The following is a 55,777-nucleotide window of genomic DNA, read 5'->3' as shown; positions in this document are numbered from 1 at the left end:
CGGCCTATGTCGGCTCCTCCCCCCTGCTGGCGCCGGCGACCCTGATGCTGGTGGCGCATATCGAGATGGCCGGCCTGTTCGCCATCGAAGGCGGCATGGACCGGCTGGCGCAGGCGCTGGCCGGGCTGGCGCAGGCGCGCGGGGTGGAAATGCGTTACGGCGCCGAGGTGGCGGAGATCCTTGTGCAGGGTGGCCGGGTTGCGGGCCTGCGCCTGGCGGATGGGGCGCGGATACCGGCCGGGCAGGTGGTGCTGGCGGCGGATGCGGCCAGCCTCGCCGCCGGGCATTTCGGCGCCGCGGCGGCGCGCGCGGTGCCGCCGCTGCCGGCCTCCAAACGGTCCTTCTCCGCCTTCGGCTGGGCGATGGAAGGGCGGGCGGAGGGGTTGGACCTGCCGCGCCAGGCGGTGTTTCACCCGGCCGACCCCACGGCTGAATACGCCGCCCTCGCCCGTGGTCGCATGCCGGAGGCGCCGACCGTGACGCTGTGGGCGCAGCAGCGGCTGGCCCCCGCCCCGGCGCCGGAGGGCACGGAGCCACTGATGATGCTGGTCCCGGCCCCGCCGCGTGCCGATACGCGGGATATGCCCGCCGGCCCGGTGGAGGCCGCCAGCCTGGCGGCGATGGAACGGGCCGGGGTGCGGCTGCGGCGGGATGCGGTGCTGGCGGTGACGCCGAAGAACCATGAACGCGATGCTCCCGGCAGCGGCGGGGCGATCTACGGCCAGGCGGTGCATGGCTGGCAATCCATTTTCAGCCGCCCGGCGGCGCGCACCGCGCTGCCCGGGCTGATTCTTGCCGGCGGCACCACCCATCCGGGGGCCGGGCTGGCCATGGCGGCGCTTTCCGGCCAATTGGCCGCGGCGGCGGTGATCGGGGAGAGAACATGACCAAGACTGGCTGGGAATTCGACCGGCCCGCGCCGCCGCGCGGCTATGGGTGGTGGTACCTGGATGCGCTGAGCGCGGATGGCCGGCACGGGCTGAGCATCATCGCCTTCATCGGCACCGTCTTTTCCCCCTGGTACAGCCTGGCCAAGCGCGGCGGCGCGGCGGCGGACCCCGAAAATCATTGCTGCCTGCATGTGGCGCTGTATGGCGCGCCGAAGCGCTGGGCGATGACCGACCGCCGCAAAGCCGCCCTGCGGCGCGGCACGGATTTCCTGCAGATCGGCCCGAGCGCCCTGCATTGGGACGGCAACGCCCTGACGGTGCGGATCGAGGAAGTGACGGCCCCCTTCCCCAGCCGGCTGCGCGGCACCGTGGTGCTGCGGCCGGAGGCGGTGTCCACCCGCGCCTTCCAGCTGGATTCCCACGGTCGCCACCACTGGCACCCGATCGCGGCGCGGTCCTCGGTGGAGGTGGCGCTGGAAAGCCCGGATCTGCGCTGGTCCGGCCCGGCCTATTTCGACACCAATTGGGGCAGCGCGCCGCTGGAGCAGGATTTCGTCGGCTGGGATTGGTGCCGGGCGCCGATGCCCGACGCCACCGCCATCCTGTACAATACGCAGCGGCGGGACGGCACGGACCAGGCCCTGGCGCTGCAAGTGGCGCGCGATGGCAGCGTGACGAATTTCGAGCCGCCGCCGCAGGTCAGCCTGCCCAAGACGCTGTGGCGCATTGCCCGGCCGACCCGGGCGGAAGGCGGCGCGGCGCGGGTGACGCAGACCCTGGTGGATGCGCCCTTCTACTCCCGCTCCGAAATCCAGACGCGGCTGCTGGGGCAGGATGCGACGGCGATCCATGAAAGCCTGTCGCTCGACCGCTTCGCCTCCCCCAGCATGTACGCCATGCTGCCCTTCCGGGTGCCGCGCCCCTTCGGCTGACCTAACGCCGCAGCCGCACCGCCAGGTCGAACAGATGGGCCGCCAGCGCGGCGACCAGGGCGGCCGCCACCAGCCCCCAGCCGGCGCCCACCAGCGCCGCCCGCAGCGCCAGCACCAGCGCCACCCCGGGCAGCACCAGCCCGGCGAGCGCCAGCGGCGCCAGGCCGCGCCCGGTGCGGCGGTGCCAGGCGAACAGCAGCACCGCCTCCACAACCAGGACCGCCAGCACCAGGTCGGCGACATGGCCGGAGGCGAAGAAATCGGCCATCATCGTTGCATCCCCGAAGCCTTGCGTGACCGAGGTTTCATATCGCAAAAGCCTTGCGCTGCCTGAGGCTGCCGCCAAGTCGAGGGCGGCGGGTTGCCGGCAGTCTTGCCGGGACACGCGTTTTCGCCAAGAACCCAGGGCGCGGCTGCCGCGTTTGGGCCGCGAGAAATTACCAAAGGAGGATGCTACGGATGCGACGTCTGACAATGATCCCCGCGATGGCCCTCACGGCGGCCTTTGCCCTCGCCCCGTTCGCGGCGATGGCGCAGGAGGGCGACGCCGCGGCCGGCCAGCGCGTCTTCAACCAGTGCCGCGCCTGCCACACGATCAATGAAGGCGGGCGCAACGGCGTCGGTCCGAACCTGCATGGGGTGGTGGGGCGTGCCGCCGGCTCGATCGAGGGCTTCCGCTATTCCGCCGCGATGCGGGAGTGGAGCCCGGGCAAGAGCTGGACGGAGGAGAACCTACGCGCCTATCTCGCCGATCCGAAGGCGTTGGTGCCGCGTGGCAGCATGTCCTTTGCCGGCCTGCGCAACCCGCAGCAGATCACGGACGTCATCGCCTATCTGAAGGCGAACTGATGCAGCGCCCGGCCGAGGTCGCGTGACCTCGGCCGGCGCCGCTTACGGCACCGCGTCGGGGAGGCCGGCCCAGGCTTCCTCCGGCGTGAAGCGGTGCGGCAGCAGGCCCTGCTCGGCGCAATAGTCGATCGCCAGGGCGATGGCCGGGCGTAATTCATCTTGGCTGCGGACCGCGGCGCCGGACTCGCGGAGCATACGCAGCAGCTCAACCACCAAATCCGGCCGTTCCGCTGCCACGTCGCCGCGCACCACCACCAGGTGGTTCAGCGGCAGGAAGCCGTGACGCGCGCGAAAAGCGGCGCCGGCGGCCTGCGCGTCCGGGAAGACCGGGCGAAGGTCTGGCGCGTCCGGCATGTCATTGCCGAAGATCGCCGCGTCCACCTCCCCGGTTTGCAGCATGGCCAGCAATTCCTGGCCCTTCTGCGCGCGGGTCACCCAGGGCGGGTCGTGGAATTCAGTGACATGGGCATCCTCGAAGGTGGTCCAGCGCTGCCGGTCCGCCTTGACGCCGTAGCTTTCCGCCAGGCTGCCGCGCAGCCACATGCCCGTGGTCTGGCTGTAGGCGCGCACGGCGATGCGCGCACCGGCGAGGTCGGCCGGACCCTGGATCGGCCCATCCCTGCGGCAGAGCATGGCCGCTTCCTGGGCGCGTTCCACCAGCACGACGGGCAGCAGCACCAGCGGCTTGCCGTAGGCGCGGGCCATCAGGAAGGTGGCGATCGCCATCTCGCTGACCTGGAAGCGACCCTCCCGCACCATCGGCGCGAAGGCCTTGCTGATCGGCGCCACCTTCTCGAAGTCCAGGCGCAGCAGGCTGGAGGGGATTTCACCCTCCAGCAGCCGCGCCGTGCCGGGGTAGCGGCCGAGCGCGGCCTTCAGCACGGCGGGTTCAGTCACGATAGGAGGGGTCCATCCGGTCCAGCTTCCGCAGCAGCGCCGGCCATTCCATCACGCCATAGGGGCGGCGCGTGCCGGGCTGGTAGTTGTTCCAGGTGGCATCCACCACCGCCTGCGGCACCTCCACCAGCTTCTGGCCGGTGGCCTGGGCGGCCAACTGGGCGCGGCAGGACAATTCCAGCCGGTGCATGGCGTTGAAGGCCTCGCCCACCGTCTTGCCCACGGTCAGCAGGCCATGGTTGCGCAGGATCAGCGCGTTGCTGTCGCCCAGGTCGCGCACCAGACGTTCCTGCATCGCCATGTCCAGCACTACGCCGTCATAGTCATGGTAGCTGATGCGGGCGAAGCGCATGGCCGTCTGGTTCATCGGCAGCAGGCCGCATTCCAGCGAGGAGACGGCCATGCCCGGCCAGGTATGGGTGTGGATGACGCAGGCGATCTCGTGGCTCGCCTCATGGATCGCGCCATGGATGACGAAGCCGGCGCGGTTCACGCCATAGCCCAGCCCGCCGGGGAATTCCGGCTTCGCCAGGACGTTGCCCTTCACGTCGATCTTGACCAGGGAGGAGGCGGTGATCTCCTCATACAGCATGCCATAGGCATTGATCAGGAAGGCATTGTCCTCACCCGGCACACGGACGGAGATGTGGTTCGCCGCCATGTCGGACATGCCGTAGAGGTCGATCAGCCGGTAGCAGGCGGCGAGGTCGACGCGGGCCTGCCATTCCTCCGGCGTCACCTGGTCGCGCAGCGAGGGAATGCGGAAGCGGTCGGGGCTGTCGGGCATCGGTGTGGTCTCCGTTGTTCAGGCGCGTCTTACTCGGGCAGCGCACCGGCGATGCGGACGATCTCGCGCCAGCGGGTGATTTCCTGTGCCAGGAAGGCACGAAAGGCTTCGGGACCGTTGCCAACCGGGTCCGCGCCCTGGGAGATCATGTTCTCCGCATTGCGCGGCAGCGCCAGGGCTGCGTGCACATCCGTGACGATCCTGTCGATGATCGGCTTCGGCGTGCCCGCCGGCGCCACCATGCCGAACCAGGAGGAGGCGCTGAATTCCGGATAGCCCAGCTCCACCATGGTGGGCACGGTCGGGTTGGAGCGCGAGCGTTCGGTGGAGGACACCGCCAGCGGCCGCAGCCGCCCATCCCGGATATGCCCCATGACGGAGGGGATGGTGGCGAACATGAAATCGACGCGCCCGGCCATCAGGTCATTCAGCGCCACGGCGCCGCGATAGGGCACGTGCAGCGTTTGCACATCCGCCATGTGGTCCAGCATGACGCCGGACAGATGGGCGGAGGTGCCAACACCGGTGGAGCCGTAGCTGAGTTCGCCGGGCCGGCGCTTCGCCTCCGCCACCAGCCCCGCCACGTCCCGGATGGGCGAGGCCGCCGGCACCACCAGGATATTCGGCACGCCCGCCAGCAGCGTGACGGGTGCGAAATCGCGCAGCGTGTCGTAGGGCATGTTCTTGACCAGCGACTGGTTCACCGCCAGGGGCCCGACCGAGCCGACCAGCAGCGTGTAGCCATCCGGCGCGGCGCGGGCGACATGCTCGCTGCCGATATTGCCGCCGGCGCCGGGCCGGTTCTCGATGACGACGGACTGGCCCCAGACCTCCGTCAGCGTGGCGCCGAGCAGGCGGGCAATGATGTCCGTGGTGCCGCCGGGGGTGAAGGAGACGATGAAGCGCACCGGCCGGCTGGGCCAATTGCCCTGCGCCGCGGCGCCCCGCGCACCAAGGGCCAGGAAGGGCAGCGTCAGCGCCGAGCGGCGTCCGATGGTCATGTGTCGTCTTCTCCCGCCGGGCGATCGTCGCGCCGCCCGCATCAGCCGCGCAGGATGCGCCATCCCGGCCCATGCGACAAATGGGAAGAATGACGCCGGCGTTTCCTTTCGTGCATCTATGGTCGGCGCGGGATCAGATTTCCCAGCCCGGCAGCAGGCCAACGCGGCGCGCGGCGACCACGCGGTACATCGGGTCTCCCCATTGTGCTTCGTCGCAGCGGGCCGAGTAGACCAGCGAGACGTCATGTTCCTCGTCCGAGGCGCAGGCCGCGGCGGCAATCGCCCCCCACCCCGGCGCCGGCAATGCGCGCTGGCGGTCGGCTTCCGCTTCCGTCAGCGGCAGGGGAAAGCGCATCTTGGGATAGGCGGAGGCGATCGCCTGCCAGAAGAAGCGGATCGCCCGGTGCTGATCCGCCAGTTCCAGCACCGGCAGGATCAGGCGCAGCCAATGGGTGCCGGAGACGGCATGCAGCGCGCAGAATTCGCCGGTGGCGGCAAACAGCAACAGCGAATCCTGCGCCATCTTCCGGATCGTCTCCGGCCCGATCGCCAGCCAGTCATGCACCGGGGCGAAGGCGGGCATGGCGGCGGTGCGACGCATCGCGTGCCACAGCAGCCCGTCATCGAATTCCAGGGCGCGCAAAGTCGGCTCCTCCGCCAGGCACAGCAGCACGGCGGCGGGCTGGTCCGTCACCGGCGCGGCGCCGATGCCCTCGCCCAGGGGCAGGTAGGTGGCGGCCCAGTAGCCCAACGCCTCCGCCACCTCGGCCTCGTTTTCGGAATCCCGGGCATAGGCCAGGCGCATCAGCGCATGCAGCGCGCTGGCGGCGATGCCGGGCAACAGGCGCGGCAGGTACTGGCGCTGGAGGGTGGCGGCGCTGCCCAGCCGAACCAGTTCCGCGCGGAAAAAGGCGCGATAGGCGGCTTCCGCCCGCCGGTCGCCCAGCCGCGCGGTCCAATCGGCCCGCTGGATCGGCGCATCCTGCGGCAGCATGGGGGCCAGGTGATTGGCGCGGATATAGGCATCGAGGAAGCGCCGCGCATCGCCCTCGGTCCCGCCGAGCTGGCGCTGCGCCCAGAGCACCATGGCGGCGTGGTTGGCCAAGTTTTCCCCGAACTCCGCGCTCAGCCGGCGCGCCTGGCTCAGCGCATCGGTGGTCTCGGCGGCGGCATGGCTCATGCAAGATCTCCGGCGTGTCGCCTGGCGCGGGGGCCACAGCAATCCTCGGGCCAGATGCGTGGCAGGTCCAGCGGTGCGGCCGGGTTGTTGCGAGGCCGTCTCAGCGCGTCAGCACCCCGTCCCGCGCGATGATGCGCCCGGCCTTCACCACAAGCGCCCGCGGCGGCGCCGCGGCCACCGCCTCCGGCACATGGGCGGCGTCCACCAGCACCAAATCCGCGGCGGCGCCTTCCACCAGCGCGGGATCGGGCAGGCCCAGCACCCGTGCGGGCGCGGTGGTGACGAGACCGAGGCCCAGCCGCAGCTCCGCATCGGTCAGCAGCGCCGCGCGGTAGCCGACCAGGCGGGCGCGTTCCAGCATGTCGCCATTGCCATAGGGGGACCAAGCGTCGCGGATGTTGTCCGATCCGACGAAGACGGTCACGCCTTCCGCCACCAGCCGCTTCACCGGCGGCATCGCCTCCGGCCCCGGCCCGTTGGTCATGATGGCGACGCCGGCTTCCGCGAGCGCCGCGGCGGTGCGGGCCAGCGTGGCTTCCTCCACCTGGCCCAGCGCATAGGCATGGCTGACGGCGACGCGGCCCTGCAGGCCGGCCGCCTTGGCGCGGGCGGCGATGCGGCGCAGCTCGAAGGCACCGAGTTCGCCGGGGTCGTGCAGATGGATGTCGATGCGCACGCCGCGGCGTTCGGCGATGCCGAAGACGATGGCGAGCTGGGCCTCGATATCCTCATCGATGCCGGCGGGGTCGAGGCCGCCGACCACATCGGCACCGGCCGCCACCGCATCCTCCAGCACGCGCGCATGGTGCAGCACGCCGGATTGCGGGAAGGCTGCGATCTGCATGGACAGCAGATGCGCGACCTCTGCCCGTAGAAGCAGCAGCGCCTCCAGCCCGGCCAAGCCGGCCTCGGTATCCACATCGACATGGGTGCGGATGGCGGTGGTGCCGCGTGCGGCGATGGCCTCGACCAGGCGCCGGGCGCGGCGGGCCATCGGCTCCGCGATCGCGGCAAGCTGTGCCTTTTCCGCGGCGATGCGGCCGGCCACGCTGCCATCCGGCCGGTGCGACAGCCAGGGCAGGCCGAGGAAGGTCTTGTCCAGGTGGATATGCCCATCCACCAAGCCGGGCAGCGCCAGCAGGCCCCGGCCAGGCTCCACCGGCCCGCCCATGAGCGTTCCAACCGGCGCGATACGGGCAATGCGCCCGTCGCGCAGGCCGAAATCGCAGCGCGGTCCTTCCAGGCGCACATCCGACAGGATCAGGTCGAAGGGGGCATCGGGCATGGCGGCTGTGTGGCATGCGGTGCGGCAGGCGGCCAGATGGAAGCTGGCGCGGATCGGGACTTCCCCAGCCTGCCCGGCCGGGCTATGGAGGCCGAGGCGTGGACCCGTAGCTCAGCTGGATAGAGCGCTGCCCTCCGAAGGCAGAGGTCGAAGGTTCGAATCCTTTCGGGTCCGCCAATCCTCCCAGTATCCGTCATGCGGCCCCGTCCAAGGTCAGGGTACCTTGCGCCCGGCCGGTGGCTGCGCGCCGCGCGCTTGACCCCCCACCCCCCATCGTCATGATGTCGGCAACAAGAAACTGCCGAGGACCCGTCATGATGAACCGCCGCACGCTTCTGGCCGCCGCCGCAGCCCTGCCTGCCCTGCGCGCACTGCCCGCCCACGCCGCATGGCCGGACCGGCCGGTGCGGGTCATCGTGCCCTTCGCTGCCGGCGGCAATGCGGACACCATCGCCCGCCTGCTGCAGCCGCGACTGCAGGAAAAGCTCGGCCAGCCGGTGGTGGTGGAGAACCGGCCAGGCGCCGGCGGCAGTGTCGGCGCGCAGGCGGTGGCCCGCGCCCAGCCTGATGGCTACACGCTGCTGATCGGCTCGAACGGCCCGCTCAGCGTCAACCCGGTGGTGCAGGCGCGCCTGCCCTATGACGCCGCCAAGGATTTCGCGCCGGTCGGCATGGCGATGCAGGTGCCGCATTGCCTGGTGGTGCAGCCTTCCTCGACCTATCGCAGCGTGGCGGATGTGGTCGCCGCCTCCCGCGCGCAGCCGGATGCGCTGGGCGTGGGCACGGCAGGCGTGGCGAGTGCCACGCATCTGTCGCTGGAAGCCTTCATCGCCGCCAGCGGCGCCAAGCTGCTGCATGTGCCCTATCGCGGCGGCGGCGCGGCGGTGCCGGATTTCCTGGCCGGCAACATCCCGCTGCTGTTTACGGAATTCTCCACCGCGCTGCCGCTGCACCGCGCCGGCCAGGCGCGCATCGTGGCCGTCGCCGCCACCGCGCGGCTGGCGGCGCTGCCGGATGTGCCGACCATGTCGGAGCAGGGCGTCGCGAACTTCACCGCCGGGTCCTATGTCGGCCTGCTCGCCACCGGCGGATCGCCGGCGGAGGCGCTTCAGAAGCTCGGCGCCGCCATGGCCGCCATCGTGCAGGAACCGGAATTCCAGGCACGGATGACGGGCATGGGTGGGGAGACGGCGGCCGGTGCGCTCGCCACCCCGGCCGGCTTCGCGCGCTACATCGCGGAGGATCTGGAACGGTCGCGCATCGCCGCACAGACCGCCGGCATCCGCATCGAATGACGCAGCCCCTGCCCCGCGGCGCCACCGACTGCCACTGCCACATCTTCGGCCCCGCAGCGCGCTTCCCCTATGCGGAGCCGCGTTCCTACACGCCGGAGGATGAGACGCTGGAGGATTACCTGGCGCTGCTCGACCGGCTGGGCTTGGATCGCGGCGTCATCGTGCAGCCCTCCGCCTATGACCGCGACAATGCGTGCACGCTGGATGCGCTTAAGCGCGCGCCGGACCGGCTGCGCGGCGTCGCCGTGGTGGGCGCCGAGGCAACGCCCGAGACGCTGCGCGCGATGCATCGCGATGGCATCCGCGCGCTGCGCGCCAATGAATATCGCCGCGACGGCGCCGCCGCCTATCATGGTGGCGTGCGGCTGGCGGAGATCGAGCCGCTGATGCCGGTGATGGCCGAGCTGGGCTGGCACCTGCAATTGTGGATCGATGCGCGGCATTTGCCGGAGCTGGAGCCGCGCCTGGCCAAGCTGCCCGTGCCGATCGTGATCGACCACATGGGCCGCATGCATCACAGCCACGGCGTGGCTGATCCCGGCTTCCAGGAACTGCGGCGTGGCGTGGCGGAGGGGCGCTATCACGCCAAGGTTTCCGGCACCTACCGCCTCGGCGCGCTGGGGCCGGATTATGCCGAGGCGAAGCCCTTCCATGATGCGCTGGTCGCCGCCAATCCGGATGCGCTGGTCTGGGGCACGGATTGGCCGCATCCGCGCCCGGATGGCGGGCGCCCGGATGCGGCGCGGCTGTTGCAGGTGTTCCTGGACTGGACGCCAGACCCGGCCTTGCGGCAGCGCATCCTGACGGACACGCCGGCGCGGCTCTACGACTTTCCCGCCGCCTGATCCGGGGCGCGGCGCGCGGCTTCCCGCTTTAGCGCCGCGCATACACCCCGCAGCGCCGCCACCAAGCTGTCCCGCCGCCGCGCCACCTCGGCCTCCGTCGTGCCGAGGCCGATGGCAAGCCGCGGATGCTCCGACAGGGGCGGCAGCGGCATCGCCAGCACATTCTGGCCGGGCACCACGGCGCCACCACTTTCGACCCAGCCCTGCTCCCGCGCCTGGCGCAGGCTGTCCATCACCGCGGCGATGTCCACGCGGCGGGGGGCCTCCGGCTCCTCGGCATTGGCGCGGCGCAGGATGCGCTGGGCCTCCGCGTCGGACTTCAGCATCAGCAGCGCCTTGCCCACTGCGGCGCGGCCGATGGCGCGCGTCATGCCGGCGCGCATGTGCAGGCCAGCGGTGGGGCGGCGCAGGGTCAGGATGTAGCGAACCCGGGCGCCGGCCTGCATGCCGATCAGCACCGTCACGTCATGCCGGGCGCGCAGCTTCTCCATCCGTCGCAACAGGCTGCTCTCCCCGATCAGCCGGTCCTGCAACCAGCCGCCGAGCAGCATCACCCGCAGCGTCGGGCGGTAGGCGCGGCTGATCCCGTCCTGCTCCAGGTAGCCAAGCCGCGCCAGGTCGGCCAGCAGGATGGAGGTGCTGGATTGCGGATAGCCGAGGTCGCGCGCCACCTCCGCCACCGTGGCTGCGCGGTGGGTGCCGGCGAACAGCTCCAGCACCTCCAGCGTCCGTTGCGCGGATTTCACGAAGCCTTCGCGCGGCACGGCCACCCTCCGCCAACATCACATATGCGATGCACCACGCGGCATTGGCTACGTCTAGACTGTGGCAAAACCGGATGGAGGAAATCGGATGCCGAAGCTGCACCGCCGCGCCCTGCTGGGCGCCACCGCTGGCCTGTTGGCCGCCCCGCGCCTGGCCCGCGCCGCCTGGCCGGACCGGCCGATCCGCCTGATGATCCCCTATGGCGGCGGCGGGCAGACCGATGTGGTGGCGCGCCTCGTCGCGGATGCCATGTCCCGCAACCTTGGCCAGGCGATCACGCCGGACAACCGGCCGGGTGCGGCCGGGGTGGTGGCGGCGGATGCCATGTTGCGCTCGCCCGCCGATGGCTACACGATTCTCGTCGGCACCCGGAACACCCAGGCGATCAACGAGGCCCTGCGCCCGAACCTGCCCTTCACCCATGCGCGGGACCTGGTGACCATCGGCCTCTACGCCACCACGCCGAACATCCTGCTGGTCCATTCCAGCGTGCCGGCGCGCAGCCTGGCGGAATTCATCGCTTATGCCCGCGCCAATCCGGGCCGGCTGAACTACGCCTCATCCGGCATCGGCGCGACCACGCATCTGTCGATGGAACTGCTGAGCGAGAAGGCCGGGTTGGAGATGACCCATGTGCCCTATCGCCAGAGCACCCAGGGCATGACCGATCTGCTCGGCGGCCGCGTCCAGGCCCGGCTGGTGGGGCTGCCGGAGGCGGAGCCGGTGCGGGCGGAAGCCGCCATCCGTGCGCTAGGCGTCACCACCCCGCGGCGATCGCCGAACTGGCCGGATGTCCCGGCGATCGGTGAGGTGGTGGAGGGGTATGAGGCGGTGAACCTGTTCGGCCTGATGGCCCATGCACAGACGCCGCCCGAAATCGTGCTGCGGCTGAACCGTTCGCTGAATGAGGCGCTGGCCTCGCCGGAATTGCGCGCCGCCTTCGCCCGCGTCGGCGCGGACCCGGCCCCGCAGAATACGCCCGAACAGGCGGAGGATCGCGCTTTGGCGCAGGCCAATCTGTGGGTGCCTATGATCCGCCGCCTGAATCTGACCGCCCAATGAGCGACGCCGTCGCCGCCGCCATGCCGGAGCTGCGCGGCTGGATCGGCCGATCCCGCGTGGTGGCGGAGGAGATCACCCTGCCCGCCGTGCGCCGCATCGCCGGCATGCTGGACCTGGACCCGGATAGCTTTGCGCAGGGCAGCCCTCTGCCGCCGCATTGGTTCAGCCTGTTTTTCGCCGATGTCGCGCGGCAGAGCGAGATCGGGCCAGATGGCCACCCGCGCCGCGGCGCCTTCCTGCCGCCGATCCCCCTGCCTCGCCGCATGGGCGCCGGCCGCCGCACCCGCATCCACGGCGCGCTGCAGGTGGGCGACGCCGCGACCAAGACCATCGAGGTGGCGGCGATCGAGCCGAAGCAGGCGCGCACCGGCCAGATCGTCGTGCTGACCATGCGGCAGACCATCGCTGCACGGGGCATCACCTTGGCGGTGGATGAGTTCGACGCGGTGTATCGCGAAGCGGTGCCACCCGGTGCGAAAAGCGCCAGCACGCCGCCAGTGCCGGCACCGGATGGCGCGGCCTGGTCGGAGGCGGTGCTGCTCGATCCCGTCCTGGTTTTTCGGTACTCCGCTGTCACCTGGAACAGCCATCGCATCCATTACGACGCGGATTATGCGCGCGATGCGGAAGGCTATCCCGCCACTGTGCAGAATGGCGGCCTGACCATGCATCTGATCGTCGATGCCGCACTGAAGCGCGCACCAGGGCCGCTGCTCAGCTTCACCGCGCGGCTGCGGCGTCCGCTTTTCGTCGGGCAGACCGTGACGCTGGCCGGCGCCGAACCGAGGGACGGTAAAATAGCCGCCTGGGCGGCGGCGCCGGACGGCACGCTGGCGGCCGAGATGGAACTGGAATTCGGCGCATGAGCGGTGGCCCGTTGGAGGGCGTGCGGGTGGTGGACCTCACCTCCGTCGTGGTCGGCCCGATCTGCTCCCGCACCCTCGCCGACCAGGGGGCGGAGGTCATCAAGGTGGAAGCGCCGGGCGGCGGCGACCTGCTGCGCACCATGGCGCAGGGCAATCGCAACCCGGGCATGTCCGGCAAGTTCATTCAGTTCAACCGCAACAAGCGGTCCTTCTGCGTGGACATCAAGAACCCCGAAGGTCTGGCCGCGCTGCTGGCTCTGATCCGCACGGCGGATGTCTTCGTCAGCAACATCCGCCCCAACGCGCTGGACCGCGCGGGGCTGGGGTGGGAGGCGCTGCGCGCCATCAATCAGCGCCTGGTGCATTGCTCCATCCTCGCCTTCGGTCGCGGCGGCCCCTATTTCAACCGCCCGGCCTATGACCCGATCATCCAGAGCCTGTCCGGCGTCGCCGGCACCTTCCACCGCGCCAATGGCGAGCCGCGCTTCGTGCCGATGGTGATGACGGACCACATCACCGGGCTGATCGCCGCGCAATGCATCGGCTTCGCGCTGTTCCGCCGCGAACGCAGCGGGGTCGGCGAAGCGATCGAGGTGCCGATGTTCGAGAACATGGCCTCCTTCGTCATGAGCGAGCATCTCGGCGCCGGCACCTTCGACCCGCCGGTGGGGCCGCTGGGCGATGGGCGGTTGCTGAGCCCGGATTACCGGCCGGTGCCGACGCAGGACGGCTACATCACCGTCGGGCCGAACACCAACGCCCAGGCCTTCGCCTTCTTCGACGCGATCGGCCGGCCGGAGCTGAAGACCGATCCGCGCTTCCTGAACGCCGCGACCCGCACGGCCAATGCGGCGGAATATCTGAAGGTCCGCGCCGCGGCGATGCGGGAGAAGACCACGGCGGAATGGCTGAAAATTCTCGGCGCGGCGGATGTGCCGGCCGCCGCCTACAACAGCCTGGAGGATCTGCTGGAAGACCCGCACCTCGCCGCCACCGGCTTCTTCGCGCCGGAGGATCACCCGAGCGAAGGCCGCATCCGCCGCACCGCCACGCCCAACCGCTTCAGCGGCGGCATGCGGCAGGATGCGCTGCCGGCGCCGCGCCTCGGCGAAAGCTCCCGCGCCATATTGCGGGAGCTCGGCGTAGCGGAGGAGGCGATCGACCGCATGATCGCCGCCGGCATCGTCACCACGCCAGGGGAGCCCGCATGACCGACCATCCCGCCCGCTGGCGATCCCTGCTGTTCGTGCCCGTGCTGGCCGAACGCTTCGTCGCCAAGGCGCATACGCGGCAGGCGGATGTCATCATCCTCGACCTGGAGGATTCCATCCTGCCCGCGCGCAAGGCGGAAGCCCGCGCGGCGCTGCCGGCGGCGGCGGCGCAGGTGGGCCAGGCGGGCGCCACCATCTGCGTCCGCATCAACCGGCCGCTGGAACTGGCGGTGCCGGATATCGAGGCCGCGATCTCCGCCGGCGCCACCGCGCTGATGCTGCCCAAGGTGATGGGGCCGGAACATGTGCGGCTGCTGGCCGAGGTTGCCGCCACCGCCGAAGCCCGCCACGGCCGCGCGCCCACACGCTTCCTGGCGATTGTTGAGACAGCGGAGGCGCTGCCCCGCCTGCCCGAGATCGCCCGCGCCGATCCGCGCGTGGTGGCGCTGGGCATCGGCGGGGAGGATCTGGCGACGGAGATGGAGGCGGTACCCTCCGCCGACAGCCTGTATCTGCCGGCCATGCTGGCGCTGCTCGCGGCGCGGGCGGCGGGGATCACGGCGCTCGGCTCCCTTGGCGCCTTCGCGTCCTTCGATGACCCGGAAGGCTACCGCACGGCACTGCGCCGGTCCCGCGCGCTCGGCTTCGGCTGCGCCGCCTGCATCCACCCGGCGCAGGTGCCGATCATCAACGAGGTCTATGGGCCGAGCCCCGAAGCCGTGGACCGCGCCCGCCGCCTGATTGCCACCTTCGAGGCGGCGGTTGCGGACGGCCAGGGCGCCGTGGCCTTCGAAGGGGCGATGATCGACCTGCCGGTGGTGGACCGCGCGCGCCGGCTGCTGGCCCGCGCGCGCTGAGCGTCAATCGACCAGGCAGCGGACTCAGACTCAAATTCCGCAGACCGTGACCGGTTGGAGCTATAGCTCCAACGCCCTCAGGCGCCAGCGCTTCGCTTGGCTCGCCGCACTTGCGGCGGCAGCCATTCGGCCGCAGGTTCCGATCAACAGGATTTGGTATCAGCGCGGTGGTGTGGACAGGCCGTCGCCTGGGATCTGCGCCGCGTTGGCGTCGCGAAGCGGCTGGACCAGCATTCGGTCCAGCCGCAGTTCACGTGGATCGCGGAACTCCGCCAGCCCGATGGTCATGCCCGCATGTCCGGCGGCCGGCTGCGCCCGGTAGGTGCCGAACAGCCGATCCCAAACCGCCAGGCTGAAGCCGAAATTGCTGTTCGTCTCCTGCGGCACCACCGAATGGTGGACGCGGTGCATGTCCGGCGTCACCAGCACCCGGCGCAGAACGCGGTCCAGCCGGGCCGGCAGGCGCAGATTGGCGTGGTTGAAAAGGGACGTCGCGTTCAGCAGGATCTCGAACAACAGAACCGCCACCGCCGGCGCGCCCAGCACCACCACGGCGGCCAGCTTGATGAGCATGGAGGTAAGGATCTCCAGCGGGTGGAAGCGCAACCCGGTGGTCACGTCGAAATCCAGATCCGCGTGGTGCATCCTGTGCAACCGCCACAGCAGCGGGACCGCGTGGAACAGCCGGTGCTGCAGGTAGATGACCAGGTCGAGCAGCAGGATGGCCAGCACCACCGCCGCCAGCCCGGACAGGCCGAGCCAGGGCAGCAGCCCGCCGCCCTGCGCCTCCACCGCCAGGGCCACGCCCACCGCCGCCGTGGGGAACACCAGGCGCAGCAGCAGCGTGTCCAGCAGGACGATACCGAGGTTGGACGGCCAGCGGCACCAGCGCGTCTGGCTGCGTGACCGCCGCGGGTGCAGCGCCTCCGCCATTGCCATCAGGGCGAAGACGCCGGCGAAGGGTAGCAGGCGCAGCAGCGGCTCATGCGACAGGATTGCGTTCATCGGTCGCCTCCGGGCGGTAGCATAGCCGGATGTAGGACGCCGCGCGCGCCGCGTCAGGCCGGTCGGCCGAGCCGGCGCAGCACAGCAAAGCCCAGCATCGTGACTACCGCGACATGGCCGAAGGCCAGGCCCCAGGAGGACAGCGCCTCCGGCCCGGCCCAATCCAGCGCAATGCCGACGCCGAGCGGCCCGACAAAGCCGCCGGCATAGCCGCACATGCTGTGCAGACCCATCGTCGCGCCGCGCAGGCCGGGCTCCGCCGCCTGCACCGTGCCCGCCGTCAGCGCCGAGCTGTCCAGGTAGATCGCGGCATTCCACGCCAGCACGCAGGCCACGGCCAGCGGCGCGGAGACCAGGGCGGAGAAGCCCGTAAGCAGCGAAAGCAGCGCCGCCGCACCCATGGCCGCTGCCACCACGCGCCCACGCCCGAAGCGCTGTGAGGTTTCGTTGCCGAGGATCGACACGGCAATGCCAACCAGGCCCGCGATGGTGAACAGCACATTCGGTCCCGGCAGCCAACCGGGCGCGCCCTGCTGCGCGATGACCAGCGCCAGGAAGGTCACCGCCCAGGCGCGCAGCGCGGCCAATTCCCAGGTGTGCACGGTGTAGCCGGCGATCCACGCCATGGCGGCGCGGTTGCGCAACACCGGCCGAAAATCCAGCAATGCACCCCCGCGCGGGGCAGGCCGCGTATCCGGCAGCACCCCCGCACCGATGCCGAAGGCGGCCAGCGCGGCGATGCCACCGAACAGGAAGGCCGCCTCCGGCCCCGCCAGCGCATCCAGCGTGCCGGCGACGAGGAAGGAGGACGCGCCGGCAATGCCAACCCCCGCGGCATGCCAGGACACGGCACGCGATTGCGCCGCCCCCTCCAGCCGGTCCGCCAGCGCCTTCAGCCCCGGCATATAGCAGCCGGCCCAGCCGATGCCGGCCAGCGCCCGCAGCGCCAGGCCGGACCAAAACCCCTCCGCCAGAAAGGCGAAGCCGAAATGCGATACGGCGGTCAGCGCGGTGCCCAGAAGGTAGATGCGCCGCGCCGGCAGCCTGTCCGTCAGCGCCACCAGAACCGGCACGGCGGCAACGTAGGCGGCGAAGAAGGCGCCGATCAGCCAGCCGGCCTCGGTGGCGGAAAGCTGCCAGGCCGCGAGGTAGCCCGGCAGCAGCGCCGGCAGGGTGAAGGCGCCAATCTGCGCCAGCACCTGCGCCACCACGATCGCCGCGACAAAGCGGGACGCCTGCATGCCGCCCAGTGTACCGATCGGCCGCGGCTGGCGCTACACCACCATCGCCATCTGCTGCGGGTCGAACTCCATCCAGACCCGCTCACCCACATCATGGATCTGCAAGGGCGGTGCCGTGGCCCGCAGCCGCAGATCGCTGCCATCGGCGCGCACCACATAGTCCCAGGTCTCGCCGAGGAAGGTGCGCTGTGCCACCACACCCTCCATCACCGGCGCACCGCCCATGGGTTGCGTACGGTGCAGGCCGATGCTCTGCGGACGAACGGAAACCAGGATGTCGCCGCCCGCCGCGGTCTCGGCGCCCGGCACCTGGCCGGCCTGCATGGCAATGCCGCCGAAGCCGATCTGGCCGTTGCGAAGCTGCGCCGGCAGCAGGTTGGTGCGGCCGATGAAGCCGGCGACGAAGCGCGTGCGCGGGCGGGTGTAGAGCATGTGTGGCGCATCCACCTGCTCGATCCGCCCGGCATTCATCACCGCGATGCGGTCGGACGTTGCCATCGCCTCCGACTGATCATGCGTGACATAGACGGTGGTGATGCGGAATTCGTCGTGCAGGCGCCTGATCTCGAAGCGCATTTCCTCGCGGAGATTGGCGTCGAGGTTGGACAGCGGTTCATCCAGCAGCAGCACCGCGGGCTTCACCACGATGGCGCGAGCCAGCGCCACGCGCTGCTGCTGGCCACCCGAAAGCTCCGCCGGGTAGCGCGCCGCCAGATGGCCCATCTGCACCACCTCCAGGATCTCCGCCACGCGCCTGCGGGTTTCCTCCGCCGGCAGCTTCCGCAGCTTCAGGCCGAAGCCGACATTCTCCGCCACCGTCATGTTCGGCCAGATCGCGTAGCTCTGGAAGATCATGGACATGCCGCGCTTTTCCGGCGGCAGCACCGCGCCGGGGGCGGAGATCACCTGCCCATCGAGCGAGATGCTGCCCTCATTCGGATCGATGAAGCCCGCGATCATGCGCAGCGTGGTGGTCTTGCCGCAGCCGGAGGGGCCGAGCAGGGAGACGAACTCCCCCTCCTGCAACGTCAGGTCGATGGAATCTACCACCCGCAGCGCACCGTAGGCCTTGGTCAGCCCCTGGATCTGGAGACGCGACATCCTCAGTTTCTCCGCAGCATGAAGTCACGCCCGACCAGCTTCATGCCGATCCCGACGAAAACCATCGTCACCACCAGCAGAAGTCCGCCGAAGGCCGCAAGCACCTCGAAATTGCCGGCTTCGCTGAGGTCGTACAGCAACACGGACATGGTTCGCGTGCGTGGCCCGACCAGGAAGATCGCCGCCGACAATTCGCGCGAGGCGACGATGAACACGATCAGCCAGCCACCCAGCAACGATTTCCGCACCAGCGGCGCCGTGACCATCCAGATTGCGTGCAACCGCCCGCTGCCCAGGATGCGCGCCGCCTCCTCCATCTCCGGATGCACGGCCCGGATGGCGGAGGAAGAGTTGGCATAGGCAATGGGCAGGAAGCGCGCCGCGAAGGCCAGAATGATGATCGCCGCCGTGCCGTACAGCGCGAAAGGCGGGGAGGCGTACGCGGCATAGAAGCCGATCGCCATGACGATGCCGGGGATGACGAAGGGCGCCATCGCCATGAAGCCCAGCGCTTCCCCGAACGGCACAAGCTTGCGATTGACGATGTAGGCGATCAGCAAGGCCAGCACCACGGCGATGGAGGCAGCCGACGCCGAGAACCAGATGGTGTTCCAGATCGAGGTCATCGCCATGTCGTGTTCGAAGATCAGCAGGCGATAATTGGCCAGCGTCAGATTGTCCCACGCCAGGCCACGACCCCAGGCCTTGGCAAAGCTGGCCTGCAGCAGCACGAACAATGGCGCGATCACCGCCATCAGTCCCACCGCGGCGCACCAGGCGAAGGCGACCCAGCGCCAGGGGCCGAGCTTGATCGGCCGGCGTTCTCCGCCCTTGCCGGTCTGCGAGACGTATCCCTTCCGCGCCAGCATCAGCTTCTGCACCACGATCATGCCGGCAGTGATCAGCAGCAGCGGCATGGCATAGGCGGCCGCCACCTCCACCCGCACGGGGTATTCGAAGAACTGCCAGAGCTGCGTCGTCACCACATTGATGCGCGCCGGAATACCGATGATGGCCGGCGTGCCGAACAGCGCGATGGCTTCCAGGAAGACGATGATGAAGCCCGCCATGATCGCCGGCCAGACCAGCGGAATCGAGACCTTCCGCATTGCCGTCCAGGTGCCGGCGCCAAGGATGTTGGCCGCGTCCTCCATTTCCGACGAGACGAGGTCGAGTGCCGATTTCACGAAGATGAAGACCAACGGGAAGGAATTCAGGGCGATGACCAGCGCCATGCCACTGAATGTGTAGATATTGAAAAGCGGATCCTGAAGCCCGGTGATGGCGCGCCAGGCAATGTTGAGGAAGCCGCTATTCGGCCCCGCCAGCAGGATCCAACCGATCGCGGACAGATAGGGGGGCAGGATGAAGGCCCCCAGCACCACCGCCCAGGTCAGCCCCTTGAATGGCATGTCCGTGCGGGAAACCGCCCAGGCCATCGGCACCGCCATCACCACAGCCATGACCGCCGAAAGCAGGCCGAGCAGCAGCGAATTGACCAGTGCATCCACATAACGCGGCCGGCCATAGGCCGAGACATAGTTCATCAGCGTGAATTCGCCGGTGCCGCGCGTCTCGAAGCTGACCACCAGCAGCTTGCCAAGTGGGAAAGCGACCAGGAACAGCAGGATCGCGATCAATGCGATCCACAGCAGCATCACCGGCTCGAACCGTGCGAACCGGCCGCTGCGCCGGGCCTGTATCGGCCCGGCCTGCGCGTGCGGAAGTGCGGGGGCTTCGCTCATCGGAATTCCCGATCAAACGCCAAAGGTATCACGCCACAGCTCCCGCACCTCGGTCATCTCGGTCTGGACCTGGCGTGGCGTCGGCGTGATGGTCTTGATCTCATCCAGCGGGCGAGAGCCCTCCGGCGGCGGCACTTCCGGCCGCAGCGATTCCGCGCGGAATTCTCGCACCGTGCGGGAATACGCCGGGCCGCAGACGTATTCCATGAACAGCTTCGCGGCATTGGGCTTCGGCGCATTGCCGATGGCGGCACTCGGGGCCGGCACAAGCAAGGTGCCGTCGCTCGGGTAGATCAGTGCCAGCGGATTGCCGCGCGAGATGCTGAACAAGGTGGAGGCGGACGGAATGCCGACGCCGACCACACGTTCCCCGGCATTCAGCGTCGTCACCGGGTCACCGGCCGAACGCCCGATCTGCGGCTTGTTGCGCTCGAACTCACGGAAGAAGCCGACGCCATACATGGCCTTCATCATGATGGCCCAGTTGCCGATGGCGCCGCTGAAGCCAGGATGGCCGACCGCCATCTTGTCCTTCCACTTCGGGTCGGTGATCTCCCGCCAGCTCTTCGGCGCATCCGCCTCGCTCAACTGGTCAGTGCGGCGCCCGAGCATGTAGAGCGCGAGATAGGTGATCTGGAAATGCCCATCCGAATCCGCCGCATCGCGCGCGGCCTTCACCATGCCGGCCGCGTTCTCCGGCTTGTAGGCCATCAGCCGGCCTTCGCCCTTCAGGTAGGTGAAGTGGCTGTAGTCGGTCGAGCTGAACACGTCGCATTGCGCGACACGCGCGCGGGCATCCTGCGACAGCCGCTGGAACGCCACCTGCGATGTGGTGCGCACCACATTGCAGCGCACGCCGGGGTAGCGTTCCGTAAAGGCGCGGCCGATCGCCTCGGAGGGTTCCGCCTGGAGCTGGCCGGTGTACCAGGTCAGCTCCCCTTCGCGCTGCGCCGCCTCGTAGAGCTGGCGTTCATGCGCCGGCATATCCTGCGCCGCGGCGCGACGCGCGGGCAGGATGGCGGCGGCCGCAAGGGCCGTTGTGGTGCCGATCAGGCCCCGCTTGGTGATACCGGTCATGTTCTTCGCTCCCTTGGATACTCTTGCGGCGTCAGACGCCGAATGTGTCGCGCCAGGCTTCCCGCACTTCGGGCACGCCCTTTTCCTGCTCCTCCAGGCTCGGTGCCAGCAGCGTGACATCAGCCAGAGGCCTGCCACCTTCGGGTGGCGGCACGTCCGCGCGCAGTGGTTCGTTAAAGGTCTTCCGCACCGTCTCGGAAAGCCCCTTGCCGGCCTGGAATTCCATGAACAGCTTCGCCGCGTTCGGGTGCGGCGCGTTGGCGATGATGGCCGAGGGCGAGATCGCCGCCAGGACACCCTCCGTCGGGTAGATCAGCCGCAGCGGATTGCCGCGGGAGATCGCGAGCTGCGTCGTGCCCACCGGCACGCACAAGCCAACAGACCGTTCACCGGCATTCAGCGTGGTCACCGGGTCCTGGCTCGATCGGCCGATCTGCGGATTGTTGCGCTCAAGCCGCGTGTAGTAGTCCCAACCATACATCTTGCGCATCTGCACGGCCCAGACGCCGATGGCGCCGCTGAAGCCGGGATGGCCGACCGCAAGCTTGTCCTTCCACTTGGGGTCCAACACATCCTGCCAGCTTTTCGGCGCATCCGCCTCGCTGACCAGGCGCGTGTTGTGCGTCATCAGGAACAGGCCGAGGAAGCTGGTGTGGAAGAAATTGTCCGGGTCCGCATTGCGGATCGCGGGCAGCAGGCCGGCCGCATTCTCCGGCCGGAACTGCATCAGCCGGCGCTCACGCTTCAACTGCACGAAGTGGCCGGAATTGGTGGAGCTGAACACGTCGCATTGCGCGACATTGGCGCGCGCATCCTGCGACAGGCGCTGAAACGCAACCTGGGATGTGCTGCGCACCACGTTGCAGCGCACGCCCGGATAGCGCTCACTGAAGGCGCGGCCGACGGCCTCCGAGGTTTCGGCATTGTACTGGCCGGAATACCAGGTGATCTCGCCCTCGCGCCGCGCCGCCTCATAAAGCTGGCGCTCATGCGAGGGCAGGTCCTGCGCCGCGGCGCGAAAGGCGGCACCGCCGCCCAGGGCGATGCCTGTTGTGAGGGAAAGGATCTGGCGCTTGGTGAAGCCGCTCATTGTTGTTTCCTCCCGGAATGTGGCACGCACCGCGTGCCGGTCGTTCAGCCTCCGTTGAAGACAGGCGCGCGCTTGGCCATGAAGGCGGCGCGTCCTTCGGCGTAGTCGGCGCTGTCGAAGCAGGCACGGTACAGCGCTTCGAACCGGGATTGGTCGATCTGCGATGGTTCCCCGGCAATCTGGTCGATCCCCTCCTTTGAGGCGCGGATCGAAAGCGGCGCGTTGCGCGCGATGGTCATCGCCATCTCCCGCACCACGGACTCAAGTTGGTCAACCGGGACCACGCGGTTCACGAGGCCCGCGCGCAGCGCTTCCTGCGCATCGAGGAAGCGCCCGGTGAACATGATTTCCTTGGCCATCGCCGGACCGACCAGCGAGACCAGCCGGCGCAGGCTGTGCCAGGCATAGGCGACGCCGAGCTTGGCAGCGGGAATGCCGAAGCGGCCATCCTCCGCGGTGATGCGGATATCGGCGACCATCGCGGTGGCGCAGCCGCCGCCGATGCAGAAGCCGTTGACCATTGCGATCAGCGGTTTGTCCAGCTCCTCCAGCGCCTTGCGTGCGGCGGCTGAGACGGCGGAGTACTTCGCCTCCGCCTCCGCGCTGTCGCGCAGCTTCTCGAACTGGCTGATATCGGCGCCGGAGGCGAAGGCCTTGCCGCCGGCGCCATGCATGACGACGACGCGCACGGCGGGATCCTCCGCAAAGCGCTGCGCCGCCGCGGCCACGGCCTCCCACATCTCAAGCGAAATGGCGTTGCGCTTCTCCGGCTGGTTGAAGGTGAGCCAGCCGATGCCGTCCTCGATCCGCGCCAGGATCTTGGGCGTACTGAGATTCAGGGTCATGCCGTCCATGGGGCGCTCCTATTGCACCACGCGCGCGGCGCGCAGCCTGGCGATGGCATCGGGGGAATGGCCGAGCTCGGCCAGCACAGCATCCGTATGCGCACCAGCATCCGGTGTTGCGCTGCGGATATCCCAGTCAAGGTCGGACATGTTGATCGGGTTGCGGACCAGATTCTGCGCGCCGAGACGCGGATGCGAAACCGGCTTGGCCATTTGCAAATGCTGCACCTGCGGATCGCCAAAAGTCTGGTCGATGGTGTTGATCGGGCCGCAGGGAATGCCGGCGGGGTCCAGTATCTCGATCCAGTGCAGGCTCGGCCTCGTGCGGGTGATCTCGGCGATGGCTTCGTTGATCGCGGCGCGGTCGGCGGAGCGGCCATCCCGCGTGTCCCAGCCCTGCCGCGTCTTCCATTCGGGCCGTTCCAGCGCGTCGCAGAAGCGTTCCCACATGCGGGGCGAGGATGCAGCGAGCGCGATGGGGCGGTCGGCGGTGGGGTAGACGCCGGTGGGGATGGAAGTGGGGTGGTCGTTGCCCGCCTGCCCCGCCACCTGGTTCGCCAGCAGCCAGCGGCTGGCCTGGAAATCCAGCATGAAGACCATGGATTCCAGCAGGCTGGTATGCACCCAGCGCCCGCGCCCCGTCTTGGTGCGGTCGAACAGCGCCATCATGATGGCCAGAGCCAGCAGATTGCCCGCGGTGAGGTCCGCGATGGGAATGCCGACGCGCACCAGCCCCGCCCCCGGCACGCCGGTGATGGACATCAGCCCGCCCATGCCCTGCGCGATCTGGTCCACGCCGGCGCGATGCCCATAGGGCCCATCCTGGCCGAAGCCGGAGATCGAGCCATAGACAATGCGCGGATTGACCTTGCTGACGCTGGCGTAATCCACGCCGAGACGGAATTTCACCGCCGCGCGCATGTTCTCCACCACCACATCGGCGGTCTTGGCGAGTTCGAAGAAGATCGCCTTGCCCTGTTCCGTCTTCAGGTCGATCTGCATGGCGCGCTTGTTGCGGTGCAGATTCTGGTAGTCGAAGCCGTCCTGGTCGCCGGTGATGTCGCCGGCATCGGCGGAGGGCGGCGCAATGCGGATGACCTCCGCCCCCCAATCGGCCAGATGGCGCACGCAGGTCGGACCCGCACGGGCCACGGTAAGGTCGATGACGCGCAAACCCGAAAGCAGCAGGGCATTGGCGTTGGGCGATGCGCCATTCATGCGCCGCGCAGCCTTCCCCGATGTGTGCAACACCGATATGCGGTGGCAACCATCGATTTCCTCCGGACTTGGTTCTTTTTTTCTCGCTTCATTCAGCTTGTCAGGCTCGGGTGGAACTGTAAACACTTTATCCCATGGCAGATGCACCATCGCGTCCCACACTGCCCGCCGCACCCGTGCAGGCGACGCGTCATGCTGCGCTGCACCGTGACGCGGCACGGCCGAGGAAGCCTGCTGCACGTGCGCGCCGTCCACAGCCACTGGGCCTCGATGTGGCGCGGCGGCTTGAATCGCTGATCCTGGATGGCACGCTGGGCCCGGGCGAAAGGTTGAACGAGGTGACGCTGGCTCGCAGCCTCGGCGTCAGCCGCGGCCCGGTGCGCGAAGCGGCGCGCGCGCTGGAGAAGACGGGCCTCGTCACCGTCATCATGAATCGCGGCGCCTTCGTCCGGACTCTGAAGCTCGATGAGGCGCTGGAAATCTACGAGATCAACGCAGCCCTGTTCGGCCTGGCCGCCGACCGCGCGGCCGGGTTGCTTGTGCCGGCGCAGGCGCTGGTCCTGCGCATGATGGTGGATGCGATGGATGGTGCCATCGCCCGCGGCAGCCGGGATGAGTTCTTCCAGATCAATTCGGAGTTCCACGCCTTCATTCTGGCCTGCAGCCGGAACCGCGAGGCCGCTCTGCTGTACCGGCAGTTGACGCACAAGCTGATGCTATTGCGGCGCCGGTCCTTCGAACGGCCCGGCCACATGAAGACGGCGAATCGCGAGCATCATGCGTTGATGGAGGCCATCCTCCACGGCGATGCGGCGCAGGCGCGCAGCCTGGCCGAAGCCCATGCCAGGCGGGGACGCGGCCGCTTCCTGGATGCCATCGGACATGCCGCGCAAGACGGCAACAACACGGAGGAAAGATCATGACCCTTCTGGAACGCATCGGCGTCGATGTCGGCCGCCGCCTGAAGCTGGAAGATGCAATTGCCTGGGCCGGCGCGCACAAGGTGCGCCATATCGACATCCAGCTCGATACCGGCGCCAACGCCGTAACTACCTTCGATGCGGCACGCGCCAAGGGCATCCGTGCGCTGCTGGACAAACATGAGGTGCATCTCGGCCTGCACACGCTCTCTGCCGTCAATGTCGCGGAGTACTCTCCTTTCCTGTCGGAGGCGGTGGATGCCTACATGCGCGCCTATATCGAGGCGATGCCGCTGCTCGGCGCTGGTTCCATCGTCGTGCACGCGGGCTACCACTTCACCGCGGATGTCGAGATGCGGATGCAGGCGGGGCTGGACCGCCTGAAGCGCATGGTGGAGCACGCGGAGAAGCACAATGCGCTGCTGCTGCTGGAGAACCTGAACAAGGAGCCGGCGGATGCGGAGGTGCACTACCTGGCGCACACCATGGAGGAGTGGGCCTACTACTACGACGCCATCGACAGCCCCGCCTTCGCGCTGAGCTTCACTGCCAACCACGCGCATCTGATGCCCGATGGGGTGGAGGGTTTCCTTGCCCGCATCCCGCTGCACCGGGTGGTGGAGGTGCGGCTGGCGGATTGCTGGCGCAACGGGCACGAGCAGCATCTGGTGCCCGGCGAGGGCGACTTCGATTTCGGCGACATGTTCCGTCGCATCGAGGGCGCCGGCTTCAAGGGCCACTACATGAACGCCTTCAGCACGCTGGAGGATATGGAGCAGGCCCGCCACCGCCAGGTGGAAGCCGCCCGAGCGGCCGGCGTCGCCGCATGAGCCGCATCCGCGCCATCACCGCCAGCGTCGAACGCCTGGCACCCGTCGAGGCCGCGAAGGGCTATGCCGGCCTCGACACGCCCGCTTTCGTGCGCTGCCGCGTGGAGACGGAAGATGGCCTGGTCGGCACCGGCGTCACCGGCCGCTTCCTGGCTGAGGAGGTGGTGGCGCTGCTGGCGCGGATGCAGGAACCGCTGAAAGGCCAGGATGCGCGGCCAATCGAGGCGATCCGCGCGAAGCTGACCAGCCGCTTCAACCCGCGCAGCGCCACCGGCGTCTTCGTCTCGGCGCTGTCAGCGCTCGACATGGCGCTGTGGGATCTGCGCGCGCGGGCGCTGGGGGAGCCGCTGTGGCGGCTGCTCGGCGGCGCGCGGCAGGCGGTGCCCTGCTATGCCACGGTGGGCCTGCCCGGCTACGCGGAGGCGGAGCTGGCGGCGGTATGCAAGCGCAGCATCGATGCCGGCTTCGTCGGCGTGAAGATGCTGGTCGCCGCCGGCGGGCGCGGCGTGGCGGAGGATGCGCAGCGCGTGCGGGCGGTGCGGGATGCCATCGGCCCCAAGGCGCTGCTGATGCTGGATGCCAATTGCGGCATGGATGTCGCCACCGCGCGGCGCCTGGCGCTGATGGTGGAGGAGTGCGACATCGCCTGGTTCGAGGAACCGGTGCTCGGCAACGACCTGGACATGCTGGTGAGCCTGCGCCGCGCCATCCGCATCCCCATCGGCGCGGGGCAGATGGTGCAGTCGCTGTCCTGGTTCCGGGAGGCGCTGACGCGCGGCGCGGTGGATTGGCTGCAGCCCAACGCCGCCTTCTGCGGCGGCATCAGCACCGCGCAGCGCATCCTGGCCCTGGCGGAGGCGCATGGCACGCCGGTGGCGCATGCAGGTGGCTGGGACATCGCCAATGCAGCGCTGATGGCCGGCCACGCCCAGGGCGGGTTGCTGGAGATGCACGGCGCACAACTCGCCCTGCGGCAGCGCCTGTTGGAGGATCTGGTGCAAGAGGGCGGCATCATGCACCTGCCGGACCGACCCGGCATCGGTTTCGCCTTCCGCGAGGCTTAGCTGGCCGAAGCGTCGCCGTCAGGCTAGCTTCGTCTCCAGACTGTCCCGTTCGAGGAACCTTCCCATGCCGCAGATCACGCGCCGCGCCGCACTCGCCACCACCCTCGCCTTCGCTGCCCAGGCGGCGACGGCGCAGGACCGCTACCCGAACCGCCCGGTGACGGTGACGGTCCCCTGGGCCGCGGGCGGCACCACGGATATCCTGGCGCGCGTGCTGGCGGAGCCGCTGCGGCGCGCCACCGGCCAGCCCTTCGTGGTGGAGAACCGTTCCGGCGCCTCCGGCAATATCGGCTCCAACACCGTGGCGCGGGCGCGGCCCGATGGCTATGCGCTGCTGTTCGGGTCGATGAGCACGCACGCCATGAACGATGCGCTGTTCAATAACATGCCGTTCCATGGTGTGAATGACTTCACGCCGATCGCGCTGCTCGCCTTCGTGCTGAACACGATGGTCATCCACCCCTCCGTGCCCGCCAACAACGTTGCGGAGTTCATTGCCTACTGCAAGGCGAACCCGGGCAAGGTGGCCTATGCCTCCGCCGGCCCCGGCTCCACCAACCATCTGTGCGCGGCGATGTTCGCCCGCATGGCGGGGATCGAGATGGTGCATGTGCCCTATCGCGGTGGCGCGCCGGCGGTGCAGGACACGGTGGGCGGCCAGACGCAGTTGCTGTTCAGCGCCGGCACGCAGACACTGAGCCACGTGCGCGACGGCCGCCTGAAGCTGCTGGCGGTCACCGAAGGCCGCCGCTCCACCCTGCTGCCCGAGGTGCCGACGGTGGCGGAGACGGTGCCGGGCTATGAGATGGCGGTGTGGTACGGCGTGCTCGGCCCGAAGGGCATGCCGCAGGACCTCGTCGCGCAGCTCAACGCCGAGATCAACAAGGCGATGATGCTGCCGGAGGTGAAGGACCGCATGGCGGCGATCGGCGTGGAGGTGGTGAACCAGACCCCCGCCGAATTCGGCACCACGCTGCGCGCGGATGCGGAGAAGTGGGGCCGGGCGATCCGTGACCTCGGCATCGGCATGACGGATGCCTGACGCGTCGCTGGACGCGGCAGGCCTCGCAGCTTTCGCGGCGGCAGCGCGGAATGCGCGGCCGCTGGCACTGCTGCATGCCGCGGATGCGGTGGGGCGGCGGGTCATGGGCCACCGCCTGTGCACTGCCATGCGCTTCGACGCGGCGGCGATGACAGTGCGCCGCCTGTACAGCTCGGACAACGCCGCCTACCCCGTGGGCGGCGCCAAGCCGAAGCGGGACACCGAATGGGGCCGGCATGTGCTGCTGCGGCGCGAGGTCTTCGTTGGTGAGGGTGCGGAGGCGATCACCGTTTATTTCGACGACCATGCGGTGATCCTCGGCCTTGGCCTGCGCAGCATCGTCAATGTGCCGATCCTGCATGGCGGCGCCTGCCTCGGCACAATGAACTTCCTTTGGGCGGAGGATTGGGTGGCGCCGGAACGGCGTGCGATGGCGGAACTGCTGGGGCTGCTGGTGGCGCCGGATTGGGTTGCGGTTTAACCTGCGACGCAACTGCAGCAGGAAGCGGGTTTCATGGGCAATCGCATCGCCATCATCGGCGCCGGCGCCGTCGGCTGTTACGCCGGCGCCTACATGGTCCAGGCCGGGGAGGATGTGACCTTCGTCGATTGGTGGCCGGAGAATGTCGAGGCGATCCGCGGCGCCGGTTTGCGCATCAGCCATCTGAAGGACGTGCCGGAATTCACCGTGCAGGGCCGCGCGCTGCATCTGACGGAGCTTCAGTCCATCTCGCGGGAGAAGCCCTTCGACATCGCCTTCATCTGCGTGAAATCCTACGACACCACCTGGGCGACGCAGATGGTGGCGCAGTATCTTTCGCCGAATGGCTACTGCGTCAGCCTGCAGAACTGCATGAACGAGGCGACCATCGCCGGTATCGTCGGCTGGGGCCGCACGCTGGGCGCGGTGGCCAGCTCCATCACGGTGGAACTCTGTGCGCCGGGCCATGTGAAGCGCGCCTCCGGCAAGGGTGGCGCAGCGCATACGGTGTACCGGGTTGGCGAGGTCCACGGCCGCATCACGGAGCGTGCAAAGGAAGTCGCACGCCTCACCGCGTTGTCCGACAGCACGCTGGTCACGCCGAACCTGTGGGGTGAGCGCTGGACCAAGCTGGTCGCAAACGTCATGCAGAACGGCATGTCCGCCGCCACCGGCCTGATCAGCCGCGAGATCCTGCTGGATGACCGCCTGCGCCACTTCACCGCCCGCCTGGGCAGCGAGGCCATCCGCACCGGCCAGGCGCTGGGCTACGCGCTGGAGGAAGTGCTGCACATCGACCCCGAGATCATCGCCCGTGCCGGTGAAGGCGACGCCGCGGCGCTGGCGGATTACGACCAGCACCGCCTGGCGGAGGCCCGCAAGCCCGGCGGCGGCGCGCATCGCCCCTCCATGGGCCAGGACATGATGAAGGGCCGCCGCACGGAGATCGAGGCGATGAACGGCTACATCGTGCGACAGGCGGAACCGCTCGGCCTCGCAACGCCAGCCAATGCGGCGCTGACGGCGCTGGTGCAGCGGGTGGAGCGCGGCGAGATCGCGGCGGACCCGCGCCACATCCACGAATTGCGCTTGAACTGAGGCACCTCGCATGTCTTGTTGATGGCGCTGACGTCTGAATGGAGGAACGCATGTACGTGAATGACCTTCAGCGGCGCATCGCTTCCGTCACCCGCGGGGCCGACACGCGCGCGGCCCTGCGCGACCTGTGGCACCAGCAGCAGCCACAGATGCAAGGCACTGCCGAAGAATGCCGGAAACTGGCGCAGGAGCCCGAGCGAAGGCTGGAACCGCTGCGGCGCCAGCAGGGCACGCCTCGCGCCTGACGCTACCAGGCCACCGCGACGCCACCGCCACCGCGCGGATCAGCGCCGCCGGCGGGCTTACCGTCGCGCAATAGAATGGCGTGCGCGCGGCTCATCCCCGGGTCGTAGGACAGCGGCGAGTGCCGCACCTCATGGCCCAGCTCGCGCAGCGCCTGCACCACATCGCCCTGCACGCGCGCTTCGCAGAATACCGGGCCGCCCTCGCAATGGATGCGCGGGAATGACACGGCCTCCACCGCCCCCATGCCGAAATCCACGGCGTTGACGATGGTGGTCAGCACGGCGGAGATGATGACGCTGCCGCCCGGCGCGCCGACGATCATCCAGGGCGCGCCATCCTTGGTGACGATGGTCGGCACCATGCCGGTGGTGCGCGCCTTGCCCGGCGCCATGCTGTTCGGGCGGCCCGGCCGCATGTCGAACAGCTTCATCGCGTTGTTCCAGTTGAAGCCCAGCCCCGGCGTCACCACCCCCGCCCCGGTGCCCAGCGTATGGGTCAGCGACACGCAATTGCCCGCCGCATCCCAGGCCGAGACATGGGTGGTGCAGGAGGGTGGCGCCGCGATGCGCCCGCCCGGCAGCCAGCCACCCCGGATGCGCGCGGCCCAATCGGCGGCGCGTGTCTTGGAGATCATCTCCTCCACCGGCACATCGACGAAATCCGGGTCGGCCAGCCAATTCTCCCGGTCCTCATGCGCCGCCGCCATGGCGCGGGCGACCAGGTCCAGATGCCGCGCGCTGCCCGGCTGCACACCGGCGAAATCGAACTGCTCCAGGATGTTCAGCATTTCGATCAGCACGGCGCCGGAACCGGGCGGCGGATTGGCGGCGATGCCATAGCCGCGATAGCTGCCGATCACCGGCTGCACCTCCCGCACTTCGTACCCCGCCAGATCCGCCGCGGTTACGAAGGCGCCATTTCGGGCAAAATCCTCGGCGATGCGGCCGGCGGTTTCGCCATGGTAGAAATCGGCCGCGCCATGTCGCGCGAGGCGTTCCATGCTGTCGGCCATCTCCGGCTGGCGCAGCGTATCGCCCACCTTGTGCAGCGCGCCCTGGGCATCGAGGTACAGCGCCGCGCAGGCTGGCGTGGTGGAAACGCGGCGCAACCCGCTCGGCAGGCCGGGCTGCGGCGTGCGGGCCAGAAATTCTTGGTAGAAGGGCGTCACCACCACACCCTCCCGCGCCATGCGGATGGCGGGCGCCAGAAGCTCTGACCAGTCCTGGCTGCACAGCGTCTCATGGAAGCGGGCGAGGCCGGCGACGGTGCCGGGGGTCATGATCGCGCGGTAGCCGAGTTCGGCCCGGAAATCCTCGAACAACGCGTAGCCGGAGATCTCGGACCGGCCCTGGCTCTCGCCCGCCCACATCTCGGGCGTTACCTTCGCGCCGGCGCGGGCGTGGAAGTCGATCATGCCGTGGCGGCCGCTGCGCGCGTCCAGGAATTGTAGCGTGCCCATGCCGCCCAGGCCGCACATGAAGGGGTCCTGCACCATCTGGCAGAAGGCGGTGGCGAGCGCCGCATCGAAGGCATTGCCGCCACGCCGTAGCACCTCCGCCCCCGCATCCGCCGCGCGAGGCTGCGGGCAGACCACCAGGCCCTTGATGCTGTCCATGTCGCGCCCTTTTTCCTGCCGCGCCAGCCTGCACCGCAACCGCGATCTTTGACAGTCTCGGCCGACGCTGGTTTCATCCGAGCCAGTCGAAGCGAAGGACGCAGCCCATGCTGACCAGCCGCCGAAAACTGCTCGCCGCAGCCGCAGCCCTGCCTCTCTTCTCCCCCGCCACGCTGCGGGCGCAGCCGCGCTATCCGGACCGGCCGGTGCGCGTCGTCGTACCCTTCGCGGCCGGTGGCATCATCGATGTCGTGGGCCGCCTGGTGAGCGAGCCGCTGGCGCGCGAGCTCAGCCAGCCCTTCGTCATCGAGAATCAGCCCGGCGCGGGGTCCACCATCGGCGCGCGCACCGTGGCGCGGGCGCGGCCTGATGGCTACACCCTGCTGCTGAATGGCGCGGCGCAGTCGGTGATCCCGGCGCTGTACAAGGAAGCCGGCTTCGACAGCGTGGCGGATTTCACGCCCATCGGTCTCGTCGGCGACCAGAGCTTCCTGGCCTGCGTGCATCCCTCCGTTCCGGTTCAGGATGTGCCGACGCTGCTGTCCTGGCTGCGGGAAAAGCGCGGCCAGGCCACCTTCGCGACCACCGGCATCGGCGCCGCCTCCCACCTCGCGGGGGAATTGCTGAAAAGCCTGGCGGGTGTCGATTTCACCGTGGTCACCTATCGCGGCACGCCGGCGGCGGTGACGGATTTCATCGCCGGGCGCATCGACATGATGATCGACAGCCAGACGCTGCTCGCGCCCTTCGTCGCGGATGGCAAGGCGCGCGCCGTCGCCGTCACCACCACCCGCCGGTCGAAGATCCTGCCCGATCTGCCGACCTTCGCGGAGGCAGGCGTCACGGGTTATCGTGCTTCCTCCTTCCAGGCGCTGTATGCGCCGACCGGCACGCCGGCGCCGATCGTGGAGACGCTGTCCACCGCGCTGCTGAAGGTGCTGGCGGACCCCGCCGTCCAGGCCTCCTTCACCGCGCGCGGCGTGGATCCGATGCCGGGCGACAGCGCCGCGGCGCGCAGCTTCCTTGCGGCGGAATCGGCCAAGTGGCTGCCGATCCTTGAACGCACCGGCGCGACGGCGGGCTGAGCGGACATGGAAACGCTGGTCCTGGTCGAACCATTCCGCGCCGTTTTCTACGCCCCCTACTATGTCGCGCTGGAGCGCGGCTGCTTCATCGACCAGGGGATCCAGATGCATCTGGAGACCGCCGGTACGCCGGATGCGGCGGCGGGGCGGTTGCTGGATGGCAGCGCGGATCTGGCCTGGAGCGGCCCGATGCGGCCGATGCTGGAACGCAGCCGCGATGCGTCCAGCACGCTGCGCAGCTTCGGCGCCGCGGTGATGCGCGACCCCTTCCTGCTGCTCGGCATGGGCGCGCGGCCCGGCTTCCAGATGGCGGACCTCGCGAAGATGCGCGTCGCCATTCCCTCCGAGGTGCCGACGCCCTGGTGGTGCCTGATGCATGATCTGCGCCTGGCGGGCGTGGACCCTACCACCTGCGCCGGCCATGTCCGTATGCCGATGCCGGAGGGTGCGGCTGCCTTGCTCGAAGGGCGCGTCGATGCGGTGATGCTGTTCGAGCCCTTCGCGGCGGCGCTGGAGGATGCGGGCGCTGCGGTCTGGTATGCCGCGGCGGATCGCGGCCCCACCGCCTATTCCGCGCTCTATGCCGTCACGCCCCGCATCGCGGAGAAGCACGCGGCCTTCGCGGCCGTGGTGCGCGGCCTGGGCGCGGCGCTGGACTGGATAAGGGGTGCCACGCCGGCCGAGATCGCCACCGTGCTGGCGCCGCGCTTCGCCGACATGCCGGCGGACCACCTGATGCGCGGCATCGGCCGCTACCAGGGCCTCGGCCTCTGGGCCAACACCACGCATCTGCCACGGGCGGCGCTGGATGGGCTCGCGGCCGCCATGGTGTCCTCCGGCGCCATGAGCCACCACCCGGGCTATGATAGCTGCATCGACTCCTCGCTGGATCTCGTCGGCCCCGGCTGAGCCTGCGCGCCCGCGGGGGGTCTGCCCCTCCCTCTGCGTGGCTTCACATTTCCCGCCCGGTTGGAAATGATGCGTCCGGAATCAGGCAGGGGCAGGATGCAGCGCAGCCAGAGAATGAACCTGCTGCTGATCGCGCTCGGCGCCATGTTCCTCCAGCAGACCTTCGCGGCGCTCGGTCGCAACCTGCCTTCCATCATCGCCCCGGCGATCCTGGATGATTTGCGGCTCGATCCGGCCTGGCTGGGCGTTTATGTCGGGCTGGGGGCGCTGGCCTCGTTGGGCTTCCAGCTTGGCTGCGGCAGCTTCATCATCCGGCACGGGGCGTTGCGGGTCAGCCAGGTGGCGCTGCTGATGCTGGCAGTGGGGCTGGTGCTGGCCTGTGTCGGGCCGCTCGGTTTCTTTGCTCTGTCAGCGGTTATCGGGGCGGGGGGTGCGGCGGTGTCCACGCCGGCCAGCTCGCATCTGCTCGGGCGCTATTCGCCGCCGCGCTACGCGCCGCTGGTGTTTTCCATCAAGCAGACGGCGGTGCCGGCGGGGCTGCTGCTCGGCGGGCTTCTGGGGCCGCTGCTGACGGGCTGGTGGGGCTGGCGAGGCGCGATGCTGGCCTCGGCCGGGGCCTGCGTCGTGCTGGCGGTGCTGTTGCAGCCGCTGCGGGCGGAATTCGATGCGGACCGCGTGCCAGGGCGCAGCTTTCGGCTTTCCGACTTCCACACCACCCTGGCCGTGGTTGTCCGCAGCCGGGACCTGTTCAACCTCTCGCTGGCCTGCTTCGTCTTCAACGGAATTCAAACCGTCTTCATGGCCTATTTCGTGGTCTATCTGACCGCGCTTGGCCATCCATTGGCGGTGGCCGGCTTCGTCTTCTCGATCGCGACGCTGATTGCGATACCCGGACGCATCCTGTGGGGCTGGATCGGCAGCGGCATGGCGGCGCCCCGTGTGGTGATGGGGGCGCTGGCCATCGGCATGGCGGCCAGCGCCGTACTCGCGGGCCTGTCGGGGCCAGGCTGGCCGCTGCCGCTGCTCGGCCTGGTCGGCGCGGGACTGAGCCTCACCGCCCTGTCCTGGAACGGCGTGCTGCTGGCGGAGGCGGCGCGGCTGGCGCCGGAGGGGATGCGCGGCGCGGCCACCGGCGGCGTGCTGTCCTTTGGCCAGTTGGGCGCGCTGCTGATGCCGCTGGTCTTCGCCGCGGTACTCTGGCTGACCGGGCGCTATGATTACGGCTTCCTGCTCTGCGCGCTGCCCGCGCTGCTGGCCGGGCTGGCGCTGCTGCGGCCGCCCCGCGCCGCGACATAGCCGGCCAGCGCCAGCAGCAGCCCCTCCGCCGCAAAAGCCAGGGAGGCGGTGGCCGCCGCGCCTTGCAGCACCAGGATCTGGTTCTGGTTCTGCAGCCCCAGCACGATGGGCGTGCCGAGCGTCGCAGCGCCGGCCAGCGCGCCGACCGCGGCCGTCGCCACCGCCAGCACCAGCGCCACGCGCAATCCATCCAGCACCAGGGGCCAGGCCAGCGGCAATTCCACCTCCCGCAAGGCGCCTGCCGGGGTGTAGCCGAGTGCCAGGGCGGCCAGCCGTGCCTCCGGCGGCACTGCCTCCAGCGCGGCGACGGTGGCGCGCAGCACGGGCATGATGCCGTACAGCAGCAGCGCCAGGATGGTCGGCCCCCAGCCGAAACCCATGGCCGGCACCGCCAGCGCCACCGCCACCACCGGTGGCACCGCCTGCGCGGCAGCGGCGAAGGCATCCGCCGCCGGGCGCAGCGCGCGGCCGGATGGCCGTGTCACCAGCACACCCAGCGCCAAGCCGAGCAGCGCCGCCGGCACCACCCCGGCCAGCGCCAGCCCGGCATGGCCGGCGGCCAGCCCCAGCAGGCGGCCGGGCGGGAAGCCGCCGAACCAGCCCGGCAGCAGCGCCACCAGCGCCAGGCCAGCGGCCAGCAGCAGCGCCATCATCGGCCGCGCGCCAGCACGGCCTCCAGCCGCAGCGATCCATCGCCCAGCGCCAGCACGGTGCGGCCGGATTCGGCCATGCGGGACAGCGCATCGGCCAGGGTGGCTCCCGCCGCCAAGGCCGGCGCATCGGCGGGGGCGGGCCGCGCGTCCCGCGCCACTTCCGCCGGCAGCAGGGACAGCCGACGCAGGCCCGGCTGGCCGCCGCCGAGCAAAATGCGGGCGAATTCCGGCGCATCCTCCGCCACCAGCGCGGCGGGTGCGCCATCCGCCACCACCGCGCCGTCGCGCAGCACCACCACCTGGCTGGCCAGTTCCAGCGCCTCCTCCGGATCATGCGTCACCAGCAGGATGGTTTTGCCGGTTTCGGCATGGATGCGGCGCAGTTCCGCCCGCAGGTCACGGCGGGTGATGGGGTCCACGGCGCCAAATGGCTCATCCATCAGCAATATGTCCGGGTCCGCCGCCAAGGCGCGCGCCAGGCCCACGCGTTGCGCCTGGCCGCCGGACAGCGCGCCCGGCAGGCGCTGCGCCAGGCCGGGGTCGAGCTGCACCAGTTCCAGCAGCGCCGCCACCCGAGCCGCAATCCGTGCCCGGTCCCAGCCCAGCAGACGCGGCACCGTGCCGATATTGGCGGCGACGCTGCGATGCGGGAACAGCCCGGTGGATTGCATGACATAGCCGATGGACCGCCGGAGCCGCGCCGGATTCTGGCGCGCCACATCGGCCCCGCGCACCAGCACGCGGCCGGCGCTCGGCTCCACCAGGCGGTTCACCAGCTTCATCAGCGTGGATTTGCCGGAGCCGGAGGGTCCGACCAGGGCACAGAGCACCCCCTCCGCCACCTGGAGATCCACGGTGGACAGCGCCTCGGTCTCGCCGAAGCGGACGGAGACTTGTTCGAAGTGGATCATGCGCTGCCCCCCAGCCGGTGTTCCAGCACGCGGATCAGCGCATCCGCCGCCAGCGCCAGCGCCATGATCGGCAAGGCGCCGAGCAGCATCAGATCAGTCGCGAATTGCGACAGCCCCTCGAACACCAGCGCGCCGAGACCCCCCGCCCCCACCAGCCCGCCGAGCGTCACCAGCCCAATCGCCTGCACCACCGCCACGCGCAGGCCCCCCGCAAAGACCGGCAGCGCGAGCGGCAGCCGAACCTCCCGCGTGATGCCGCCCTCCGTCATGCCCATGGCACGCGCAGCGGCCACCGCGGCGGGGTCGGCGGCCGTCAGCCCACCGAGTACCGAACGCCACAGCGGCAGCGCCAGGTAGCCCGCGGTGGCGAGCACCGCCGGCGCCGGGCCAATGGCACCCAGCCCCAGGCCGCGAAGCGCCGGCCACAGCGCCAGCAGCCCGGCCAGCAGCGGGATCAGCGCGGCAAACAGCGCGATGGCCGGCACCACCTGCACCGCGCCGAGGGTGGCGCCGACCGGCCCCGCGGCGCCCGGCCGCCGGAAGCCGGCCCAGGCCAGCGGCACCGCCAGCAGCAAGGCGAGCGCGAGCGCCGCGCCGGCCAGCGCCAGGTGGCGCAGCAGCGCGGCCTGCACCGCCGCCTCCCGCGCCCGGTATTCCACGACCAGGGACAGCGCCTCGAAGGTCCCGGCCTGCCAGAGCAGCCACAGGGCGATCAGGGCGGTCGCCGCAAGCGCCGCCCGCCCCACGCCCGGCAGCGCCGCGCCGCGCGCCGCCACCAGCGCGGCGCCCGCAACCAGCCCAAGCCAGAACCCACCGCCCAGGCCCGCGCGGGCGGCCGGGGCCAGCCCTTCCAGGGATGCGGCGGCGGCCCAACCGGTGGCGGCCAGCAGCAGCACCACGCCGGCCAGCGCGGCCAGCGCCCCGGCCCAGGCTGGCACACGCTGCGGCACGGCCAGCGCCAAGCCGGGCAGGGCAACCGCCGCTGCCCAGCCAATTGAAAGAAAACCGCTTGTGTCGACGCCCGGCAGCAGCCGGTTCGGCGCAACGCTCAGCCAGGGCAGCAGCAGGCCGGCCAGCAGCGCCAGCCAAAGCAGCGCGCGGCCCACCTCCCCCGCGCGCATCGGCCGCGCGTCAGCCGAGCGTGGCGAAATGCGCCCGCGCCACCGCCGCCGCCGCCTGGCCTTCCACCGCCACGCGGGCGTTCAGGCGCTGCAGCGTCTCCAGCGTCAGGGAGGCGAAGACCGGGGCCAGCGCGGCGCGGATGCCCGGATGCGCCTCCAGCACCGCTTGGCGGACCACCGGCGCCGGCTCATAGACAATCTGCGCGCCCTTGTTGTCCTGCATCACCACCAGGCTGAGCGCCGAGATCGCGCCATCCGTGCCATAGACCATGGCGGCATTGACGCCCGAGATGCCCTGCGCCGCGGCGCGCATGGTCACCGCCGTATCGCCGCCCGGCAGCACCACGATGCGGTCGCGCGGGAAGCTGAAGCCGTAGGTACGCTCGAAGCTGCCCAGCGCCGCCGGGCTTTCGACGAACTCTGCCGAGGCGGCGAGGCGTAGCTTGCCGGCCCCCGCCGCGCGGCCGAACTCCTCCATCGTCGAAAGATTCTCTGCCCGCGCCACGTCGCCGCGGACCGCAATGGCCCAGGTGTTGTTGGCCGGTGCGCGGGCCAGCCAGACCAGCTTGTTGGCCTCGAGGTCCAGCCGCGCCACCGTCTCATACGCCGTGTCGCCGCTGCGCCAGGCCGGCGCCTCCGGCTGCTGGAAGAAGAAGGCGCCGTTGCCGGTGTATTCGGGATAGAGGTCGATCTCACCGGCCACCAGCGCGGTGCGGACGATGCGCGTCGGGCCGAGCGAAAGCCGCGCCTCGGTCGGGATATTGGCGCGTTCCAGGGCGACCAGGATCAGATTGCCCAGTAAGGCGCCCTCGGTGTCGATCTTGGAGGAAACCACCACCGGCCGCGCCGCCTGCGCGCGCGCCAGATGTGGGGCCGCGAGGGCCAGAGGAAGGGCCGCCAGAAGCCGCCGCCGGATGATGCCTGCCATGATCCTGTCCTGTCCCGGTTCGGTGCCAAGGGGAATTGCCAGCAGCACAGCGTGCCACGCGACAGCCGGTTCCGTCCTGCCTTGGTTGCAGGTGGCCGACCGACCCCAGATGGGCGCGGCCGGCCACTTGCCCAGCCCGGATCAGCCCAGCGCCGCATCCTCCAGCGTGATGCCGGAGAAGAAGTTCAGCGCGCCGGGCATCGCCTTGAAGCCGGTGATCTCCTTCTTCATGGCATAGCCCTGGCTGCGCCAGGCCAGGCCGACCAGCGGCACTTCCTCCAGCGCCACGCGCTGCGCATCCAGGTAGATCTCGCGCCGCTTCGCCGTATCGAATTCCGCGCGCCCGGCCCGCATCAGCTCCTCCAGCCGCGGAATCCGCAGCCCGGCGCTGCGGACGTAGGAGGGCGAGAGCGAGCCGTCGATCAGGTTGTTCAACCCATCCGCATCGTTGCTGTCGGTCGCCGTGCCCATCACCGCGATGTCGAACTGCCCGCGATTGCCGAGGTTCACCCGCGTCGCCCAGTCCGGCAGGCGCAGCTCCGCCTGGATGCCGACGGCCGCCAGATGCTGCTGCACCACCTCCGCCGTGTCCTTGTGCATGCCGTATTGCGCGGTGGAGAGCAGGCTGGTGCTGAAGCCGTTGGCGAGGCCCGCCTCCCGCAGCAGAGCCTTGGACTTGTCAGGGTCATAAGCCTGGCCCTTGGACAGCGCCTCGTCGAAGAAATCGCTGCCGGGGGCGATGGGCAGGCCCTCCAGCGGGCTGCCACGGCCGAAGAAGGCGACCTTGACAATATCGTCGCGCCTGATGGCGTGGGCGATGGCCCGCCGGACCCGCGCATCGCCCAGATGCGGCCGCGCGGCGTTGAAATTGAGGTACATGAAGGGGCCGTTGGTGGCGTCCAGCCGCAGCCGCTCATCCGCCTCGATCGCGGCCATGGCTTGCCAGGGCACGTATTCGATGAGGTCCACATCGCCAGCGCGGATGGCCGAGACACGGAGGTTCTCATCCGCATAGGCAATCAGCCGGATGCCGGCCAGCCTCGGCTGGCCCGGCTTGTAGTAGCGATCGAAGGCCACGAGGTCGATCGAGGTGCCGCGTTCCTGCGCGCGGATGGTGAAGGGACCGGCGCCGATCGGCAGCACGCCAGCGCCGGTCGGGCTGCGTGGGCTGACGATCATCATGTGGTAGGACGCCATCCAATTCGGCAGGGTGGCGATGGGTGCCTTGGTGACAATCCGCACCGTCCGCGCATCCGGCGTCTCGATGCTGGCGACCTGCTGCATCTCCGCGCGGTAATGGGCGGTGGAGCGTTCGGCGGCGATCTGCTCGATGTTCCACTTCACATCGGCGGCGGTGATCTTCTCGCCATTGTGGAACACGGCGTTGTCGCGCAGCGTGAAGCTCCAGGTGGTCGGGTTCTCGTTGCGCCAGGATTCGGCGATCTCACCGCGCAGCGCACCGTCGGGTGCGTAGGACAGCAGGCCGCGATGGATCAGCAGCTTAACCGTGGCGGCCGCCGTGCCGGTATTGGCCCAGGGCTGCAGGCTGGGCGGGAAGGAGGACAGGCCGAAGCGCAAGGTTCCACTCCGCGCGCGGGCTGTACCGCCCGGCAGGAAGGGCAAGGCGGCAGTGGCGGCGATCAGGCCGCGGCGGGTCATGCGCATGGTGAAGTCTCCCTTTCGTTGGTGTCAGTCTGCTCCGTAGATCGTCTGCGCCGCCTCCGGCGTGATGCTGCCCTCGGCCAGGTCGCGTTGCAGTGCGGCGCGGCCGCGTTCCTCCGGCGGTCCGTAGCCGCCGCCGCCGGGGGTGATGATCTCCACCCAGTCGCCCGCCTGCAACAGGCCATTTCCCAGCACGAAGGGCGGGATGCCGGGGCCATAGACGAAGCGCCCGCGCCCGCCCGGCGCGCCGCCCTGCAACCCCCAGGGCGCGGAGGCGAAGCGGGACCCATCCATGCGCAGCCGGCACTCGGCTTCCGCCCGATAGACCCGGCGCAGCCCCATGCCGCCGCGCTGCCGCCCGGCACCGCCGGAGCCTTCCACCAGCTCGTAGCGCATCAGCGTCAGCGGGTATTCGATCTCCAGCGCCTCGACCGGCAGGTTGGAGGTGTTGGTGGTATGCACATGCACACCATCCAGCCCGTCCTTGGTGGCGCGGGCGCCAAAGCCGCCGCCGATGGTTTCCAGATACACCCAGGGCTCGCCCGTGACAGGCTGGCGCCCGACGAAGGAGGCGACGAAGCAGGCGCCGTTATGCGCCGCCGTCACCCGCTCCGGCACCGCCTGCGCCAGCGCGCCATGGATGAGGTCCACCACACGCTGACAGGTGGATAGCCGCGCATTCACCGCCGCCGGCAGCACGCAGTTCAATACGCTACCTTCCCGCGCCGTGACGTGCAGCGGCCGCGCCAGCCCGGCATTGGGCAGCAGGGTCGGGTCCACCACCGTCTTCACCGCGTAATAGACGGTGGCGAGCAGGGCGGTGAAGGTCATGTTGATGCCGGCGCGCACCTGGTCCGGGCCGTCGAAATCCAGCGACATGGTATCGCCCGCGACGGTCAGGGTCAGGGTCAACGGCAATTCGCCCTCGATCTCGGGGCTGTCATGGACATCGGCGAAGGTCCAGGTGCCATCGGGGATCGCGGCGATACCCGCGCGCATCTTACGCTCGGCGTAATCCTGCAGCGCCTCACCGGCCGCCAGCACCGTTTCCGTACCGTACTTCGCACACAGCGCCTGCATGCGGGACACGCCAAGCCGGTTCGCCGCCATCTGCGCCCGCAGATCTGACAGGCGTTCGCGCGGTACCTGGCAGTTCAGCAGGATGAGTTCCTGCACATCGTTCTGCAACTCCCCGGCGCGATACAGCCGGATCGGCGGGATGCGCAGCCCCTCCTGGAAGATGTGCGCATGGCCACGATCGGCGAAATCCGAGTGGTGCGCCAGGTTCACGGCCCAGGAGATGATGCGGCCGTCCACAAAGATCGGCTCCGCCAGCACGATATCCGGCAAGTGGGTGCCGCCGCCCTCATAGGCGTCGTTGCCGACGAAGACATCGCCTGGCTGCATCTGCGCCATCGGGTGGCGCTTCAGGATATGCGCGATGATGCCGATGAAGCTGCCGAGATGGATCGGAATGTGTTCCGCCTGGCACAGCGTCGCCCCGGCAATGTCGAACAGTGCCGTGGAACAGTCCCGCCTTTCCTTGATGTTGGTGGAGTAGGAGGCGCGCACCAGCGCCTCCCCCATCTCCTCGACGATGGACGAAAGCGCGGAGCCGATGACCTCGACCGTGATGGGGTCCGGGCGCGTGTTGCTCATGCCGCCGCCTCCAGGATCAGGTTCTCGTATTCATCCACGCGGGCTTCCTGCGCTGGCAGGATGACGGTGGTGGCGTCCATCTGCTCGATGATGGCGGGGCCGGCGATGCGGTTGCCGGGCGCCAGGCGGTCGCGCGCATAGACCGGCACGGCGACGATGCCCTGCGACTCCGGCAGCCAGACGTCACGGTGGCCCTCCAGCGCCGCGCCGGCATCCGGGCCTTCCAGCGGCCGCGGCCGCAACTCCGCCTTGCGGACCACGCCGGTGGCTTCCAGCCGGAAGGTGACGAGCTGCACCGCCTCCCCTTCCGCGACGAAACCGTACATCTGGCGATGCGCGGCAGCGAAACCTTCGGCCAGATACGCCAGCGTGGCGGCGGTGAAGGGCCCGTCCGGCAGCGCCACCGGCAGTTCGTAGTTCTGGCCCGCATAGCGCATGTCCACGCTGCGTCGGATCATGCGCTTGTCGGGGGTGATGTGCTCCTGCTCAAACCAGCGCTCCGCCGTCGCGGTCAGCGTGGCGAAGGCGGTCTCCATCGGTGCCAGCGCGCCCTGGTCCAGCGCGGTCAACCGCGTGGCGGAGAAATCCGCGCGCAGATCGGTCAGCAGAAGGCCCATGGCACACAGAATGCCGGGGTTGCGCGGCACCAGCACGCGGCGGATGTCGAGCTCCTTCGCCAGCCGCGCCGCATGTAGCGGACCGGCGCCGCCAAAGGCGATCAGCGTGTAGTCGCGCGGATCATGCCCGCGTTGCACGCTGATGACGCGGATCGCCTTGGCCATGTTCGCGGTGACGACGGACAGAATGCCCTGCGCGGTCTCCATCACCCCCATGCCGAGCTGCGCCGCCAGCCGCTCCACCGCCGCCAGCGACAGGTCGCGCCGGATCGGCATGCGGCCACCCAGAAGATGCGTCGGGTGCAGCGTGCCGAGCACGACATTCGCATCCGTCACCGCCGCCTCCGCATTGCCGCGATCGTAGCAGACCGGCCCGGGATCGGCGCCGCAACTGCGCGGCCCGACCTTCAGCAGCCCACCGGAATCGACAAAGGCGATGGAGCCGCCGCCAGCGCCCACCGTGTGGATATCCAGCATCGGCGCCTTGATCGGGTAGCCATGCACCACGGCCTCCCCCGTCAGCCGCGCCGCACCGCCCTGCAACAACGCCACATCCGTGCTGGTGCCGCCCATGTCGAAGGTGATGAGGTCCGGAAAGCCCGAAAGCTGCCCGATCGCCTGCGCGCCGACCACGCCGGTGGAGGGGCCGGACAGCACCATGCGCACCGGCATTTCCGCCGCGGCCTCGAAGCCGATGACGCCGCCATTGGATTGCGTGAGATGCGGCGTGGCGGTGACGCCGAGTGCGGCCAGCCGTTCCGCGAGCCGCTTGATATAGCCGCGCATCACCGGGCCGAGATAGCTGTTCACCACCGCCGTGGACAGCCGCTCGAACTCCCGGAATTCGGGCGCGATCTCGTGGCTGGTGGTGAGGAAGATGCCGGGCAGTTCCTCCGCGATGATGCGCTTGGCCGTCGCCTCATGCGCCGGATGCACGAAGCTGTAGAGGAAGCAGATCGCGATGGCCTGGACGCCGGCCGCCTTCAGCGCGCGGGCTGCGTCGCGCACCGCTTGCTCATCCAGCGCCGTCTCCACGCTGCCGTCATGGCGGATGCGTTCCGGCACCTGGAGGCGCAGTTCACGCGCCACAAGCACCGGTGGCTTGTCCACCTGCAGATCGTAAAGGTCTGGGCGTTTTTGGCGCCCGATCTCCAGCAGGTCCCTGAACCCATCGGTGGTGACCAGGCCGGTGCGGACGCCGCGATGCTGGATCAGCGCATTGGTGGCGACCGTGGTGCCGTGGCCGAAATAGGCGATGTCGGCGGGCGCCTGACCAATCTCCGCCATGCCCTCCGCCACGCCGCCGGCGATGCCGCGAGAGGGATCATCCGGGGTGGAGGACACCTTCCAGACCGCGATGCGGCCGGTATCTTCCTCGAACAGGCAGACATCCGTGAAGGTGCCACCCGAATCCACGCCGACGCGCCAGCCCAATGTCGCGGTCCCCGTTCCAGCCTGTCCGCCACTCTCGCGCCGAACTTCGGCGCTGTGCAATCCCGGCGTGGCTATTCCGCAAAATGGCAGGCGGCCTGCTGCTTCGGCCAATCCGCCCGCAGTGCCGGGTCCTGTTCCGCGCAAAGCGGCTGCGCCTTCGGGCAGCGCGTGCGGAAGCGGCAGCCGGAGGGAAGGTTGGTGGGGCTTGGCGGTTCGCCTTCCAGCACGAAGGTATCCGTTACGCGTACGCCGCCGATCTTCGGAATGGCCGCGAGCAGCGACTGCGTATAGGGGTGCCGCGGCGTGGCGAAGACCTGCGCCGTGTCACCGATTTCCACGATGCGGCCGAGATACATCACCGCCACCCGGTCGCAGATCAGACGCACCACGGATAGATCGTGGCTGACGAACAGATAGGTCAGGCCGAACTGCTCCTGCAAGGACAGGAACAGCTTCAGGATGGTGGCCTGCACGGATACATCGAGCCCCGATGTCGGCTCGTCCAGGATCACCACGGAGGGTTTCAGCGTCAGGATGCGCGCCAGCCCGACGCGGCGCTGCTGCCCGCCGCTGATCTCATGCGGATAAAGGTCGAGATGCGTCTCCGGCAGCCCCACCGCGGCCAGGATTTCGCGTACCCGCGCCTCGCGCTCCGCCTCGCCCAGTTCCGTGTGCACGATCAGCGGCTCATGCAGCGACGCGCGAATGGTCCAGCGCGGGTCGAGCGAGGCGCCCGGGTCCTGGTAGCAATACTGAAGGTGCTGGCGGAACTTGCGGCTCTGATGCGGCTTCAGCGGCGCGATATCCTGGTCCTGGAACAGGATGCGGCCCTGGGTCGCGGTATGAATGCCCATCAGCGTCTTGCCGAGGGTAGATTTGCCACAGCCGGATTCGCCGACGATGCCGAGGATCTCGCCCGGCTGCACGCTGAACGACACATCATCCAGCGCCCGCAGCCAGCCGACGCGGCGCTTCCACAAATTCCGCACGGGGAAGTATTTGCGGAGGCTCTGGACCTCAAGAATGGGCGCGCTCACGCGGCGAACTCCGTCAGCCGATGATGGCAGCGCACGCTGTGGCCAGGGCCGGCCTGCTCCGGCGCCGGGCGCTGCTGGCAGATCTCGGTGGCGCGTTCGCAGCGCGGGTTGAAGCGGCAGCCGGGTGGCGGATCGATCAGGCGCGGGATCTCGCCCGGAATGCCGCGCAGCCCGGTCTCGGCGCTGGGCAGGCTGTCCAGCAGCTTGCGGGTATAGGGGTGGCTCGGCCGGTTGAAGAACTCCGCGACCGGCGCTTCCTCCACCTCCTGCCCCGCATACATCACGGTGATGCGGTCGCAGATCTCGTAGGCGGCGCCGAGGTCGTGGGTGGTGAACAGCACCGCCACGTTGCGTTCGCGCGCCAGCCCCTTCAGCAGCTTCAGGATCTGCGCCTGCACGGTGACGTCGAGTGCCGTGGTCGGCTCATCCGCGATCACCAGCTTCGGCTCCGGCAGCAATGCCATGGCGATCATCAGCCGCTGGCGTTGGCCGCCGGAAACCTCATGCGGGTATTTCCGCAGCACCGCCTCCGGGTTCGGAAGTTGCACCAGGCGAAGCCATTCCACCACGCGCGCCAGATCCGCTTCCCGCCGCGCACGGGCGTTGCCCTTGAAGGACGGGTCGCGCAGCAGCGGCGATTTCCAGTGCATCAGGTCGGCGATCTGCGTGCCGATGGTGAAGACCGGGTTGAAAGCGGTGGAGGGATCCTGCGGGATATAGGCGATCTCGCGCCCCCGCACCTCCCGCGCTAGGGCAGCCTCCGGCACGGTCAGCAGATCCCGCCCGCCGAACAATACTTGGCCGCCCTGAATGCGCGCCGAGTTCTGCGGCAGGATGCCGAGGATGGCGCGGGCCAGCGTGGTCTTGCCGCATCCGGATTCGCCGACCAGCCCGCGGATCTCGCCGGGCCGGATGGAACAGCTCACCCCATCGAGCACCTTCGCCAACCCGGCGTCGGAGGCGAAGGCCACGCGCAGGTCGCGCACCGCAATCAGGTCACTTTCCACTGGAGGCCCGCCGTAGCCGCGGGTCGAGCACGTCGCGCAGCCCGTCGCCCAACAGGTTGAAGCCCATCACCACGATGAAGATCGCGAGCCCCGGAAAGGCCGCGTACCACCAGGCCATCGGCAGGAACTCGCGCGATTCGGCGATGGTGCGCCCCCATTCCGGCGTCGGCGGTGGCGGGCCGAGGCCAAGGAAGCCCAACGTTGCTGCCGTCAGGATGGTGCCGCCCATGCCGATGGTGGTGCGGACGATGATGGAGGAGGAGATGGAGGGCAGGATATGCAGCACCATCACGCGCCACGGCGAACAGCCCAGCGCAATGGCGGCCTCGACAAAGGTTTCGTTCTTGCAGGACCGCGTCTCGGCATACACCAGCCGCGCCCAGAAGGGCCAATAGGTGACGGATAGCGCCAGGATGACGTTCTCGATGGACGGTCCCAGTGTCTGCGCGATGGCGATGGCCAGCACGATCTGCGGCACCGCCAGGAACACATCCGAACCCCGCATCAGCAGGTCGCTGCCGAGGCCCTCATAATAGCCGGCGATCAGCCCCACCGGCACGCCGATCAGCACCGCGACGAGGATGGCTACGACCGCGATGGTGATGGTGATGCGCGCGCCATACAGCAGCCGCGAATAGATGTCGGCGCCCATGCGGTCCGTGCCCAGCCAGTTATCGGCATTGGGCGGGCTGAGGCGGATTGCCGTGTGGAACTCCGTGACGTCACCCGGGTGCGTGGACAGCCAGGGTGCCAGGATCGCCGCGAAGATCACGATCAGGATCAGCGCCAGCCCGAGCATCGAGGACCGGTCTTCCGCCAGCTTGCGAAATACCTGGCGCATCAGCGGGTTTCCCGCGGGTCGATCAGACCTTGCAGGATATCGACCAGCAGGTTGACCACGATGAACATGGTGCCCGCGATCAGCGTGAAGCCCATCACTGCATTGTAGTCCGAATTGAGGATCGAGTTGACCGCGAACATGCCCAGCCCAGGCCAGTCGAACACCGCCTCCACCACCACAGCACCGGCCAGCAGGATACCGAAAATCAGGCCGATCTGCGTCACGGTACCAATCAGCGCATTGCGCAAAACGTACTTCCAGACAATCTGGCTGCGCGGATAGCCCATCGCCGTCTCATACAGCACGTAATTGCTCTCCAGCGCATTCAGCACGCCCGCGCGGGTGAAGCGCACGATCGTGGCGGCCGCCGGCAGCGCCAGGGTCGCGACCGGAAGGATCAGGTGGTGGAGGGCGTCCACCAAAGTTTCCATGTCCCACTTGATCAGCGAATCGATCACGTAGAAGCCGGTGATCGGCTCCGGCCCCCAGCCCTCGACACGTCCGGTCAGCGGCGTAACACCGAGCTGCATGGAAAAGAACAGCTGTAGCAGGATGGCGAACCAGAAGCTGGCGATGGCCAGGCCCGCGATGGTGATGAAGCGCAGCACATGGTCCACCCAGGAATTGCGCCGCAGCGCGCTGACCACGCCGAGCGGCACGCCGATCAGCGCCGCAACCACCACGGTCACCAGCGTCAGCTCCAGCGTCGCCGGCAGGCGGCTCAGCAGATCCTCCGAAACGGGACGCCCGGTGTAGATGCTGCGGCCCATATCGCCGCTCAGGATGGATTGCACATAACGCAGGAACTGAATGTGCAGTGGCTGATCCAGCCCCAGCCGCGCCCGCATCTCCGCGACGGTCGCCGCGGAGGCGTTTTCCCCGGCGGCAAAGGCCGCCGGGTCGGCCGGAATGACGTGCGAGATGAAGAAGACGATCGCCAGCAGGCCGAGCAGCGTCGGCACGAACCAGATCACGCGGTTGGCGACCAGGACGAGAATCTTCACGGGGTCACAACCCCGTCACGGCATCCTTGCCTCACGCGATGCTGAGCCAGCGCATCTCCTGCCCGTCCCCGATCGGGCAGAACCGCACGCCGCTGACATTCTTGCGGAACGGCCCATACCATTTCGTGTTGTGGATGAAGATCGCCGCCGCATCTTCGGACGAAATCCGCGCCACCCGCTCATAAAGCGGCGCACGCTTCGCTTGCTCCGGCGTTGCCAACGCCTCCGCCAGCAGGCGGTCAACCTCGGGGTTGGAGTAGTAGGAGGCATTGCCGCCACGGTGGCGCTCCGTGTGCAGCAGCTCGCCGGCCCAGTTGTGCGGGTCCGCGTAGTAGGTGGAGCGCCACAGGAACAGCAGATCGTACATCTGCTCCGGATCGCGCATCTTGTTGGAGACGACCGGCCAGGGCTCGTTCAGCAGCCGGCTCTGGATGCCGATACGGGTCAGCCCGTTCTGCAACAGGGACGCCGCCTGGATCGATTGCTCGTAGCCGATCATGCCGGCCACGACGATTTCCCGCATTGGCGCCTGCACGCGCGCCAGGTGCCACTTCGCTTTGTCGAGGTCGTAGGTGTAGCCGGCCAGATCCTTCGGCGCGCCCCACATCGGGTTCGGCACCACGCCGGTGTTCCGCACCACGGATCCGCCGAGGATATTGTTGATCCAGCCATCATAATCGAAGGCGTGGCACAGCGTCTTGCGGAAGTTTACGTCGTTCATCGGCGCGCGCTGGTTGTGGATGCAGGCGTAGAACAGGCGGGTCGATTCCGCCTCCAGGACGTTGAGGTTGCCATCGGCCTGCAACCGGACGATCTGGTCCTGCGGCATGTAAGGGTCGGTGCCCTGGAAGTCGCCGCGGATCAGGCCGAGCACACGGCTGTTCACCTCCGCGACATAGCGGAAATCGATTTCGGCGATGCCGGCCGGGCCGAGGAAGTGGTTGTCGAAGCGCTGCGCCAGGAAGCCCCGCGCCGGGTCGAAACGCCGGATGATATAGGAGCCGGAACCGGCATCATTCCGCGCGATGAAGGCCTGGCCCCAATCCCCGTCCCGCTCGTTCCGCTTCAGCAGCGCGCTGTTCACCACATAGATGTCATGGGTGGTGGCGGCAAAAATGGCGGAGGGCGTGGTCAGGTTGAACTGCACCGTGTGGCGGTCCAGCGCCTTGGTGCTGCCCGGCGCGACCAGCGGGGCGAAAAGCGGAAAAGCGCCCTTCTTCACCGCCAGGATGCGCTCCATCGAATAGACCACATCCTCCGCCGTCAGCGGGGCGCCATCATGGAAGGTGACGCCCTGGCGCAGCGTGAAGGTGTAGGTCTTGCCGTCTTCCGAGGTGGTGTAGGATTCCGCCAGCCACGGCTCCAGCTTCGGCGGGTTGTCGACCCAGCGCATCAGCCCGTCGTAGCAGTTCAGCCGATAGGCGACGCGGCCGACATCGAAGGTGGCGTGCGGGTCCATCGTGTCATAGGCGCTGCCATTGGCGAAAACGATGCGCCCACCGCCACCGCGCTGTGCCTCCGCAATGCGTGGCAGGCCGGCCACGCCCACCGCGGCGCCGGCTGCCAACAGGGTCCGCCGACGGACCCCAGCCGAAAGGCTGCTCATGTCGCGCTTTTCCATTGTCGCGTCCCTGTCTGCTTTCCGGAAGGTTGCACCGCGAAAAATGCCGGCGTCAAGGCGCCTCACGCTTCCGCGACACCACCGGTTGCGGGAGGATGGCCGCCCGGATAGCGTCGTTGCAAGCAGCTTCGGAAGGATAGGACATATGCCGAGCGATCGGAAGCTCGCCTTGGTGACCGGCGGCGCGCGCGGCATCGGCCGTGGCTGCGTGCATGCCCTGGCGGAGCGCGGGTATGACATCGTCATCGTCGACCTGCTGCGCGCCGAGATGGAACGCACCCAGGCGGAGGTCGAGGCCATGGGCCGCCAGGTGATGATCGCGGAAGCCGATGTCGCCGATCACACCCGGGCAAGGGAGATCGCCGCCGAGGTCCGCGCCCGCTTCGGCCGGATCGATGTGCTGGTGAACAATGCCGGCCGCGGCAACCCGACCGGCATCCTGGAGATCACGGAGGAAGCCTTCGACCGCACCATCGCGGTGAACCTGAAGTCCTGCTTCAACTATATCCAGGCCCTGGTGCCGTTGATGCAGGAAGGCGGCGGCGGGCGCATCGTCTCCATGTCCTCGCTGAACGCGCATACCGGCGGCGTCACCAGTGCGGTCTCGAAATTCTCCTACGCCGCGGCCAAGGCCGGCATCATCGGCATGACGAAGGCGCTGGCCAAGGAGCTTGGCCCCGAGATCGCCATCAACTGCGTCTGCCCCGGCGTGATCGAGACGGAGGTGGGCAACAGCCTGACCAAGGCGCGCGGGCCGGAACTGGCCAAGAAGATCATGCTCGGCCGGCTCGGCACGCCGGCGGATGTGGCGCAGCTGGTGGCCTTCCTCGCCACCGCCGAGCCCTTCTTCATCACCGGCCAGGCCATCACCATCGATGGCTTCCAATGGGAGATCTGAGCCCCGTGCGCTACCGGCTCGGCGTCGACATCGGCGGTACCTTTGCGGATTTCTGCGTACTGAACGAAGCAACGGGGGAGGTCTCGACACTGAAGGTCCTGTCCACCCCGGCGACGCCCGGGCAGGAAGTGATCGACGGGTTGCGGGGCGTGCAATCGCGGTTTGGCATCGCTCCCGCCGACCTGGCCTGGTTCACGCATGGCACCACGGTCGGCGTGAATGCGGTGATCCAGCGCAAGGGCATCCCGCTCGCCTTGTTCGTCACGCGGAATTTCCGGGATGTGCTGGAACTGGCGCGGCTGAAGACGCCCGATCCTTACGACCTTCTCTCCCGCCGCCCGCCACCGCTGGTGCCGCGCGAACGGGTGATCGAGATCGACGGGCGCCTGAACGCCGATGGGTCGGAGGCGGAACCGCTGGACGAAGCCTCGGTCCTCGCCGCGCTGGAGCAGGCGGAGGCGCGTGGGGCGGAGGGCATCGTGCTCGCCCTGCTGCACAGCTACCGCAACCCGGCCCAGGAACATGCGGCGCAGGCCATCCTGCGAAAGTTGCGGCCCGACATGCCCGTCTATTGTTCCGCCGATGTCTGGCCGATCATCCGCGAATACGAACGCAGTGTCACCGCCGTGGTGCATGGCCATGTGCAGCCACGCGTCGCCTTCTACCTCGACTCCCTGCAACGCGCCTTGCTGGAAGCGGGCGTGATGGCGGAGCCGATGGTGACGAAATCCAACGGCGGCGTGATGCGCGCAGAGCTCGGCAAGACCCGCTGCGTGGAGATGCTGCTGTCGGGCACCGCCGCTGGGGCCATCGGCGCGGCCTTCGTGGCGCAGGCCGCCGGCGTGCCCCGCGCGATGAGCCTGGATATCGGCGGCACCAGCGCGGATGTCGCCGTCATCGTCGATGGCGCGCCGAGCTATGGCACCGGCGAGCGTGTCGGCGATTTCCCGGTCTATATCCCGACCGTCGCCGTCACCTCGATTGGCGAGGGTGGTGGCTCCATCGCCGCGGTGGATGCGCTGGGGCTGCTGACGGTGGGTCCGGAAAGCGCCGGCTCCACTCCCGGGCCCGCCTGCTACGGCCGCGGCGGCACGCGCGCCACCATCACAGATGCGATGTGCGTGCTCGGCTTCATCGGTCATGGCGCGCTGGGCTATGACAGCGTGCGGGTCCGCGCGGACCTGGCCGCGCAGGCGGTGGACGCGGTGGCGCAGGCGCTGGGGCGCAGCCGGCAGGAAACGGCGGAGGCCATCGTGCAGGTCGCGGTCAGCGGCATGTACCGGGAGGTCAGCAAGCTCGCCGCGCGGCAGGGCGTCGATCCACGCGATTTCTGCCTGATGCCTTTCGGTGGCGCCGGCCCGATGCTGGGCGCGCTGCTGGCGCGGGAATTGGGGATGCGGGAGGTGCTGATCCCGCTGACGCCCGGCGTGCTGTCGGCCCTCGGCGGGTTGATCGCCGATATTCGCAGCGATTTCATCGAGACGGTCTATGCCGACCTAGATGCCGCCGCCTTGCCCGGCCTGGTCGCGGCCTTCGCGCGGCTGCGGGCGGAGGCCACGCGCTGGATCCGCGAGGACCAGCGTTTTGGCGGCGAGGTCACCTTCCGGCCCTCCGCCGAGATGCGCTACCGAGGGCAGTCCTTCGAGATCGAGGTGCCGCTGGAAGCAGCCTGGATCGAAGCCGGCGACCTGGCCGCGATGGAACAAGCCTTCCACCAAGCCCACGAAAAGCTGTACGGCCACGCCGATCGCGGCGCGCCGATCCAGGCCATCGCGCTGCGCATGGTGGTCGCCGGCACCGTGCCAGCACCGAGCTTTCCGGAGCAGGATCGCGTCACCGGCACGCCCGAGATTCTGCGCGAGGTGGAGGTCTGGCTCGACGGCCGCGCGCAATCCGCGCCGCTCTATCTCCGCAGCGCGCTGCGCCACGGCCATCGCTTCACCGGCCCCTGCATCGTGCTGCAGGACGACACCACAAGCTGCATCCCGCCCGGCATGACCGGCGAGGTGGACCGCTTTGGCAATCTGCGCCTGACCGCCGGCTGAGGAGACGCGCCATGTCCATCGACCCGGTCACGCTGCAGATCTTCGGCAACCACGCGCAGGCGGCGGCGGAGGCGATGGCCTTCACCCTGTTCCGCACCGCGCATTCCACCTTCGTGAAGGAAACGGAGGATTTCACCACCGGCCTCTGCACGCCGGAGGGGCTGACTTTTGCCAGTCCGCGGGAGCTCGGCGCCACCTGGTTCATCGGCCTGGAATACGGGCCGGTGATCCGCGCGCTATCCGACTATCGCGAGGGCGATGTCGGCATGACGAATGACCCCTATAGCGGCTTCGTCTGCACCCATTCGCCGGACATCCATCTGTGGAAGCCGATCTTCTGGGAAGGTGAGCTGGTCTGCTTCGCCGTCGGCCACATCCACAACACGGATGTCGGCGGCGCGGTGCCGGCCTCGCTTTCACGCGCGCTGACCGAAGTGCATCAGGAGGGCATCCGCTTCCCGCCCGTAAAACTCGTGGCGGAGGGGGTGCTGGACCAGCGGCTGCTCGACATCATGCTGCTGAACGTGCGTGCGCCGACGCAGAACTGGGGCGACCTCAAGGCCCAGCTCGCCGCCATGACCACCGGTGAGCGCAAGGTGCATGAGATGATCCGCCGCTTCGGCCTGGCGACGTTCCGGGCCGGGATGGAGGGGCTGCTCGATCTGGCGGATCGGCAGGCGCGGCGCGTGCTCGCCGGAATCCCGGATGGCGACTACGAATTCCACGACTACCTGGACGAGGATTCGCCGGGCGGGCTGCCCTGCCGGTTGCAGCTCAACATGCGCATCCGCGGCGAGACGGCGGAGCTGGATTTCACGGGTTCCGACCCGCAGCTCGCCGCCTCGCTCAACATGCCGACGGGCGGCTCTGCGCGCCACATCCTGCTGATGGTGGGGTGGAACTACGTGCTCTACACGCTGGACCCGACCATGCTGCTGAATGGCGGTCTGGTGCGGCCGGCGACCTGCATCGTGCCGGAGGGCACCGTGCTGAACCCGGTCTTCCCCGCCGCCGTCGGCATGCGCTCCATGACCTGCATGCGCCTTCAGGGCGTGCTGATGGGCGCCTTCCAGCGCGCGGTGCCGGATCGCCTGCCGGCCGGCCCCGCCAGCGGTGGCCCGATGATGAACGTCAACACCACGGACAACCGCACCGGCCGCCGTGTGATGGCGGCGATCGACCCGATCACCGGCGGCGGCGGCGGTGCGCCGGATGGCGATGGCAATGATGGCTCGGGCGGCAATAGCGGCTTCCTGAAGAACACGCCGGTCGAAATCAACGAGGCGGAAGTGCCGATCCGCATCCTGCGCTACGGGCTGGAGCCCGATTCCGGGGGTGCGGGGAAGCACCGCGGCGGCATGGCCACGGTGCTGGAATTCCGCGTGCATGCGCCGGGTACGGTGGTGACGGCGCGCAACCGCGACCGGTCGCGCTTCCGGTCCTGGGGCGTGCAGGGCGGGCTGCCCGGCGCGGCCTCGCAGTTCTGGCGCAACCCCGGTACGGCGCGGGCGGAGAATCTCGGCAATACGGATGTGGTGACGCTGGACCCCGGCGATGTCATCCGCATTGTCTGCTCCGGCGCCTCCGGCTGGGGGCCGGCCTGGGAAAGGTCGCTGGCGGCGGTGGAGGCAGACCTGGCCGCGGGCAAGATCAGCGCCCGGGCAGCCGCGCGCGACTATGGCGTGGTGGTGGGCGATGCGGCGGAAACGCAACGCCTGCGCGCCGCGCTGGCCACCGCGCCGCAGCGCGACTTCGACCCGGGGCCGGAGCGCGAGGCCTATGAGCAGGTATGGACCGATGCGAATTACGCGGCGCTGACGCAGATTCTCGCCAGCCTGCCGATCCACTGGCGCCACTACGCCAAGCGCCAGATATTCTCCCGGATTGATGCCAACACGGAACGGCGCGGAGATGGCTCGGAAGTGCAGGCCGCTTTCGCCGCGCTGCGCCAGGATTTCCCGCAGATCTCGGGCTGACCCTCTGGTCGCACTTTCCGAGTCGTCAGGCGAAGCCGCCTGACTTGAAAATGCTCAGGGCAGCGGGTGCTGGTCGAGGCAGGGCTGGTAGGACGGCTCCACCTCGATCCCCACCGCGCCGAGAAAACGCACCACGCCGCAATAAAAGGCGGTGATCACCAGAAGGTCCGTCAGGCTCGCAGCATCCAGATGCGCCTGCACCTCCGCAAAGGTAGCTTCGCTCAGTGTATCCGCGCCCTGCGCCATTTCGCGCGCCGCGCGCAGCACAGCGCGGGCGGCAGGTTCCAGCGCGGAAACACCGCCATTCGTCTCGACGGCGATGGCGCGGATATCCTCACGCGTCACGCCGAAATCGCGACCGATGGCGACGTGGTGCGACCATTCATAGGGTGACCGCGTCACCCACCCCACCTGCAGGATCGCCAATTCGCGCAGCCGCGCATCGAGCACGCTGTGATGGCGGATGTGGTGCGCAAGGCCAAGGAAGGCGCGCGTCATACCCGGGCTGTTGACCATGGCGCGGTACAGGTTGATCGGCCGCACCAGCAGCGCCTGGTCGTCCGACGCCAGTTCGGTGATGTCGCGATAGGGCAGTCTCGCCATGCAGGCCTCCTCCGTTCCGGGAAGCAGACCAGCCGCGGCGATGCCGCGCAAGCCGGTCAGGCGGCGTCGAAGGTCACCGGAAAATGCACCGGGAAGGGCGTGCCGGCGCCATCCACCGGGCCCGCTCGCCGCAGGCCGGGCCGGCGCAGCAGCGGCTTCAGAAGCTGGGGGATGACGGCCTGGTTGATGTGGGCGCCGAAGCAGGTGTGCATGCCGTAGCCCCAGAGGATATAGGCCTCCGCCCCGCGCCCGGCCCGAAACGCCTCGGGCTGGGCGTGTGCGATCGGGTCGAACATGGCGGAGAGGTTGGCGGCCAGCACCATGGCGCCGGCCGGCACGCGCTGGGCACGCAGCGTGCCGCGCGCGATCACCGTCTGCCGCACCGCGCGGCGGTAAATGAAGGGGTTCACCGGGTCGAAGCGCAGCGCCTCCCACAGCAGCGCGGCCAGCGCGGCATCGTCATCGGCGCGGGCCGCGGCCTGCGCGGCTTCCAGCGCCTCCGGCCGGTCCAGCAGCGTATCCAGCGCCTTGACGCTGGCCTTGGACAGCGTGGGCACCAGCCCGATCAGCAACCCGATCAAATTGTTGCGGATGCCGAGGTCATCCATGCCCGGCACGCCCGCCGCCTGCAGCGCCAGGCAGCGATCCAGCACCTGGTCCGTGCCGGTGGGCTGCGCCTTGCGCGCGGCGATGGTGGCATCGAGATAGGCTCGGCAGTCGGCAGCACTGCGCATCGCCGCCTGCGTCACCGCTTCCTCGCCGGCCAGGTCCACGAACAGGTACCAGAACATCCGCGTGGTCCAATCGGCCATGATGGGGCCGGAGGGGCCGGGCGTGCCGAAGTAATGGCCGAGCAAGCCCGTCAGCACCGGCAGCGTCAGCGTGGCCGGCACGTCGATCCGCCCTGCGGAGGCCGCAACAATCGCCTCCGCCTGCTGCGCCACATACGGGATGACGATCTCCGGCACGTCGCTGCGCCGCACCGCCAACCGCATGTTGGAGACGTCGCGCGTATAGGCGGGGCTGTCCTGCATGCCGAGGAAGAAGTTCGCGCCATCGGTGATGGCGCGCATCTTCGGCTCATAGACCACGGCGAAGTCGGTCTCGCGCTCCAGCACTTCCGTCACATC

At 69.2% G+C, this 55,777-nt stretch carries 52 protein-coding genes and 1 tRNA gene (2 of these 53 running past the window's edge); 23 read left to right on the top strand and 30 right to left on the bottom strand.

The genetic code is table 11. The features are described 5' to 3' along the window. Both ACFHNC_RS02350 and ACFHNC_RS02345 read left to right on the top strand, forming a co-directional pair. Positions 1–887 carry the 3' portion of a phytoene desaturase family protein gene (locus tag ACFHNC_RS02350; RefSeq protein WP_437167594.1) on the top strand. 577 nt of this gene lie to the left of the window's left edge, so the window shows 887 of its 1,464 coding nt (coding positions 578–1,464); its start codon lies off the left edge, out of view; it ends in the stop codon at positions 885–887. Then, on the top strand, positions 884–1,822 hold the full coding sequence (locus ACFHNC_RS02345; RefSeq protein ID WP_437167593.1) for a carotenoid 1,2-hydratase: 939 nt from the start codon (positions 884–886) through the stop codon (positions 1,820–1,822). Before ACFHNC_RS02350 ends, ACFHNC_RS02345 begins: the two co-directional genes overlap by 4 nt. A gap of 1 nt (position 1,823) precedes the next feature. On the opposite strand, the gene ACFHNC_RS02340 is transcribed toward ACFHNC_RS02345, so the two are convergent. Further along, complete coding sequence (locus ACFHNC_RS02340) at positions 1,824–2,093, bottom strand: hypothetical protein (RefSeq protein WP_437167592.1); 270 nt, start codon at positions 2,091–2,093, stop codon at positions 1,824–1,826. A 188-nt stretch (positions 2,094–2,281) separates the two neighbouring features. On the opposite strand from ACFHNC_RS02340, the gene ACFHNC_RS02335 reads away from it, so the two are divergent. Then, complete coding sequence (locus ACFHNC_RS02335) at positions 2,282–2,671, top strand: c-type cytochrome (RefSeq protein WP_437167591.1); 390 nt, start codon at positions 2,282–2,284, stop codon at positions 2,669–2,671. Between the two features lie 42 nt (positions 2,672–2,713). On the opposite strand, the gene ACFHNC_RS02330 is transcribed toward ACFHNC_RS02335, so the two are convergent. The 5 genes from ACFHNC_RS02330 to ACFHNC_RS02310 form a co-directional block, all read right to left on the bottom strand. Continuing rightward, positions 2,714–3,568, bottom strand: coding sequence for an ABC transporter substrate-binding protein (locus ACFHNC_RS02330; protein ID WP_437167590.1), 855 nt, complete (start codon positions 3,566–3,568; stop codon positions 2,714–2,716). Beyond that, positions 3,561–4,355, bottom strand: a complete 795-nt coding sequence (locus tag ACFHNC_RS02325) for a class II aldolase/adducin family protein (protein ID WP_437167589.1) — start codon at positions 4,353–4,355, stop codon at positions 3,561–3,563. The genes ACFHNC_RS02330 and ACFHNC_RS02325 overlap by 8 nt, the downstream gene beginning before the upstream one ends. 29 nt (positions 4,356–4,384) lie before the next feature. After that, complete coding sequence (locus ACFHNC_RS02320) at positions 4,385–5,356, bottom strand: Bug family tripartite tricarboxylate transporter substrate binding protein (RefSeq protein ID WP_437167588.1); 972 nt, start codon at positions 5,354–5,356, stop codon at positions 4,385–4,387. A gap of 133 nt (positions 5,357–5,489) precedes the next feature. After that, complete coding sequence (locus ACFHNC_RS02315; protein ID WP_437167587.1) at positions 5,490–6,536, bottom strand: questin oxidase family protein; 1,047 nt, start codon at positions 6,534–6,536, stop codon at positions 5,490–5,492. Positions 6,537–6,636: 100 nt separating this feature from the next. Then, a complete protein-coding gene (locus ACFHNC_RS02310; RefSeq protein ID WP_437167586.1) occupies positions 6,637–7,821 on the bottom strand; it encodes an amidohydrolase in 1,185 nt (394 codons plus the stop codon). A 100-nt stretch (positions 7,822–7,921) separates the two neighbouring features. Between ACFHNC_RS02310 and ACFHNC_RS02305 the strand changes: the two genes are divergently transcribed. The 3 genes from ACFHNC_RS02305 (at position 7,922) to ACFHNC_RS02295 (ending at position 9,961) form a co-directional block, all read left to right on the top strand. Further along, a tRNA-Arg gene (locus tag ACFHNC_RS02305) sits at positions 7,922–7,998 on the top strand. A gap of 140 nt (positions 7,999–8,138) precedes the next feature. Beyond that, a complete protein-coding gene (locus tag ACFHNC_RS02300; protein WP_437167585.1) occupies positions 8,139–9,116 on the top strand; it encodes a Bug family tripartite tricarboxylate transporter substrate binding protein in 978 nt (325 codons plus the stop codon). Continuing rightward, on the top strand, positions 9,113–9,961 hold the full coding sequence (locus ACFHNC_RS02295) for an amidohydrolase family protein (RefSeq protein WP_437167584.1): 849 nt from the start codon (positions 9,113–9,115) through the stop codon (positions 9,959–9,961). The genes ACFHNC_RS02300 and ACFHNC_RS02295 overlap by 4 nt, the downstream gene beginning before the upstream one ends. Here the strand turns inward: ACFHNC_RS02295 and ACFHNC_RS02290 are convergent. Continuing rightward, complete coding sequence (locus tag ACFHNC_RS02290) at positions 9,940–10,725, bottom strand: IclR family transcriptional regulator (protein WP_437167583.1); 786 nt, start codon at positions 10,723–10,725, stop codon at positions 9,940–9,942. The two genes, ACFHNC_RS02295 and ACFHNC_RS02290, sit on opposite strands and share 22 nt — an antisense overlap. An 88-nt stretch (positions 10,726–10,813) precedes the next feature. On the opposite strand from ACFHNC_RS02290, the gene ACFHNC_RS02285 reads away from it, so the two are divergent. Genes ACFHNC_RS02285 through ACFHNC_RS02270 form a run of 4 tightly spaced genes read left to right on the top strand, consistent with a single transcriptional unit; the run spans position 10,814 to position 14,722 of the window. After that, entirely contained in the window at positions 10,814–11,788 is a 975-nt protein-coding gene (locus ACFHNC_RS02285) for a Bug family tripartite tricarboxylate transporter substrate binding protein (protein ID WP_437167582.1), read from the top strand. After that, on the top strand, positions 11,785–12,654 hold the full coding sequence (locus tag ACFHNC_RS02280) for an FAS1-like dehydratase domain-containing protein (protein WP_437167581.1): 870 nt from the start codon (positions 11,785–11,787) through the stop codon (positions 12,652–12,654). Before ACFHNC_RS02285 ends, ACFHNC_RS02280 begins: the two co-directional genes overlap by 4 nt. Then, a complete protein-coding gene (locus ACFHNC_RS02275; RefSeq protein ID WP_437167580.1) occupies positions 12,651–13,865 on the top strand; it encodes a CaiB/BaiF CoA transferase family protein in 1,215 nt (404 codons plus the stop codon). Before ACFHNC_RS02280 ends, ACFHNC_RS02275 begins: the two co-directional genes overlap by 4 nt. After that, complete coding sequence (locus ACFHNC_RS02270) at positions 13,862–14,722, top strand: HpcH/HpaI aldolase/citrate lyase family protein (RefSeq protein ID WP_437167579.1); 861 nt, start codon at positions 13,862–13,864, stop codon at positions 14,720–14,722. The genes ACFHNC_RS02275 and ACFHNC_RS02270 overlap by 4 nt, the downstream gene beginning before the upstream one ends. 159 nt (positions 14,723–14,881) lie before the next feature. Here ACFHNC_RS02270 and ACFHNC_RS02265 read toward each other — a convergent pair whose 3' ends face one another. From ACFHNC_RS02265 to ACFHNC_RS02230, 8 genes are read right to left on the bottom strand one after another with little or no spacing between them, the layout of a single operon-like run. Next, positions 14,882–15,727 carry a sterol desaturase family protein gene (locus tag ACFHNC_RS02265; RefSeq protein ID WP_437167578.1) on the bottom strand — a complete coding sequence of 282 codons (846 nt, stop codon included), beginning with the start codon at positions 15,725–15,727 and terminating at the stop codon, positions 14,882–14,884. 53 nt (positions 15,728–15,780) lie between these two features. After that, a complete protein-coding gene (locus ACFHNC_RS02260) occupies positions 15,781–16,968 on the bottom strand; it encodes an MFS transporter (protein WP_437167577.1) in 1,188 nt (395 codons plus the stop codon). 33 nt (positions 16,969–17,001) lie between these two features. Beyond that, entirely contained in the window at positions 17,002–18,069 is a 1,068-nt protein-coding gene (locus tag ACFHNC_RS02255) for an ABC transporter ATP-binding protein (RefSeq protein WP_437167576.1), read from the bottom strand. 2 nt (positions 18,070–18,071) lie between these two features. After that, entirely contained in the window at positions 18,072–19,814 is a 1,743-nt protein-coding gene (locus ACFHNC_RS02250) for an ABC transporter permease (RefSeq protein ID WP_437167575.1), read from the bottom strand. A 12-nt stretch (positions 19,815–19,826) separates the two neighbouring features. Further along, positions 19,827–20,891 (bottom strand): ABC transporter substrate-binding protein, encoded by a 1,065-nt coding sequence (locus ACFHNC_RS02245; RefSeq protein ID WP_437167574.1) that lies wholly within the window; start codon positions 20,889–20,891, stop codon positions 19,827–19,829. 31 nt (positions 20,892–20,922) lie between these two features. Then, entirely contained in the window at positions 20,923–21,981 is a 1,059-nt protein-coding gene (locus ACFHNC_RS02240; protein ID WP_437167573.1) for an ABC transporter substrate-binding protein, read from the bottom strand. A gap of 44 nt (positions 21,982–22,025) precedes the next feature. Next, positions 22,026–22,835, bottom strand: a complete 810-nt coding sequence (locus ACFHNC_RS02235) for an enoyl-CoA hydratase (protein ID WP_437167572.1) — start codon at positions 22,833–22,835, stop codon at positions 22,026–22,028. A gap of 9 nt (positions 22,836–22,844) precedes the next feature. Continuing rightward, positions 22,845–24,044: a CaiB/BaiF CoA transferase family protein gene (locus tag ACFHNC_RS02230; protein WP_437167571.1), complete on the bottom strand. Its 1,200-nt coding sequence runs from the start codon at positions 24,042–24,044 to the stop codon at positions 22,845–22,847. Positions 24,045–24,316: 272 nt separating this feature from the next. Here ACFHNC_RS02230 and ACFHNC_RS02225 point away from each other — a divergent pair, with 272 nt between their 5' ends. From ACFHNC_RS02225 to ACFHNC_RS02195, 7 genes are all read left to right on the top strand, one after another. Further along, positions 24,317–24,967, top strand: coding sequence for a GntR family transcriptional regulator (locus ACFHNC_RS02225; RefSeq protein WP_437167570.1), 651 nt, complete (start codon positions 24,317–24,319; stop codon positions 24,965–24,967). Further along, entirely contained in the window at positions 24,964–25,794 is an 831-nt protein-coding gene (locus ACFHNC_RS02220; protein WP_437167569.1) for a TIM barrel protein, read from the top strand. Before ACFHNC_RS02225 ends, ACFHNC_RS02220 begins: the two co-directional genes overlap by 4 nt. Beyond that, a complete protein-coding gene (locus tag ACFHNC_RS02215; protein ID WP_437167568.1) occupies positions 25,791–26,858 on the top strand; it encodes a mandelate racemase/muconate lactonizing enzyme family protein in 1,068 nt (355 codons plus the stop codon). The genes ACFHNC_RS02220 and ACFHNC_RS02215 overlap by 4 nt, the downstream gene beginning before the upstream one ends. A gap of 64 nt (positions 26,859–26,922) precedes the next feature. Beyond that, positions 26,923–27,900: a Bug family tripartite tricarboxylate transporter substrate binding protein gene (locus ACFHNC_RS02210; RefSeq protein ID WP_437167567.1), complete on the top strand. Its 978-nt coding sequence runs from the start codon at positions 26,923–26,925 to the stop codon at positions 27,898–27,900. Next, a complete protein-coding gene (locus ACFHNC_RS02205) occupies positions 27,893–28,381 on the top strand; it encodes a GAF domain-containing protein (protein WP_437167566.1) in 489 nt (162 codons plus the stop codon). The genes ACFHNC_RS02210 and ACFHNC_RS02205 overlap by 8 nt, the downstream gene beginning before the upstream one ends. A 33-nt stretch (positions 28,382–28,414) precedes the next feature. After that, positions 28,415–29,479 carry a ketopantoate reductase family protein gene (locus ACFHNC_RS02200; RefSeq protein WP_437167565.1) on the top strand — a complete coding sequence of 355 codons (1,065 nt, stop codon included), beginning with the start codon at positions 28,415–28,417 and terminating at the stop codon, positions 29,477–29,479. Positions 29,480–29,535: 56 nt separating this feature from the next. After that, positions 29,536–29,724 (top strand): hypothetical protein, encoded by a 189-nt coding sequence (locus ACFHNC_RS02195; RefSeq protein WP_437167564.1) that lies wholly within the window; start codon positions 29,536–29,538, stop codon positions 29,722–29,724. Positions 29,725–29,726: 2 nt separating this feature from the next. Here ACFHNC_RS02195 and ggt read toward each other — a convergent pair whose 3' ends face one another. Continuing rightward, the gene (ggt, locus tag ACFHNC_RS02190; protein WP_437167563.1) at positions 29,727–31,340 is read right to left on the bottom strand and encodes a gamma-glutamyltransferase; all 1,614 of its coding nucleotides are present in this window, start codon (positions 31,338–31,340) and stop codon (positions 29,727–29,729) included. Between the two features lie 107 nt (positions 31,341–31,447). Here ggt and ACFHNC_RS02185 point away from each other — a divergent pair, with 107 nt between their 5' ends. From ACFHNC_RS02185 to ACFHNC_RS02175, 3 genes are all read left to right on the top strand, one after another. Continuing rightward, positions 31,448–32,425, top strand: coding sequence for a Bug family tripartite tricarboxylate transporter substrate binding protein (locus ACFHNC_RS02185; RefSeq protein ID WP_437167562.1), 978 nt, complete (start codon positions 31,448–31,450; stop codon positions 32,423–32,425). Positions 32,426–32,431: 6 nt separating this feature from the next. Beyond that, a complete protein-coding gene (locus ACFHNC_RS02180) occupies positions 32,432–33,334 on the top strand; it encodes an ABC transporter substrate-binding protein (RefSeq protein ID WP_437167561.1) in 903 nt (300 codons plus the stop codon). Between the two features lie 114 nt (positions 33,335–33,448). After that, on the top strand, positions 33,449–34,630 hold the full coding sequence (locus ACFHNC_RS02175; RefSeq protein WP_437167560.1) for an MFS transporter: 1,182 nt from the start codon (positions 33,449–33,451) through the stop codon (positions 34,628–34,630). On the opposite strand, the gene ACFHNC_RS02170 is transcribed toward ACFHNC_RS02175, so the two are convergent. The 12 genes from ACFHNC_RS02170 to ACFHNC_RS02115 all read right to left on the bottom strand — a co-directional run bounded on the left by ACFHNC_RS02170 (position 34,552) and on the right by ACFHNC_RS02115 (position 49,110). Beyond that, positions 34,552–35,283, bottom strand: coding sequence for an ABC transporter permease subunit (locus ACFHNC_RS02170; RefSeq protein WP_437167559.1), 732 nt, complete (start codon positions 35,281–35,283; stop codon positions 34,552–34,554). The genes ACFHNC_RS02175 and ACFHNC_RS02170 overlap by 79 nt on opposite strands. After that, the gene (locus ACFHNC_RS02165; protein ID WP_437167558.1) at positions 35,280–36,194 is read right to left on the bottom strand and encodes an ATP-binding cassette domain-containing protein; all 915 of its coding nucleotides are present in this window, start codon (positions 36,192–36,194) and stop codon (positions 35,280–35,282) included. The genes ACFHNC_RS02170 and ACFHNC_RS02165 overlap by 4 nt, the downstream gene beginning before the upstream one ends. Then, a complete protein-coding gene (locus ACFHNC_RS02160; RefSeq protein ID WP_437167557.1) occupies positions 36,191–37,315 on the bottom strand; it encodes an ABC transporter permease subunit in 1,125 nt (374 codons plus the stop codon). Before ACFHNC_RS02160 ends, ACFHNC_RS02165 begins: the two co-directional genes overlap by 4 nt. A 10-nt stretch (positions 37,316–37,325) precedes the next feature. Continuing rightward, positions 37,326–38,243, bottom strand: coding sequence for a glycine betaine ABC transporter substrate-binding protein OsmF (gene osmF, locus ACFHNC_RS02155; protein WP_437167556.1), 918 nt, complete (start codon positions 38,241–38,243; stop codon positions 37,326–37,328). A gap of 141 nt (positions 38,244–38,384) precedes the next feature. Next, positions 38,385–39,908, bottom strand: a complete 1,524-nt coding sequence (locus tag ACFHNC_RS02150) for an ABC transporter substrate-binding protein (RefSeq protein WP_437167555.1) — start codon at positions 39,906–39,908, stop codon at positions 38,385–38,387. 24 nt (positions 39,909–39,932) lie between these two features. After that, on the bottom strand, positions 39,933–41,564 hold the full coding sequence (locus ACFHNC_RS02145) for a hydantoinase B/oxoprolinase family protein (RefSeq protein WP_437167554.1): 1,632 nt from the start codon (positions 41,562–41,564) through the stop codon (positions 39,933–39,935). Next, a complete protein-coding gene (locus tag ACFHNC_RS02140; protein ID WP_437167553.1) occupies positions 41,561–43,615 on the bottom strand; it encodes a hydantoinase/oxoprolinase family protein in 2,055 nt (684 codons plus the stop codon). The genes ACFHNC_RS02145 and ACFHNC_RS02140 overlap by 4 nt, the downstream gene beginning before the upstream one ends. 71 nt (positions 43,616–43,686) lie before the next feature. Then, complete coding sequence (locus tag ACFHNC_RS02135) at positions 43,687–44,652, bottom strand: ABC transporter ATP-binding protein (RefSeq protein ID WP_437167552.1); 966 nt, start codon at positions 44,650–44,652, stop codon at positions 43,687–43,689. Further along, the gene (locus tag ACFHNC_RS02130; RefSeq protein ID WP_437167551.1) at positions 44,649–45,659 is read right to left on the bottom strand and encodes an ABC transporter ATP-binding protein; all 1,011 of its coding nucleotides are present in this window, start codon (positions 45,657–45,659) and stop codon (positions 44,649–44,651) included. Before ACFHNC_RS02130 ends, ACFHNC_RS02135 begins: the two co-directional genes overlap by 4 nt. After that, a complete protein-coding gene (locus ACFHNC_RS02125) occupies positions 45,649–46,500 on the bottom strand; it encodes an ABC transporter permease (RefSeq protein ID WP_437167550.1) in 852 nt (283 codons plus the stop codon). Before ACFHNC_RS02125 ends, ACFHNC_RS02130 begins: the two co-directional genes overlap by 11 nt. Next, positions 46,500–47,504 (bottom strand): ABC transporter permease, encoded by a 1,005-nt coding sequence (locus tag ACFHNC_RS02120; RefSeq protein WP_437167549.1) that lies wholly within the window; start codon positions 47,502–47,504, stop codon positions 46,500–46,502. The genes ACFHNC_RS02125 and ACFHNC_RS02120 overlap by 1 nt, the downstream gene beginning before the upstream one ends. Positions 47,505–47,535: 31 nt before the next feature. Next, entirely contained in the window at positions 47,536–49,110 is a 1,575-nt protein-coding gene (locus ACFHNC_RS02115) for an ABC transporter substrate-binding protein (protein WP_437167548.1), read from the bottom strand. A gap of 160 nt (positions 49,111–49,270) precedes the next feature. On the opposite strand from ACFHNC_RS02115, the gene ACFHNC_RS02110 reads away from it, so the two are divergent. From ACFHNC_RS02110 to ACFHNC_RS02100, 3 genes are read left to right on the top strand one after another with little or no spacing between them, the layout of a single operon-like run. After that, positions 49,271–50,023 carry an SDR family NAD(P)-dependent oxidoreductase gene (locus ACFHNC_RS02110; RefSeq protein ID WP_437167547.1) on the top strand — a complete coding sequence of 251 codons (753 nt, stop codon included), beginning with the start codon at positions 49,271–49,273 and terminating at the stop codon, positions 50,021–50,023. A gap of 5 nt (positions 50,024–50,028) precedes the next feature. Then, positions 50,029–52,068 (top strand): hydantoinase/oxoprolinase family protein, encoded by a 2,040-nt coding sequence (locus tag ACFHNC_RS02105; RefSeq protein ID WP_437167546.1) that lies wholly within the window; start codon positions 50,029–50,031, stop codon positions 52,066–52,068. Positions 52,069–52,079: 11 nt separating this feature from the next. Continuing rightward, positions 52,080–54,044, top strand: a complete 1,965-nt coding sequence (locus ACFHNC_RS02100; protein WP_437167545.1) for a hydantoinase B/oxoprolinase family protein — start codon at positions 52,080–52,082, stop codon at positions 54,042–54,044. A 54-nt stretch (positions 54,045–54,098) separates the two neighbouring features. Here the strand turns inward: ACFHNC_RS02100 and ACFHNC_RS02095 are convergent, their stop codons facing one another. Both ACFHNC_RS02095 and ACFHNC_RS02090 read right to left on the bottom strand, forming a co-directional pair. Continuing rightward, positions 54,099–54,647: a carboxymuconolactone decarboxylase family protein gene (locus ACFHNC_RS02095; protein WP_437167544.1), complete on the bottom strand. Its 549-nt coding sequence runs from the start codon at positions 54,645–54,647 to the stop codon at positions 54,099–54,101. A 56-nt stretch (positions 54,648–54,703) separates the two neighbouring features. Next, positions 54,704–55,777 carry the 3' portion of a hypothetical protein gene (locus tag ACFHNC_RS02090; RefSeq protein WP_437167543.1) on the bottom strand. 282 nt of this gene lie beyond the right edge of the window, so only the last 1,074 of its 1,356 coding nucleotides appear in the window; the start codon falls outside the window, past its right edge — the gene reads right to left on this strand; the stop codon is at positions 54,704–54,706.

It is taken from the genome of Falsiroseomonas sp. E2-1-a4 (assembly GCF_051433165.1).
Lineage (GTDB): Bacteria > Pseudomonadota > Alphaproteobacteria > Acetobacterales > Acetobacteraceae > Falsiroseomonas.
Note: the sequence above shows the minus strand (reverse complement) of the source record. Positions and strands in the feature narration are given on the sequence as shown.

Bases quoted from the DNA above. Each gene is read 5' to 3' on its own strand.
- ACFHNC_RS02345 (WP_437167593.1), top strand. From the start codon at position 884: ATGACCAAGACTGGCTGGGAATTCGACCGGCCCGCGCCGCCGCGCGGC.
- ACFHNC_RS02340 (WP_437167592.1), bottom strand. From the start codon at position 2,093: ATGATGGCCGATTTCTTCGCCTCCGGCCATGTCGCCGACCTGGTGCTG.
- ACFHNC_RS02335 (WP_437167591.1), top strand. From the start codon at position 2,282: ATGCGACGTCTGACAATGATCCCCGCGATGGCCCTCACGGCGGCCTTT.
- ACFHNC_RS02325 (WP_437167589.1), bottom strand. From the start codon at position 4,355: ATGCCCGACAGCCCCGACCGCTTCCGCATTCCCTCGCTGCGCGACCAG.
- ACFHNC_RS02320 (WP_437167588.1), bottom strand. From the start codon at position 5,356: ATGACCATCGGACGCCGCTCGGCGCTGACGCTGCCCTTCCTGGCCCTT.
- ACFHNC_RS02315 (WP_437167587.1), bottom strand. From the start codon at position 6,536: ATGAGCCATGCCGCCGCCGAGACCACCGATGCGCTGAGCCAGGCGCGC.
- ACFHNC_RS02310 (WP_437167586.1), bottom strand. From the start codon at position 7,821: ATGCCCGATGCCCCCTTCGACCTGATCCTGTCGGATGTGCGCCTGGAA.
- ACFHNC_RS02300 (WP_437167585.1), top strand. From the start codon at position 8,139: ATGAACCGCCGCACGCTTCTGGCCGCCGCCGCAGCCCTGCCTGCCCTG.
- ACFHNC_RS02295 (WP_437167584.1), top strand. From the start codon at position 9,113: ATGACGCAGCCCCTGCCCCGCGGCGCCACCGACTGCCACTGCCACATC.
- ACFHNC_RS02285 (WP_437167582.1), top strand. From the start codon at position 10,814: ATGCCGAAGCTGCACCGCCGCGCCCTGCTGGGCGCCACCGCTGGCCTG.
- ACFHNC_RS02280 (WP_437167581.1), top strand. From the start codon at position 11,785: ATGAGCGACGCCGTCGCCGCCGCCATGCCGGAGCTGCGCGGCTGGATC.
- ACFHNC_RS02275 (WP_437167580.1), top strand. From the start codon at position 12,651: ATGAGCGGTGGCCCGTTGGAGGGCGTGCGGGTGGTGGACCTCACCTCC.
- ACFHNC_RS02270 (WP_437167579.1), top strand. From the start codon at position 13,862: ATGACCGACCATCCCGCCCGCTGGCGATCCCTGCTGTTCGTGCCCGTG.
- ACFHNC_RS02265 (WP_437167578.1), bottom strand. From the start codon at position 15,727: ATGAACGCAATCCTGTCGCATGAGCCGCTGCTGCGCCTGCTACCCTTC.
- ACFHNC_RS02260 (WP_437167577.1), bottom strand. From the start codon at position 16,968: ATGCAGGCGTCCCGCTTTGTCGCGGCGATCGTGGTGGCGCAGGTGCTG.
- ACFHNC_RS02255 (WP_437167576.1), bottom strand. From the start codon at position 18,069: ATGTCGCGTCTCCAGATCCAGGGGCTGACCAAGGCCTACGGTGCGCTG.
- ACFHNC_RS02250 (WP_437167575.1), bottom strand. From the start codon at position 19,814: ATGAGCGAAGCCCCCGCACTTCCGCACGCGCAGGCCGGGCCGATACAG.
- ACFHNC_RS02245 (WP_437167574.1), bottom strand. From the start codon at position 20,891: ATGACCGGTATCACCAAGCGGGGCCTGATCGGCACCACAACGGCCCTT.
- ACFHNC_RS02240 (WP_437167573.1), bottom strand. From the start codon at position 21,981: ATGAGCGGCTTCACCAAGCGCCAGATCCTTTCCCTCACAACAGGCATC.
- ACFHNC_RS02235 (WP_437167572.1), bottom strand. From the start codon at position 22,835: ATGGACGGCATGACCCTGAATCTCAGTACGCCCAAGATCCTGGCGCGG.
- ACFHNC_RS02230 (WP_437167571.1), bottom strand. From the start codon at position 24,044: ATGAATGGCGCATCGCCCAACGCCAATGCCCTGCTGCTTTCGGGTTTG.
- ACFHNC_RS02220 (WP_437167569.1), top strand. From the start codon at position 24,964: ATGACCCTTCTGGAACGCATCGGCGTCGATGTCGGCCGCCGCCTGAAG.
- ACFHNC_RS02215 (WP_437167568.1), top strand. From the start codon at position 25,791: ATGAGCCGCATCCGCGCCATCACCGCCAGCGTCGAACGCCTGGCACCC.
- ACFHNC_RS02210 (WP_437167567.1), top strand. From the start codon at position 26,923: ATGCCGCAGATCACGCGCCGCGCCGCACTCGCCACCACCCTCGCCTTC.
- ACFHNC_RS02205 (WP_437167566.1), top strand. From the start codon at position 27,893: ATGCCTGACGCGTCGCTGGACGCGGCAGGCCTCGCAGCTTTCGCGGCG.
- ACFHNC_RS02200 (WP_437167565.1), top strand. From the start codon at position 28,415: ATGGGCAATCGCATCGCCATCATCGGCGCCGGCGCCGTCGGCTGTTAC.
- ggt (WP_437167563.1), bottom strand. From the start codon at position 31,340: ATGGACAGCATCAAGGGCCTGGTGGTCTGCCCGCAGCCTCGCGCGGCG.
- ACFHNC_RS02185 (WP_437167562.1), top strand. From the start codon at position 31,448: ATGCTGACCAGCCGCCGAAAACTGCTCGCCGCAGCCGCAGCCCTGCCT.
- ACFHNC_RS02180 (WP_437167561.1), top strand. From the start codon at position 32,432: ATGGAAACGCTGGTCCTGGTCGAACCATTCCGCGCCGTTTTCTACGCC.
- ACFHNC_RS02175 (WP_437167560.1), top strand. From the start codon at position 33,449: ATGAACCTGCTGCTGATCGCGCTCGGCGCCATGTTCCTCCAGCAGACC.
- ACFHNC_RS02170 (WP_437167559.1), bottom strand. From the start codon at position 35,283: ATGATGGCGCTGCTGCTGGCCGCTGGCCTGGCGCTGGTGGCGCTGCTG.
- ACFHNC_RS02165 (WP_437167558.1), bottom strand. From the start codon at position 36,194: ATGATCCACTTCGAACAAGTCTCCGTCCGCTTCGGCGAGACCGAGGCG.
- ACFHNC_RS02160 (WP_437167557.1), bottom strand. From the start codon at position 37,315: ATGCGCGCGGGGGAGGTGGGCCGCGCGCTGCTTTGGCTGGCGCTGCTG.
- osmF (WP_437167556.1), bottom strand. From the start codon at position 38,243: ATGGCAGGCATCATCCGGCGGCGGCTTCTGGCGGCCCTTCCTCTGGCC.
- ACFHNC_RS02150 (WP_437167555.1), bottom strand. From the start codon at position 39,908: ATGCGCATGACCCGCCGCGGCCTGATCGCCGCCACTGCCGCCTTGCCC.
- ACFHNC_RS02145 (WP_437167554.1), bottom strand. From the start codon at position 41,564: ATGAGCAACACGCGCCCGGACCCCATCACGGTCGAGGTCATCGGCTCC.
- ACFHNC_RS02125 (WP_437167550.1), bottom strand. From the start codon at position 46,500: ATGCGCCAGGTATTTCGCAAGCTGGCGGAAGACCGGTCCTCGATGCTC.
- ACFHNC_RS02115 (WP_437167548.1), bottom strand. From the start codon at position 49,110: ATGAGCAGCCTTTCGGCTGGGGTCCGTCGGCGGACCCTGTTGGCAGCC.
- ACFHNC_RS02110 (WP_437167547.1), top strand. From the start codon at position 49,271: ATGCCGAGCGATCGGAAGCTCGCCTTGGTGACCGGCGGCGCGCGCGGC.
- ACFHNC_RS02100 (WP_437167545.1), top strand. From the start codon at position 52,080: ATGTCCATCGACCCGGTCACGCTGCAGATCTTCGGCAACCACGCGCAG.
- ACFHNC_RS02095 (WP_437167544.1), bottom strand. From the start codon at position 54,647: ATGGCGAGACTGCCCTATCGCGACATCACCGAACTGGCGTCGGACGAC.